Raw genomic sequence first — 57,671 nt, forward strand, 5'->3', positions numbered from 1 at the left:
TTATTATGTTTACTTTTTCAAAATCATTTTCAAATTTTTTAGAAAGCGTAGCAATAATGTCGTCAGCTTCAAAGCCTTCTATTTTTAAAACTTTTATTCCAAGAGCATCAACAAATTCTTCTACATATGGAATTTGCTCTAAAAGTAAATCAGGCGTTGATGGCCTATTTGCTTTATATGTTTCAAGAATATTTTTTCTTTTTTTGCTACCGCCTTTTGAATCTAAAACAAAAACACAAGCATCTTTTCCAATATTGATATGTTCTTTTAAAAATTTTATAAGCATTTTAGTAAGTCCGTATACAGCATTAGTGTGCAAACCAGATGAAGTTTGAAGAGATTGATCTATAGCATAAAATGCTCTGTATACTAATCCAGTTCCATCAAATAGAAACATCTTTCCCATTTTTTTGCATCTCCCTGATATCCTCAAGCAATTTAACAGCACGTCTTAAATGAGGAATTACTATTGAACCTCCAACTATCAATGCCACATCAAAAATTTCAAAAAATTCTTCATCACTAACTCCAAGTTGCGCACACCTTATCATATGATAAGTAATACAATCATCACATCTTAAAACCATTGAAGCAACAAGTCCCATTAACTCCTTTGTTTTCTCGTCTAATGCACCCTTTTTGTAAACATTTCCATCTAAGTTAAAAAATCTCTTAGTATTTAAAGTCCCTTCTTCAAGAATTTTTTCATTCATCTTTTCTCTGAATTTTTTGAATTCTTCAAGATTCATACCTTCACCCCTTCAATTCATATGTAAAAATCACTTCATCTCCATCTTGCAATGATTCTGTAAAAAAGGCAGTTTGACCATTTTTTAAAAGCTGATATGACTTTATTTTCTTTAAATCAACGTCAAGATAGGTAAATATATCTGCTACTATTATTGAACTATCTTCAGGGGTTGTTGAATATATTTTATCACCATTTTTTATCTCATACTCTTTACTAACAATTACCCCATTTACTTCATAAAGCAACGAATCTTTTTCAAGAATAACCTCTTTACCATTCAAATTTATTTTTACCCTTTTTATTTCTCCCTGTGTTAAATCAGCAATTTTCAAAGGTTTTTTTTCTAATACAACCCTCAATTTCTCACCAGGATTAACTTGATTTTTATCTGAAAGTTCTAAATCACCCTTGTATATTTTCACAACTCCTTGCTTTCTTTCAAAATATACATCATTAAAGAAAAACTCTACATTTGCAAGATTTTTTTCCAAATTTTCCCTTATGGTTCCAACAAACACTGGATCATAATTTATAATATCCCCATCATTCAATTCAACATTTTCATTTACAACCTTGCCGTTTAAATTCACTGGTGGATAGTAATACTCAATTTTACCTCCAAAATCTAGCTCAATTGGCGGTACAACATCATACAACCTATATTTTTTTTCAAAATTTTGAGAAGGTTTCCCAACAAAAATTCTATCACCGTGTTTTACTTTATCCCTTAGACTTGCTTTTTTACCATTTATAAATATCGGTGCTGGTTTTGGAAGCTCCCCTTTTAATATTTTCATTTTCCCATTTACTTCAAGCACAATTGACTCTGATGGTTTCCCAATTAGCTCTGAAAGAGAATACCCACATTGTAATAAAACGTCACTTAACGTATGGCCACCAGAAAATCCAACAAGTTGAATTGGCTCATCATTTACAAAAACTTGTTCAAAAATCGTTCCGCTTCTGGTAAGAGCGGTATATGCAATACCGATGGGTGTAACAAATTCACTTCCCTCAATTATTCCTGTGTTATCAATAATATTTAAATTCTTTGCATTTTTTAAAGATATATTATCGAGATCTATTCCCAATTTTTCTGACAAAGATTCTACAAAACCCGGTACCTTTGCGCCACCTCCAACTACCATTACAACTTGAGGAGCTTGACCATTTAACCTTAAAATCTCTTCTGCAACTTTATCCGTAATATTTTGAACTACCGGAGAAACTAATTTTTTTAGTTCATCTCTTGTTATTTCCTTTTCTTTATCTAAAATATTTCTATATAATTTCTTATCGTCATCACTACTACTTGAAAGCCACCTTTTTAATTCTTCTGCTGTTGAAAAATCAACAAGCAAAGTCTTCGTTATTGTCTCTGTAATTTCATCACCTGCAAGAGGAACCATACCATATGCGACAATAGTTCCCTCTTTGGATATTGCAATATCACTAGTTCCTGCTCCAACATCAACAAGCGCAATGTTTAAAATCCTTAAATCTTCAGGAACTGTAACATTTATAGCAGCAATAGGTTCCAATGTCATGTGAGTCATTACAAGATCTACTTTTCTTAAAACTGAAATCATTGCATCAACAACTTGAATCGGCAAAAATGCTGTTACTACCTGTAAACTCGCCTTTTTTCCACGTAAGCCTCTTATGTTTTTAAGCCAATTCCCATCCAATTCATACCTTATAACAGAATATCCTACACAGTACATATTTTCCGACTGGATATTTTGAACTGCTTTATCTACCGCAGACAATTCCAACCTTGTTACAATTTCATCACTTATCTCGTTAACTTGAGATATATCCTCTTCATACTCTCCTATAGCAGTTTGAAGAAATCTTCCAGCAAGTGCTACTGCTACTTTTTCTAATTTTATATCATTTCTTTTCTCAAGCTCTTCTTTTACTTTTTTTACAACTCTTGCAACTTTATCTACATCATGAATTTGACCATCAAGCATAGCTCTATGTTCATGCTCTTTTATAACTACATCATGAATTACTATTTTTTCATCTTCCAGTGTTGATAAAATTCCAGCAATTTTTCTCGTTCCTACATCCAAAGCAAAAATCAAGGTTACTACACCTCCACAACTGTTACACCTACTCCACCTTCACTCGGCCTACCAAAGCGATAACTTTTCACCCTTTTATCATTTCTAAGGAAATTCCAAATATTTGACGCAAGACTTCCAGTTCCTTTCCCATGGATAATATATCCACTTGAAAAGTCTGATAAGACGAGATCGTCTATAAATTTATCAACTACATCTAATGCTTCTTCAACTGTCATTCCACGCAAATCAATTTCATTACTTTTCAAAGGACTAAATGATACTAAATGAACTGATTCACTAACATCATGAGTTTGTTTATCAACTTGAACATCTACCTGTACAAGTTTATTCTTTTTAACTTCTATCTTTAACCCATTGAAATCAACCAAGAATTTATTTTCGCCTCTTTTCTCTATAACTTTTCCAACCGTTGTTCCATCTTTTAATCTTACATACTTTCCAACATCAATTTCCCCTTCAACTTCAGGATATTTCATCGTTTCAATTCTGCTATCAATTTCTTGTATAGTATTTTCTTTCTCTTCTATATTTTTAAGTCTCTTCTTTATTAAACTTTCATTTTTAGTTTTAGCAGAAAACAGTGCGTTTTGAAGTTCTTTTTTTGCATTTCTAAATTCTTTATACATTTCTCTAAGTTCATTATCTAATTCTTCTATTTTTTTCATCTTTAAAACATTGTATTTTCTCTCATATTCTTTCCTCAACCGTTCATATTCACCTAATGTCTTTTCAAGTTCTAATTTTTTACTCTCAAGTTCACTTACTTTTGAATTCAATCCTTTGATTAAGTTTTCAATTTTTAAATGATCTTTTGAAATATGCTGCTTTGCTTTCGCAACAATTTCTTTTGGAAGCCCCAATCTTTCAGATATTTCAAATGCATGAGATGCCCCTGGAGTGTTTAATAATAGTCTATAAGTTGGTCTTAATGTCTCAAGATCAAATTCCATCGATGCGGTAATAATATCATCTCTTTCCATAGCAAAAAGTTTAACATTGGTAAGGTGAGTTGTAATAACAAACTTTATATTTTTTTCAATCAGATATTCTATTATTGAAATAGCAAGCGCACTACCTTCAAATGGATCAGTTCCAGAACCAAGCTCATCTATAATCACCAAAGAATTTTCATCAGCATTTTTTATTGCATCAATAATTCTAACCATATGTGATGAAAAAGTACTTAAATTTTCAACTACGTCCTGAGAATCACCAATATCCAAATACAATTGAAAATCAGGAATTCTTGTTCCGTGATCTGCCAAAATGGGCATTGCATGTTGTGCCATAAAGATAAATAGAGCTATGGTTTTTAATGTAACTGTTTTTCCACCAGTATTTGGCCCAGTAATTATTAACCCCTTTTTATCCACTGGTAAATCAATTGAAATAGGAACAACAATATCCTTTGGAATTAAAGGATGTCTTGCATTAACAAGTTTTAAATATTTCCCCTCGGGTTTTACAACAATAGCTTTATTTTCATATGCATATTTAGCTCTTGCGTACAATGAATCAAAAAAACCCACAATTTCAATATCATTCATTAAGTTACCGTATCTATCATGAATTTTGCTTGTTATTCCCCTTAAAATCTTGTCTATTTCAATTTTTTCCTCACTAAGTAAAATTTCATATTTATCATTAAGGGCAATAAACTCTTTTGGTTCAAAAAATAAAGTTGCACCTGTATTAGAAGTTCCATGTACAATACCTTCTAAATTACCACGAGCACCGGATCTTATTAAAAATACATATCTACCATTTCTTCTTGTATACAATTGCTCTTGCAAATACTTACTATTTTTTGAAATAAACTTTTCAATTCTTTGCTTTATTTCTAATTGATGCCTTTTTATTTCCTTTCTAATCACAGATAAATTTTTTGAAGCATTATCTTTTATATTCCCATCAGAATCAAATATTCTATCAATTTCCTCAATAATTGAAGAATAATTTCCCAATTTGGAAAGATAATAGGAAAGCTTATACCTTGAACTAGGTACTACTTTTTTTGCATCCTCAACAAATACCAAAAAATCTTTTATTTTAAAAATCTCTTCTGGCAGTAAAACTGAATAATTTTTCGTTTTTTCAAGTATTGGCCTTATATCATCAAGCCTATGAAATACAGGTAACCCAAGGGTTACCTGTATTTCATATATTTCATTTAAGTATTCATACTCATCATCTTTGGGCTCATTTTCAACCAATCTTTTCAAATATTCTTGGCCGTATGGAGAAAAAGTATACTTCAAAAAATCTTGAAAAACTCTGTCAAAATCAATATATTGTTTCATTGCACTCTCCTTTAAAATGCTATATTTAAAGCAACGTCAAAATCAATAGAATTCATAGGTTCTATATCACTAACAACTTCTTTTCCAGTTTCAGTTTTTGCCCCCATGAAAAATTGAATGTTATAATAGACTCTTCCACTAAATGTAACATCTTTACTAAAAATAAAATCTGCTCGTAACCCCGGTTTTAGAGTAAATGAGTTCACAATTATTTTGTTATAATGTGAAAAACTTACGCTTCCAAAATCAGATAAATTGCTGCTTGAACCAGCTTCTTTTTGAAAAATTTCCTTTTTATAAAAAACTTCACCTTGAAATCCTAATTGAAGTTTTTCACCTTCATTAAATAACGTTACTCCAAAAACTTTTACTGCAAAATCAAACGAAGCTCCTCTGACTATGTATTCCTTATCAAAATCCAAATTTGAATATATTCCAAAACCATATGAGACAGGTGAATTATGCTGAGGATCAATATTTTTTTGGTATCCATAATATAAAATCAGATTATCAATAAACTCAGGCTTTGGCAAAATATCATTTTTTAAATCTACAGGATTATTTATTCTAATTCCAAATGTTCTTTCCTGATACCTTGTAAATGAAAAAGAAACAAGTGAAATTACAATTAATGCTATTATCATTATTTTTTTCATTATCTCACCTCCGAAAATAATTATATCACAACTTACGTCAATATTATATACAAAAGAGCACTAACTCCAGCTGCAAATGGTACCGTAACAAACCAGGAAATAATTATGTTCTTTAAAATTCCAACATTCACAACTTCTATTCCTCTTGCAAAACCTACACCTGATACTGCACCTACCACTGTATGTGTCGTTGAAATAGGCATTCCCATAGTAGAAGCTATAAGAACTGTGGTTGCAGTTGAAAAATCAATTGAAAAGCCTCTGGTGTTATTAAGTTCAGTAATATCTTGACCAACTGTTTTCATAACCCTGTAACCCAAAATTGCAACACCAAAAGATATACCAATACCACCCATAGCTAATATATATTTTGGTATTTCAATAGCACCTTTTACACTACCCGATGTGATTATAATGTACATTAATGCAAGTGGACCTACTGCATTTGCTACATCATTTGCTCCATGAGAAAAACTGACATAGCATGAAGTTACAACCTGTGCTTTCTTGAAAATTTTCTCAACTATATCATATTCATTATCTCCAACTTTTGCCCTTTTTAAATACAAAAAGGAGATAAGAAAAACTATAAACCCAATTACAATTCCCGCGTAGTTTCCTAATAATATATCCTTTTTCATTGTTTTTACAACAAAAAGCACTGCAATTGTATAAAATGCAACACCTAACAAAATTGGAGCAACATATTTTGCAGCTTTAGCTGGATGTTTTCTATGTAAGATTGAAAAGGAAATAAATTTAAAGATCACATAAGCCATTGCTCCACCAATAAGTGGTGAAGTAATCCAGGTAATAACTATTTTTAATAAAGTCATCCAATTTACTATTTGAAGCCCACCAGCTGCAAGTCCAAAACCAACCATTCCACCAACTATTGAATGAGTTGTTGAAACTGGCATTCCCCAAAAAGTAGCAAGTAATATCCAAATAATTGAAGCAATTAATGCTGAAAAAGCACCAACCAATATATTATTTGGATCAGATATCATATTTAAATCAACTATACCTTTTGCAATTGTCTTGGTAACGTGTGCTCCAAAAAGAACTGCACCTAAAAATTCTAAAATAGAAGCTATTAAAACTGCTTGTTTAGGCGTTATTGCTTTTGCACCAACAGCTGTTGCCATACTATTTGCAACATCATTTGCACCTATGGAAAACGCCATACCAAAACCCACCAAAAATGCTCCTACTATCAGTAGCACTTTATCGCCTCCTTATCTAATAATCATTCTAATTCTTTCAACAACATTTTCAGCCCTATCTGCTATTTTCATCATTAAAACTACAATACTGTTTAAAAACAAAATATCAACAGGATTCATTTTATTTTTATATGAATATAGCGTTTTTCCAATTTCTATTCCCAATGAATCTGTTTTTGACTCATCCTTTTCTACATCAAAAGTTAAATTATCTTCTTTATTAATCTCATTTGGAGAAAAGTCAGATTCTACAACAGTTCTAAGTTCATCTACAGAAACTTTCATAAATTTTATAACATCTGCAACATAGTCTCCCATAAGTTTTATTTTTTCAATTACTTCTTCAGGGCATTCATCAACTTTATTCATAGTAAGGATCTTTACAAAATCGTCAACGGCATCTATGATCGAATCTTGGTTATGTATAATCTCAAGTGCATCTATTCTATCAAAGTAGCTCCATCTAAGTTTTGTATAGATCTCTCTCAATCTCGTTTTAATCTCATCAGCACTAGACTCAAATTTATCAATCTCTTTAGAGTATTGCATTATATCTTTTCCATTAAAGTAATCATCTAAAATCTGCGGTACAATAGTACCTGCTTTCATACAATACTCTGCATGTTCACTGAGTAATTTCGTTGGTGATACTTCCGGAAATAACCTATCAATAAACCTTTTCATCTTATCCCTCCTTTTAAAGTTTATTAAATTCTTTCACTAGTTGAAATTTTTGTTATAAAGAAACTTCCCAACAAAAGTGGAATATAAAATGTAACAACCCGATACACCGTAATTATTCTTATGGAAACATCCGGGCCCAAAATTTGAGAAAATACTATCTGATAAGTTCCTTCAACTCCTCCGCTTGAACCTGGTGTTGGAATGTAATAAGCAACAGAATTTAAGAGCGAAATTATACCTAATAAGTATAAGTATTCTATAGCTGAAAATTTATCAACAAAAATATAGAAAATATATGTATAAAGCAAAATTGTAACAAAGTACAGTATTATATCCAAAATTAAAATCCATGGATTTTTAACCCACAAAATTTTTATACTTTCATGTAATGAATCAATCCATTCTATTATTTTTTCTCTCTCTAGCTTTTCTCTAGAAAATTTTCCAAAAAAAGATAATATTTTTTCTAAAAATTTCTTGTTTATAAATCCAATTAAAATTAAAAGAGAAATTGAAAAACTAACTATAAAGCCCGTTAAAATTAACGACAACCCAAAACTTTTAGGATAAGCAGATAAAATAGGTCTAATAGATAAAATATCAATAATTAAAACTACAAAAGACATCTCTAACGTTCTTGAAATTACAATATTTGTTGCATCCTCTGTTTTTACTCCCACTTTTGAAAGATGATATATCTGGTAAGGTTGGCCGCCTATAGACATTGGAGTGATATAAGAAATGAATTTACCGAAAAATATATTTTTGAAGGTCTCTTTAAAAGGAAGGTTATATTTAAAAAATTTTAATAGCATTGAAAGTCTCAAAGTATCTATCAAATAAATTATTACAAGTACAAATAAGCTAATTAAGAATTCTATAGTAAGTAAATCTCTTAAAAATGAAACTTGCGTTGAATAAAAAAATTGAAACAGAATAATCATCGAAAAACTAATTATCAATGAAATAAAAACCTTTCTAAAAATTGACTTTTTGCTTCTATTAGCCTCCGACAATTTTATCAACTCCCATTAGATGCAAATCTTCTACTGTAGTTATTTTTATATTCTTTTTATTACCTTCTGTTATAGAAACTTTATAACCTGAAGCAAGTACAACTGAACCATCATCAGTAAAATTATCCAATCTATTTGAAAATTTTGAAAATGAATCTTTTAAAACTCCATATTTAAATGTTTGCGGTGTTTGGATTATAAATATACTCTCTCTCTTTGGAACAGATAAAATAAAATCACTTTCAACTACCGCTATAGTATTTTCGGAAGGAATTGCTGTAACTGTTGCTCCAAACTTTTTTGCATTTTCAATGTTTTTTTCAATTATATCTTTATTTACAAATGGCCTTGCCCCATCATGAATCAAAACAATATCATTTAAATCAATCTTATTTTCTAAAAATTTTATAGCATTAAAAGTAGAATATTCTCTAGTTTTTCCACCTTCAATAATGTATATTTTTTTTTCAAAGTTTTTTAAAACTTCTACGCTTTTATTGATATAATCCCTATTTGACACTACTACTAAAAAATCAAAGCAATCTAATAAAAACTTTTCAACTGTATGTTCCATCAATGTCCTACCATTGAACTTCAAAAATTGTTTTGGAAAAGCTTTAGAAAATCTTGTTCCTTTTCCACCAAATAGAATTACACCAACTATCACATTTATCACCTTTTTTTAGAGTTTTCAATACCATAAAGTTTTATCTTGTGAGAAAGGGTTTTATAATTTATTTTAAGCATTTTAGCCGCTTTAAATCTAGAATCAGATTTTTTTAATGCAAGCATTATATATCTCTTTTCAACGTGCTTTACAAGCTTACTAGTAAAATTTACAAGATCTATACCTTCAAAATTACTGGTTTTAAATTTAGGTATATCAATTCTTCCAGTTGCTGCATAATTACTAGCAACCTTAACCAATTCTTTTGTATTACCAGGCCAGTTATACTCTTTTAACAGTTCATATTCATTGTTATCTGGTATCTTTTTATCCAAGTTCTTATGTTTTAGGTACAAAGACGAAAGAACAATATCAAAGATATATGGAATATCTTCTTTTCTATCCCTTAAGGGGGGAATTTTAACACCTTTTTTCTTAGAAAATTTTACTTTTGTATGAGGTAATCTACTTCCAAAAAATGTTCTGTATTCATTTACATACATTCCATCTTCATATAATAACACTAATTCATTCTTTTCTTTAAAATCTAATATAACTTTTTGCAAAAATTCTCTTATTATAGGCCCTTGGAGTTCTGGGAAAGAGTACAACATATCATACTCTTCTTTTAGCCTTCTATATTCTTCCTTTATTTCAAAAAACTTAACAGCTAGCTCCAATTCCCTTAAGGAATATACCAAAATTTTTCCCGGAACAGTTTTTTCTTCCGTTAAATAAACTATATCCCAGTAATCTTCTCTAATTTTTTCTTCTAAATTTGAATTATAAATGTCAAAAACAACTTCTCTATGTTCATATAAAAATTCCCTCAGGTTCTCCAAAAGAACCTGAGGGATTAAAAGCTTAATCAAAGACTCACCCCTTATTGTATATTATTATGATTCCCTCAGGTTTCCCCCACCTTTCTATTGTATTTTAACATATTCCAAATAAATATTAAATACCATAAAATTACTTGCTAATTGCTGCAGCAATAGCTATTGAATTTCTTTTTGATTCGCTTGTATCGGCTCTTGAAACGATAATTATAGGAACTTTTGCTCCCATAATTATTCCAGCAATCTTACCATTTGCAAGGTACACTGCAGACTTTCCAAGGAAGTTTCCGCTATGAATATCTGGAACAACTAAGATATCTGCTTTTCCAGCAACCGGACCTGTAACCTTCTTTACTTTCGCAGCAAACTCACTCAATGCGTTATCTAAACCAAGCGGTCCATCAATTTTACATCCTTTTATCTGTCCCCTATCAGCCATCTTTGTTAATATTGCAGCTTCCATTGTCTCAGGCATATCTGGATTCACTACTTCAACTGCTGCTATTAAACCTACTTTTGGTTCCTCATATCCTAAACTATGTGCAAGAGAAACTGCATTTTTTATAATTTGTACTTTTTGCTCCAATGTTGGTTTAATAACCATTCCACCATCTGTTACAAAAATTATCCTATCCATTCCAGGGGTTTCTAAAAGTGCAACGTGAGAAAGTAATCCTTCACCACGAAGTCCCCATTCCTTATTCAAGGCAGCTTTCAATAGTGTAGCAGTTTTTACCAATCCTTTCATTAATACATTTGCTTGACCTGAAGATACCAACTTAACAGCCTTTTCTGAAGCTTCTGCTTCACTTTCAGCATTCACAATTGGAAGTTCCATTTCTAATTCCTCAAGATTTTTTCTAACAATTTCCTCTTTTCCAACCAATATAGCTTTTATGCCTAGATCCAAAACATCTTTAATCGCTTTCAATGACTCAACATCTTCAGCTCCAGCTAATGCAATAACAGCCTCTTTGGTCTTTGCTTTTTCTATTACCTCATCAAAACTTCTTAACATCCACTCACCTCCCAATGTATTTTATAATCGAACACATAAATGCCATACTTAAAATTGCATCAAATACTACTTGATAGTCTTCATGAACTAACTTCACACTTCTTCCATCAATTCTTTCAACAAGCGGTAACATCTCAACCAAATCCGCTCTTGCAGTGTCAGTAAATTCAACAACTAACTCAATTGGTGTGTCAAATTTATAGACCTTGAATTTTTCTCTTGGAACTCGTAACATCCTCCTAGTTGTTTCTTCTATTTCTTTTAAAACTTTCTTCATAGATTTATGCTTTGCTGAAAATCTTCCTAAAGATTCTTTAGTTTCGACAAAAAAAACATCATCAAAAACTTGACCTTTTAATTTATCATCACCAACTATCATTGCAACTGGAACATTGTAAAGTCCAGCATAAGCTGCGTTAATGAGAGCTTCATTCATTTTTTGACCATTTATCCATATGTTATATACAGATGATGAAGAATAAGAATGATCCATAACCGCATATCTTGTTCCAACACCAGCATGATATCCAAAAAATACTACTCTATCAAATGATTCATCAAGTTCACTCATCATATAATTTTTCCTTAGTCCGCCTGAAATTAATTCTACATTTTCAAATTCTTTTGTAATTTCCCACAATACATTATCTCCCATAGCATGTGAATCAACTAATAAAACATAGTTTCCATCAGTTGCCCTTAAAAAAGCCTTTAATTGTTCCATCAAATAATTTTGTTTGAATTTAACGCCGTATTCAACATCGGACCATTGAGTAACACCACCCAATCCCTCAAAATCAATAGAAACATATATTTTCATACTCCCCCTCCTTTATGTTACAAAAATATTTTAACTCAAATTCTTATAAAACCTAAGCTTTGCATTTCTTTGCAAAATCAAGAATTTTAAAAACTGCCTTAAATACTTTATTCTCATCATATTTAATCTAAAAATATAGAAAACTTGAATACCTGTTTCAAATTATTGGGAAATTATTTAGAACATTGACACATTTATTCCTTGAAATTTTACATACACCTGTGAGATAATATTTGATGCCCCACCAGAAAAAATATTTTCCTGAGGTGTGTCCTATGAAAGATAATATACTTTCAGCACTAAAAGAAAAAATCAGCCGCCAAAACTGGGAAAGTTGGTTTTTAGATTTTAACGTTAAAAAAATTGAAGATAAACATGTTGTTTTTGAAGTCGGCAATATATTTATAAAAGACCGACTTGAGCAAAAATTCAGCAAAATTATTTCAAAAGTAGTTAAAGAAGTTCTTGGAAAAGATGCTACTTTCGAAATAGTTTATAAAGAAATTGATATTACCCAAAAAAATGAAGAAAAAGGTCCTTTAGTTAGAAAAAGACCTTTACTTATAACCCCACTAAATCCGAAATATACATTCGAAAATTTTGTAGTGGGAAACTTTAATAGATTTGCATATAACGTTTTTCTTGAAGCTAGTAAAAAACCTGGTTACTACAATCCTATATTTTTGTACAGTGGTGTGGGGCTTGGAAAAACACATCTTGCTCAAGCACTTGGAAATTATCTTTTGGAAAACGACCCAGATCTTAAAGTTGCATACCTTACCAGTGAAGATTTTATGAATGAAATGTTCTACGCAATTAAAAATGGAACAACAGAAGAATTTAGAGAAAAATACAGAAAAAAAGCTGACATATTGATAATTGACGACATTCAATTCTTGATCGGTATAAAATCAGCACAAGTTGAACTTTTCCATACATTTAATGCAATACATGAGGCCGGAAAACAAATTATTATATGTTCAGATAGAACTCCTCAAGAATTAAAAGATTTTCATTCAAGAATGATTTCAAGATTTCAAATGGGATTGTTAGTTAAAATTGAAAATCCTACTAAAGAAGACTTATTTAAAATTGGGAAAAAAATTAGTAAGCTTAAAGGTGTGGAAATAAACGATGAAATTATAGATTACATTAGCTCCATTTATGACAATCCAAGATTAATTCATGGTGCAATTTTAAAATTAATTGCTTACAAAAATCTATATGGTTCTTTAAATCTATCTATAGCACAAAGTATTTTAACAAACCCATCCAAACCGCCAAAAGCTTTAGAAGAAAAACTTATTGAAATTTTAAGTGATATTTTTGAATGTTCACCTGAAGAAATTCTTTCAAGCAAAAGAACAAAAAATATTTCGTATGCTAGAAAAGTTGGGATGTACTATGCAGCAAAAAAATTAAACCTTTCGACACGTGACGTTGGAAAAGTTTTTAACAAGTCACACTCGTCAGTCGTACAAAATATAAATCAAGTAGAAAAGCTAATAAAAGAAGGAAATATCATAATAAAAAATTATCTAAAACAGATAGATAAAGCAACAAAAAACTTTGCACAAGGTGAAAGTATATGATATAATCAAATTAGCCTATCAAATAGCAGGAGGTGACAAACGTGAAAGTAAGAGTTGACGAAGCAACATGCATCGGATGTGGCGTATGTGAAAACCTTTGTCCAGATGTCTTCAAAGTTGGAGACGATATGAAAGCAAAAGTTCTCCAAGCAGAAACAGATTTAGATTGTGCTAAAGATGCAGCTGACAGCTGTCCAACCTCTGCAATTACAGTAGAAGAATAATAAATTTTAAAGGCCGGGATTTCCCCGGCCTTTGATTTTATCCGGCAGTTAGTCCTCTATAAATTCCTTCCCTTTCATTTATAGTAAATAACCGCTAAATTTTTAATTTTATTGTAATTTTCTACATTTTTCATGATATAATTAAAATTGTAGATAGTTTTTTTTTATGTTAGAATAAAATGCCTGGTAGATAATGCTAAAAGATTAACCAACGGAGGTGCTGATTTAATGAAGCGGTTAACCATTTTTGTTTTTTTAGTACTAATCTTATCATTAACTTTTCCAATTAATCTTGAAAAATCTAAGGAATTATTCTTATACTATATCAACAATTTTGAAACATCGAAAGATGATGAATTTCTATCCAATACCAGAAATTCTATCAACACTTTTTTGCCAATTTATAGATATTACAAAATTGAACTTGTAGGAAGTGTTGAAAAAACAGATGTATCAAAAAAAATTGGTGACTATCTTAATGTAATATACAAACAAAACATATCGAATGATTATACTACACAACTTGCCAGAGCCGCATTTTTTTCTTACCTTGAAGCATCACTTGAAAGAAAAAAATTCGAAGCAAGCTTTATAAAATCTTCCCCCAATTTCAACAGTTTTTTTAACTCCTACCAATCAAAGGTTATTTTTGCTGCAAGAAATTATCTTTCTGATCTTTTAGCAAAACATCTTGGTGCTAAAATTAATTTGGCTGGTAATGCTGATATAGAAGATGCTCCTCAATATTCATTTGAATTTGAATACACTCCAAAATTTAAAGAACATGAGTTTACTGATGAAATAAAAATTATCCTTAAAGATGAAGAAATTAAAAAGAATTTTGTAAAATATTTGGAAATTATCTCTAAAAATCCACAAAGAATGGTACCTAACATTAATAGATATAGCGGACTATTACAAAGAAACGTTATTAAAAGTGTCTCAAACTTGAAAAATATCTTTTCAGACGAGTTTGAAAAGACTGCTCCAAAATCATACAATTTCTGGTGGCTAAGATGGGTTGTCTATATCGCTTTAATTCTGATTGCAATTAAGTCGAAAAAGTGGAATCTTGTAATATTTTTAATATCAATTGTTGAGATTTTGTATCTATTTATTGGCTTTGATATCTTATCTAACTCTGATGCTACAATATATGGATTAATTTCATTCTCTGCCTTATTTGCTTCATTAATAATATTTATTAAAAGCAAAAAATTTCTTGAGGTTTCATTGATTGCTTTATTATTAATATCATTCGTAATTCCAACATATTATACTAAAGATTTTCACATGAAAAACCTTAAAGAATTTGAAAATTCCCCATACTTTACTGAACTTATTAACGATGTTTTAAAAGATAAATATTCCAAATTTTCAAATATAGTAAGAGAATTAACTACAATTGCAAATTCAAGTATTATAGAAACTGAAGATATAATTAAAAGACTCTCAATAAACTTAAATAATTTTACCGAAAAAATCAAAGATCCTGAATATAAAAGTGTTAAAAATTTCGATGGTAGAGTCAATGATTTTAAAGCATTAACTACTGAGTTTTCTAATTATCAAATCGAAGAAAAAATTAGAGAAAAGCAATTCAAAAAAGCTGAAAATAATTTAGAAAAATTCACGAAAAAAGTTGCTGAAATTTCATCTGATGCATTTGAAAATGAATTCCTAAAAGAAATTCAAAACGATTTAAATTTTGAAGAAATAAGTCCAACAGTTAAAACAATAAATGAAATCATTAAAAATACTAGTGATCTTGAAAAAATACCAATTCAATTTTACAGAACCAAGTTTGGAATCTTAACATTTGTATTTTTATCACTTGGATTTTTCTTGACATCCCTAAAAAATAAAAGTTCAATTATTTGGAACATTGCTGCAACATTGTCATCTGTATTAATGTTAATTAATCCTATAAGTTTCTTTGTCCAATATGGTGTTCCTATGATTACATTTAATTATAGTATTGTAATACCAATTTTACTTGTCATATCTATAATAATTTTAATAAAGAGCTTTAAACCCTTAAAGGGTTAAAACATACACTTTTTAAAAGGGAGGGAAGTTCTATGAAAAAGTTACTTATTGTCTTTTTGTCGATATTATTTGTAGTAAGTGCATTTTCTTTCAAAGCTATCATGGTTACCGATACTGGTGGTCTTGGTGACAAATCTTTTAATGATGGAACTTGGGCCGGGGTTAAAAGAGCTGCAGCTGAACTTGGAATTGATGCTCAAGTAATTCAATCTTATGAACAAGCAGACTATGTTTCAAACCTTACAAAAGCTGCACAAGAAATTCAAAAAGAACCAGATGGTGGAATCGTATACGCAGTTGGATTTATGATGACAGACGCTTTATTTGAAGTTGCACAACAATTTCCTGATGTCTATTTTGCAGGTATAGATATTGCTCCATCCTCTGATAATGTTCCACCTAACGTAATTTGCTTCCTATTTAAAGAACAAGAATCTGCATTTCTTGTAGGTTACATTGCAGCTGCAACCACAAGAGCTAATAAAGTTGGATTTATTGGTGGAATCCCGATTCCTCCAGTTGAAAGATTTAGATACGGTTTTGAAACTGGTGTAAAAGTATTTAACGATCTTCATGGTACAAATGTCCAAATAATTAAAGGATATACTAACCAATTTAGTGATCCAAAAAAAGGTAAAGATCTTGCTCTTTCTCAATTTGCAGAAGGTGTAGATATAATATTCCACGCAAGTGGTGCTTGCGGAAATGGTGTTATTGAAGCAGCAAAGGAAAAAATGGTTTCATTAGTTGGAAAAGACGATTTGAAATCCATTTTAGAATACGCATTTGAAAAAGGTGGATACTTTGCAATGGGTGTAGATGTTGATCAAGATTATATGGCTCCTGGTGTTGTTCTTGCAAGTGCAATGAAGGGTGTAGACACCGCATCTTATCTTGGTGTAAAATGGGCATACGAAGGAAACTGGACACCTGGAATTCACAAACTTGGTCTTGCTGAAAATGGTGTAAGAATGAGCCCAATGAAGTATACAAAAGGACTTGTTGAAAATAGAACATTAGCAGAACTTGCATACCTTGTTACTTTGATTAAAAAAGGTATTCTTACCGTTCCAGAAACAGAGGAAGCTTTAAAATCCTTTAGAACACCAAATATTGTATTCCCATTCTAATCTATAAAAATTTTGGGGGCATCTGCCCCCATTGCTTTGTCATTTTACTAAGGTTAAAACCTTAGTTAAGTGACAAAGCGTTGAAAGGAGGAGTTAAATTGTGTATGCCGTAGAAATGGTAAATATTGTTAAAAAATTTCCAGGAGTTTTAGCAAATGATCATGTTACTATAAGAATTAAAAAAGGTGAAATTCACGCAATAGTTGGAGAAAACGGTGCTGGTAAATCAACCTTGATGAATCAATTATATGGATTGTACCATCCTGATGAGGGAGATATTTTGATCAATGGCCAAAAAGTAACAATTAAAGGGCCAAAAGACGCTATTAAAAATGGAATAGGAATGGTTCATCAACATTTTATGTTAGTTGATACATTAACTGTTGCTGAAAATATTGTACTTGGTAGTGAGCCTGTAAAAGGTTTAAATTTTGATATTAAAGAAGCCAGAAAACAAGTTAAAGAATTATCTGAAAAATATGGATTATTTGTAGATGTTGATGCAAAAATTGAAGATATTCCAGTTGGTATGCAACAAAGAGTCGAAATCCTTAAGACTCTCTATAGAGGTGCAAATATAATTATTTTGGATGAACCTACTGCTGTATTAACTCCTCAAGAAGTTGAAGAATTGTTTGAGATAATGAGAAAACTTAAATCAGATGAAAAAACTATTCTCTTCATTTCACATAAATTGCATGAAGTTATGGAAATAAGCGATAGAATAACTGTTATGAGACTTGGAAAAGTTACCGGTGAGCTTGAAACATCAAAAACTAATCCTAAGGAAATAGCAAGACATATGGTTGGAAGAGATGTTGTTTTAAGAGTTGAAAAAGCTCCACATAAGTCTAAAGAAAAAGTTTTTGAGATTAAAGATCTTGTTGTTAAAGATAACAGAGGTCTAGTAGCGGTCAATAAAGTTTCTTTTGATATAAGAAAAGGTGAAATTGTTGGTATTGCAGGTGTTGCTGGCAATGGTCAAACTGAACTTGTAGAAGCAATAACTGGATTAAGAAAAATTGAAGATGGAAAAATATACTTTGAGGGTAAAGATGTAACACACTTTACACCAAAGCAACTTAGAGAACTAGGACTTGCTCATATTCCTGAAGATCGCTTAAAACATGGTCTCATAGAAGAATTTGAAGCTTACTATAATGTTATTCTTGGACAACACTATAAACCTCCATTTTCCAATGGAACTTTTTTAAATCATAAAGAAATATTTGAATATACAAAAAATATAATGGAAGAATTTGATGTAAGGCCTAGAAGAATTCAACATCTTGGAGGAAATTTCTCAGGTGGTAATCAACAAAAACTAGTAGTTGGAAGAGAAATTAGAATGAACCCAAAATTTCTAGTAGTTGCCCAACCTACTCGTGGTTTGGATGTTGGGGCAATTGAATTTATACATAAACAAATATTAAAAATGAGAGAAATGGATGTTGGAATTCTTTTAATTTCTATGGAACTTGAAGAAATATTCTCATTAAGTGACAGAATTATTGTAATGTATGAAGGAGAAATTATGGGTGAAGTAAAACCAGAAGAAACTACCGTTGAAGAAGTAGGATTGATGATGACTGGTCAAAGACTTGTAGAGGCACGGAGGGGATAAGATGAATAAAAGATTCTCTGCAATACTCATACCTATTATTTCTGTACTAATAGCACTTGCTATTTCAACAGTTATTATATTATTGATTGGTAAAAATCCACTCACTGCTTATTCAGCATTAATTAGAGGCTCTTTCGGTTCAAAACAAGCAATCGCTGATACAATAATAAAAACAACTCCATTAATATTAACTGGTCTCGCTGTTGGCTTTGGATTTAGAGCTGGGGTCTTTAATATCGGTGCAGAAGGTCAAATGGTAATGGGAGCATTGATTGCTGCAGCTTTTGCTGGAAACTTTGGATTTTTACCACCGATTATCGCTATTCCATTAACTATTTTAATAGCCATGGCAGTTGGTGCTGGCTATGCGGCAATTGCTGGATTTTTAAAGGCAAAGACCGGTGCTCATGAAGTTGTTACGACAATAATGCTCAATTGGATTGCAACTTACTTTGCATCTTACATGGTAACAGGTCCACTAAAGGTAGGGTCAGGTACACCAAAAAGTCCTGAAATTGCTAATTCTGCACAACTTCCAATATTGATGAAGGTAGGAGCCATTGAAGTTAGTGCAGGTATTATAATTGCAGTTGTTGCAGCAATTTTTATGTATATTTTACTAAATAAATCAACAACTGGATATGAAATCAAAGCAGTTGGTTTTAATCCTTATGCTGCTGAATATGGTGGAATCTCAGTATCTAAAAATATTATCCTTGCCATGGCAATTAGTGGTGCACTTGCTGGTCTTGCAGGCGCAACCGAATTAATGGGAGTTCATCACAGATTCTTAGGTGAGCTTTCTGGAGGAAAGGGTTTCGATGGTATAAGTATTGCATTAATTGGACAAAATAATCCAATTGGAATTATATTTGCTGCATTACTTATTGGAGCTCTTAGGACTGGAAGTAATGAAATGCAATTTGTTGGTGTTCCAAAACATATGGTTATGATAATTCAAGGTATTGTTATCTTTCTTGTCGCAGCCGATAGAATTGTTCGTACTATTATGATAAGAAAGAAGGTGACAAAATGAGAGTCTTAGAAGCAATTTTCCTTGTTTTTATAAACCCTCTTTTTTATAAAATTACATTAACAGCTGCTACTCCTTTAATCTTTGCATCCCTTGGCGGAGTATATAGTGAAATTACCGGTGTTGTAAATATTGCCCTAGAAGGTATTATGCTTATGAGTGCATTTACTTCTGTCGTGTTTACATATCTATCTGGGAATGTTTGGGTCGGAGTACTAATGGCTGTAATCTCTGGTCTTGCATTTTCGTGGATTCATGCATGGGGAAGTATTAAGTGGGCAGGTAACCAAGTTGTTTTAGGTACTGCTTTAATATTAATAGCTCAAGGTGTTACTGGTTTTTTGATGGAACCAATTTTCGGAAAACCTGGTCAAACCGACTTTGTTGGAAAAGTAGAAGAATTAAAAATTCCCGGATTATCTAATGTACCATTTTTTGGAAAAATATTTGGTGAATTAAGTCCCTTTGTTTATATGGCATTTGCAGCTGTTGCATTTTCCTGGTGGCTAATCTATAAGACTAAACTTGGACTTAGAATGAGGGCAGTTGGTGAAAATCCGGAAGCTGCTGATACGTTGGGAATAAATGTTTTTGGAATAAGATATTTTGGTGTACTAATGAGTGGAGTTTGGGCTGGCCTTGCAGGAGCTTACTTAAGTATTGGTGAAGTTGGTCATTTTAGAGAATTAATGACTGGTGGTAGAGGATTTATAGCACTTGCAGCAATGATTTTAGGTAAATACAATCCTGTAGGAGCAATGCTTGCTAGTATATTATTTGGCGCATCAAGTGCATTTGCAAACCAAATGCAAAGCAGCTCCCTAATTCACGTTTCTGCAACTGTTAAACCATTATTTGACATGATCCCATTCATCCTTACCATTATAGTTGTTGCAGGATTTGTTGGTAAATCTCGTGCACCAAAAGCTGATGGTATTCCATATGAAAAAGCTTCCTAATAAATAATGATAAAATTATCTATACAAAAATCCCTCTTCTTGATTTTAGTTATTTTTTCAAGAAGAGGGATTTTTTTAATTAATTACGTTATAAGCTTTGAAAAAAGCAATATTTTAATATATTTAAAAAGAGCTCATTTCTTATTAAATTGCATTTCAAAAAAGATATATCATTTATTGCCATTCTTTACTAAATATCTGTTATAATAATTCTACCAAAAAGGAGTACAAATAAAAATGAATAACATAAGTAAAATTTTTATATTTGCTTTTTTAATAGCTTTAATTCTAAATTACTTTAAAACTGAATATAACTATTTTTATAAAATTTCATCCAAATTTGCTTCAATTCCAAAGTTAAATGAAAATTATGTTCCTCAGGGACTAAGTTATTTCAATAATTGGATAGTTATTTCATATTATTCTGCTAGTAAAAAACCTAGTATATTAGTTTTATTAGATAAAAAGACTGGAAAATATATAAAATATCTAAACATTTATTTTTCAAACGGAAAACCCTATACAGGTCATGCAGGCGGTGTAGCCGTAAGTAAAAAATTTATATGGATATCTTCAGACTATCATTTATATAAAATAAAAATAGACAACTTAATAAATACAAAATCTGGAAATAAGATTAATATTATTGAAACTTACAAAATACCTGTTAGAGCTTCTTTTGTCCAATACTATAACAATCATATATGGGTGGGTGAGTTTTATCATGTTTTTGGCTATTTAACTGATCCCTCTCATAGAACTACTAATAAAAAAAACGAATCATTTAACTCTTGGATAACTGGTTTTCTACTAGATAAAAATGAAAATATTTCTTCTCTTAAATATATTTTGGCCTCACCAAATATTGTACAAGATGTAGAATTTACTGAAGATTATATAATTTTAAGTAGATCATACGGTATAAATAATGATTCAAAATTGGAATTTTATCCTAATATGCTAAATAAACAACCACAGAAAAAAATAAATAATATTCCCGTTTGGTTTTTAGATAATCCAGTAAAAATAATAAATATTTTACCTATGTCAGAAGGAATATCAAAAATTGATAATTCACTATATATATTATTCGAATCAGGTGCTTTAAAATATAAAAACTTTTGTAAATCACCAACAGAATATATTTGGAAATTAAATTTAGAAACACTTTTAAAAAAAGAACATTAGATATAATTTTGTTATGTTTTATATAAGAAACAAAGGGGATAGCTTTTTGCTATCCCCTTATCTTGGCGGGGACGACGGGATTTGAACCCGCGGCCACCGGTGTGACAGACCGGCGTGATAACCAGGCTTCACCACGTCCCCAACACTAGCCATCAATTAATATTTTACCATATTCATATAATCTTGTCAATCGCCTTGTCGGCTACATTTTATTTAACTGGCGGGGACGACGGGATTTGAACCCGCGGCCACCGGTGTGACAGACCGGCGTGATAACCAGGCTTCACCACGTCCCCAGCTCTTGGATGACAAAGACCGTTATTTATTTTGCCACAAACACTTGTATTTGTCAACACTAAAACGAGTTAATTTTCTGTAAAAACAGGTCAATTACTTTACTAATTCATTAATCTTGTTTTTATCATGCAAATATTTTGCAAAATATAAAAACGGTGTATCAGCTGCTGCAACAATCCATTTAAAAAAGTAAGTAGTCCATAATATACTCCAAAAAACGTTTAATTCATATACACCCCAGAATGCTATAAAACAAAATACAAAGCTATCTATAAATTGTGAAATCATAGTTGATAAGTTGTTTCTAACCCACAAAAATTTGAGTTGTGGTAATTTATTTTTCCATAGATGATATGCCCAAATATCATGAAGCTGCGATAACCAATATGCTGTTAATGAAGCTATTACAATTCTCGGCATTATTGAAAAAATAGTTTCAAGAGCTCCCTGTGCAAAATCTGATTGATCTGGTTTAAAATAAAGAGCTAATTGCATCATAACAGTCATAACTATAAGGCTCAAAAATCCAACATATACAGATTTTCTTGCATCTTTTTTTCCATAATTTTCCGATAGAATATCAGTTACTAAAAAGGTTGTTCCATAAACTATGTTTCCTAATGTAGCAACAAATCCAAATAACTCTACCGTCTTTAATACTTGAATATTTGCAATAATAGTTGCAATAGCGGTCCAAATATACAAACCAGTTTTACCCATTAGCCTGTAAAACAGCAAAATCCCTCCAAAGTTTACAAGCATTAGCAAAAGCCAGAGTGCTTCGTTTGTCACAGCAGATTCCTCCTTTTTAATTTTTTATCTAATAATTTCTATACCAAAACCTGCCATTCCAATACCAACATGTGTAGATATTACTTTTCCAGTGCTAGAGTAATCGAAATATACAACTTCATACCTTTCTTTAATTAATTTTAGCATTTCATCAATATGTTCTTTTCCATTGCAATGAATACCTATCAAACCTATTTTTTGACCAATTTTTATTCCTTCTTCTTCCATTTTTGATAAAATCATACTATATGCCTTTTTATAACCTCTTGCTTTATCAAAAGGAATCATTTCTCCTTCCTCATTTATGTAAATTCCAACTTTTATCTTCAACAAATTACCAACAAAACCTGTAAATTTACTTACTCTTCCACCTTTTGCCAGAAAATCAAAATCGGAAACAAAAAATATAGCATGAAATCTTTTATTTTCCCTCTCTTCTCTCACTTTTTGCGCAACTTCTTCAAGACTCATCCCAGAATCAAGTAATTCTCTTGCATACCTTGCCATATTGGAAATTATTGAAGATGCCATTCTCGTATCAATAACCTCAATTGGAATATCAAAAGATTGTGCCGCAAGTCTTGCAGAATTAAAAGTTCCAGACATTTTAGTAGAAATTGTCAAAACCAAAATACTATCATACCCATCTTCTATAGCTCTTTTATATGCATTCTGAAAATCCAAAATGGAAGGTTGTGATGTTTTTGGTAATTCTTCTGCTTTTGAAAGTCTTTCATAAAATTCTTTTAAGCTTTCCTCATCTCTAACATTATCAGGTTCACTACTACCATCTGTCCAATTTACATAGAGTGGGACAATATCAATATCGTATTTTTCAATCCACGATGCTGGAATATCTGATGTACTATCAACAATAACTTTTGTTTTCATATTAACTCCTCCTTTGATCCTAGAATTATTCTATTTAATTGTTTTAATGAAGAAACTTTTATAATATTTTCCTCGTTTATATCTTCAACATTTGGTATTATAAACCTATCATACCCCGACTTTTTTGCATTTTCAATTCTCTTTTTAATATTTCTTACCCTTCTAACACTTCCATCTAATCCCACTTCCCCTATTATCACGACCTTTCCCAAGAAAGTGTTATACAATGAAGATAAAATAGATGATGCAATAGCGAGATCACTTGCAGGATCTGTGATTTTTAATCCACCAGATACGTTTAAATATAAATCATGAGAATCAATTGGTAAATTAAGGTGTTTTGCAATTACAGCACCTAAAATAATCAATTTTCTAACATCAATACCATGGGCTATTCTCCTGGCAGTAGCAATTTTATCTCTTGAGACAAGACTTTGGATTTGAACAAGAATAGGCCTTGTACCTTCAAACACACAAGAAATAACATTTCCTGGCATATTACTTTCCTCAATAAACACTCTATCCTTCAATGGTTTAAGCCCTTCTTCTAACATTTGAAAAATTGCTAACTCTCCACTTGGTCCAAATCTATTTTTTAAAACCCTTAAAATTCTAAAATCTGTATTTTTTTCCCCTTCAAAATAAATAACTGTATCAACAACGTGTTCAACTAACTTTGGACCAGCAATATTTCCCTCTTTATTAACATGCGCAACTAAAAGTGAAGGTATACCTTTTTCTTTTGATAACTTTCTTATCTTTTCTACTACTGTTTTAATCTGCAAAATTCCCCCAGGTACTCCATCTACACTATTTGAAAATATAGTCTGTATAGAATCAAAAACTATAAAAGAAGGTTTTATTTGATTAATAGCAACAAAGATTGATTCTATTTCATTTTCTGTTGTAACATAAAGATTTGAATCACTAACATTCAATCTTTTTGATCTTAAACCAATCTGCTCTATACTTTCTTCACCACTTACATAAAGTACCTTTCCATGTTTTGAAAGCATCTTACATAACTGCAATGAAAGTGTACTTTTTCCAACTCCTGGTTCACCACCAAGCAATATAACCTGGCCAGAGACAATTCCTCCACCAAACAACTTATCAATCTCTGGATCATTTGACTTCAACCTTTTATTTTCATCAATTTTCAAACTATCATCAAGCAAAAAAATGCGGGAACTTAAACCCGCATTTTTCTTTTCATCTTCACTAACTTTAATCTCTTTCGCACTGTCCCATGCACCACATGAAGGACATTTCCCAAACCACTTTAAAGATTCATAACCACAATTATCACAAACATAAACTGTCCTTTTTTTAGTCATTTTTCACCTTTACTTTTCTCTGTCTTTTCTTTTTAAATACTATCTTTCCATTTTCATAACTACAAACAATTGTGTCATTCTCTTTAAACTTACCTTTCAACAATTCTTCCGATAAAGGATCTTCTATATACCTTTGAATGGCACGTTTTAAAGGCCTTGCTCCATATGCCGGATCGTAACCTTCTTGTACTAAAAAATCTTTTGCACTTTTACTTAACTCAAGCGAAATACCTTTTTCAGAAAGTCTTTTTCTGATATCCTTTAAAAGTATCTCTATTATTTCCCTAATATGGTTTTCTGTAAGTTTATGGAATACAACTACTTCATCTATTCTGTTCAAAAATTCCGGTCTAAAAGTTTTCTTTACTTCTTCAATAACCTTTTCTTTCATTTCCTTAAATTCAATATTATTATCTTTGCTATCCACAAATCCTAAGGATCTTTTTCCAGAAACAATTTGAGATCCACCAATATTACTTGTCATTATTATGATTGTATTTCTAAAGTCAACAACATGACCTTGAGAATCGGTTAACCTTCCATCATCCATAATTTGTAATAAAAGATTGAAGACATCTGGATGTGCCTTTTCAATTTCATCAAATAAAATTACCGAGAAAGGTCTCCTTCTTACTCTTTCGGTAAGAGCACCTCCCTCTTCGTATCCAACATATCCTGGAGGAGCTCCAATTAATCTAGAAACCGAGAATTTTTCCATATATTCGCTCATGTCAAATCTAATAAGCGCTTTTTCATCACCAAAAAGGTACTCAGCAAGTGTCTTTGCAAGCTCAGTTTTTCCAACTCCAGTTGGACCAAGGAATAAAAACACACCTACAGGTCTTCTAGGATCTTTTAAACCACTCCTTGCTCTTCTAATGGATCTAGCAATAGCTCTTACTGCTTCTTCCTGACCAACTACCCTATTATGAAGAGCATCTTCAAGCTTCAACAATTTTTCGCTTTCTCCTTCTTCAAGTTTCTTAAGCGGAATACCAGTCCAATTTGAAACTACTTCTTCAATTTCTTCAACACCTACAACCACAACACTAGTTTCAACATTCTTTTTCCACTCATTGTATCTAATATTAAATTCCTCTTTTAACTCATTCTCTTCTTCTTTTAATTTAGCTGCTTTTTCATATTCTTGATTTGCCGCAGCAATTTCCTTTTTCAACTTTATATCCTCAATCTTTTCTTTAAAACTCAACAATTCCTTTGGCATAACGAATGCTTTCAATCTTGCTCTTGCACCAGCCTCATCTATCACATCTATCGCTTTATCCGGCAAAAAGTGATCACTTATATATCTTTGTGACAAATATACTGCTGCTTCTAAAGCTTCATCAGTATATTTTACTTTATGATGTTTTTCATATTTTGGTTTTAAACCCTGTAAAATTCTAATAGTCATCTCAGGTGTCGGTTCTTGAACATATATCTTTTGAAATCTTCTTTCCAATGCTGCATCTTTTTCAATAAACTTTCTATATTCATCAGGTGTTGTAGCACCTATACATTTTATCTCTCCACGTGCAAGCGCTGGTTTTAAAATATTTGCAGCATCAACTGCCCCTTCAGCTGAACCTGCACCAACAATCATATGTATCTCATCAATGAAAAGTATAATATCTTTTTGATTTTTTAATACCTGAAGTAGCTTTTTCATCCTTTTTTCAAACTCGCCACGGTACTTTGTCCCAGCAACAAGAGAAGCTACGTCCAATGAAAAAATAGTCTTTCCCTTTAAAGGTTCTGGAACTTCACCGTTTACAATTTTTTGAGCAAGTCCCTCAACAATCGCAGACTTACCAACACCAGGATCACCTATTAATACTGGATTATTTTTCTTTCTCCTAACTAAAACTTGCATTACACGTTCTATTTCACTTTCTCTTCCAATAACTGGGTCAAGTTCACCTTTTATCGCTTGTGCAGTTAAATTAATTCCAAAACCTTCCAATTGTCTTGCACGTGTCACTATTTCCTCATCAAAATCTGTAAAATCAGCTAAATCCTCTTCAGGCATATCTCCTGACAACTCCCTTCTTAACATCTGAACATCAATTCCCATTTTTCTTAAAATATGAACTGCTATTCCTTCACCTTCTCTTAAAATTCCTAAAAATAAATGAATAGGTTTTATTTTATTTTCACCAAGACTCTTTGCTTCTTCATATGCTAACTCCGTCACCCTTTTGGCTCTAGGTGTCATCTGAGGTGACATTATAAATCCACGCATTCCCATACCTACAATGGAAATTACCTCGTTTCTAATTTTTGTATAAGTAATTCCATAATTTTCCAATATTGACTTTATCTTATTATCATTAATTTTCAAAATAGCCAAAAGTAAATGCTCTGTACCAACATATGAATGTCCTAGCTCTTTTGCCTCTTCTTGGGCCATTACAAAAACTTCTGCGGACTCTTCAGAAAACTTGTCAAACATATATTTCCACCACCCTTTCTGTCCGCGACAAATTACTTCTGTTTCTATTATACCTTATAAACACTAAAATATCAATTTTTATTAATTTAATATTATATTTGAAATAAATTCCTTGTTATAGTCAAAATCATAATCTGAGAATATTGACTTTCCCAAAATTATTACTTTACCTAATCCTGATTGCTCTTCAACAGCCAAAACTACTTTATCAACCTTTACAGCATCACCATTTCCATCACTATCTTCATTCTTTGCAGTTTCAGATTCTAACAATATTTTTGCATCTTCTCCAACTATTAATGAGCATGGGCTATATAATCTTACACCATTTACAAGAATCTTGTACCTTGCACCATAATTGTTTACTTCATCAACAACTTGATCATCATTAAATCTCGTACCCAGTCCTAGTTTTTCAAGTATGTAATTAAGTTCTTTAGTATTTCCACCGTTTCTATAATCACTCTCACTTGTAATTATAAGTTTTCCGCCTTTTTTTACAAAGTCTACAATATTTTCTAATTCTCTTTCAGTATATCCCTTACCATTTTGAATAATTAATACATCTCCATCTATTTCTTCCAATTTACTGGCATAACTAATTTCTAGCCCCAAAGATTTTATAAAATCTTCAAGCTTTGTAAGTTTTGCTGTACCATAATCATTCATATGTCCTATGTCAATTATTATTTTATTTACTGATCTCTTCTTAGTATATCCAAACATTTCATATAAAGCTTCAAGTTCAATAACTTTACCATTAATTTTTTGTTTGTAAAGATCAAAGTATGTTTCATCACTACCTGGTATTAGTATAATTTCTCCATTAAATTCGCTTAAAGCTTTAATTTCAGGAGCTAATAAATCCTTTGAAAAGTCAAATCCATCAACTTTTGGAGTGGAAATAATTAAAATGTCCACATCTTTTAGATTGGTCAACATTCTCTTTGAATACAAAATCCTATACCCATTTTCAGATAAAAATTGTCCAAATTCCTTTAATTCATCCATATGATCATTTTCGTGAAGTATGTCAATCATTACAGTCTTTTTATATGACTTTACAAATATTTCTTGTGATTGAATAAACACATCATTCACTAAAAATTTGATAAGATGATCTCCTGGTGATAATTTTCCTAAATTTACAGATAAAAACTTTATCCCATATGGTTTAAAACTTACCTGCTTAGTTGTAACTACGTGCTCATTATCAACAACTTTTAGCTCGGCTTCTACATTTTCACTAGTAACATTATAAATATCAAATAAAATAACATTGTTGTTATACTTTACATTATTTACATATATAGAACTTTCTTTTTGAAACCAGATTGGAGAAGTAACTATTTCATCAGAATCATTTTGTTTAATGTAACAGTAATACCATTCATATCCATCAGGAATTTCAACTGTAATATCAGTTGAATATGATTCACTTCTTGGATATGCTTCAACTACTGTTCCACTTTGAGAAATTAACGCAAAATAATCTATATTATCGTAGTCTTTATACTCAAAATGCAAAGTTGCTTTTTCAACAGGCTCTTTAACAATATCTCCCATTATATAATTTCCATAACTAAAACTAACTTTAACATCTTTATCCTCGGTTCCAAATGTATGCCTTGACCATAATGCACTCATTATATCATCGTAGCTTAAATATTGAGCAATTATTCCTGTCCTTCCTTCATTTGCACTACCCCAGTTGGGCTTATGATTATCCTGACCAACTGTTGCGCCAAGATGCCAACCTTTGTTAAGTGCTATCCTGTAATTTTTAAGCATTTCATCATTTATTACATCACCTGCACTCCAATTACCATTTCCAACCTCAATTAAATTCATATATAAATCAGCTTGAGGGTAATATTCAAAATCATTAAAAGTTCCAAATACAGAAATTGGATGGTTAAATTGTCCAAGCTTTTTATGCTCAACAATCCACTTATAGAAACCTTCCATTGAACTTACTTTGTTTCTATCTACCCACTGCAACGATTCATACACATTTATATGACCTATTCCAGAAGTCCATTCAAAGCCTTGAAGAGCTATAAATTCTCCTTCAACAGTTGCCTTTTCAGCAGCAAGCTTTGTTAAATAGGGTTTAGTTTTGCCATTTATAAGTTGCTCAAAATAATATGCATGATCTGTTACTGCCAGCACATCTACATAATTTTTTGCGTAATTATACGCATCTTCCGGATAAAGTTTTCCATCAGAATAAGAAGTATGTGAATGTAAATTTCCATAATAAATATTTGCAAATGTTAAAAATGTCACTAAAATAGCTAAAATAGAAATCCACTTTTTCATAAAAAACACCTCCAAGATTTTCCCTACAGATTATTATAACCTAACTTCTGTTTTTTTAAAAGAATATATGTTAAAATTATTTAGTTAGGGGGTGATGAAATGTGGCTAATTTTAAGTGATTCTCACGATAATTTACGCAAAGCTAAAGAAATAGAAAGAATAATAATTGAAAATAACATAAAAAAGATATTTCACTGTGGTGATTTTGTAGCTCCGTTTATTTTACCATACTTTGTAAAAGAAGAAATAGAATTTTATGGAGTATTTGGTAACAATGACGGTGAAAAACTTCTTTTAACACAGAAATCAAATGGAAAAATAAAAGTCGGACCACGTGATTTTACAATAGATAATTACAGAATTTTAATGATGCATGAACCTTTTGCATTAGAAGCAGCAAAATCAAGTAACTTGTATGATTTTATATTTTTTGGACACACACATGAAATATATACTGAACAAACAGAAAAAACATTAGTAATTAACCCAGGAGAATCTTCTGGATGGTTAACTGGAAAAGCCAGTGTAATACTTTTAGAGCCAAAAAGTAAAAAATGGGAAATTCTATATATTTAGGGCATTTTTATATGTGTAGAATGATTGGATTTTCATTTGAGAATGACAAACAAATTAATTATTTGTTTAAGGCACTACAAAACATGGCGAAAAATGGCTTAAAAAGTCCTCATTCACATGGCTTTGGAATTTATGCACTTACTGAAAGTAATGAGGTATTGTACCACAAATTTGAAGAACCAATTTATGAAAAAGATATCTCTTTTCCTAACTTAAAAATTGGTATAATTCACGCGAGAAAAGCTTCTCCAAACTATCCAATTGGTTTTCTTCAGATTCATCCATTTGTTGATGAAAACGGCACAGCTTTTTGTCATAACGGGACGGTACACTCATTAAAAAGAAATAACATCTTTGAAAGTGATAGCTATGAATATTTCTTAATAGTAAAAGATTTCAAAGATTTACATGATTTTTCTCAAAGATTGAAAAAATTTATTAAAGAAAACGAATTTACTGGCGTAAACTTTTTAATGATCAAAAACAACAAACTATATGCGTTTTGTTATTTTAATAGTGATCCTGATTACTATACCATGTGGTATTCTAAAAATATAATTTCATCTGAAAAATTAGGCTTAGATTTTAAAATGATTAAAAAAGGTGAACTTTTAATTTTTGAAAATGGAAAATTAATTTTCAAAGACGTTATTATTTAAAATAGATTTAAGTGGTATAATTAAGAAAATAAAATCTAGGAGGTGAAAAAGAAATGAGTAGTGACAGTTTTAGTAGATACTCAGATGAACCTTTATCTAGACCACCGTAGTTTAATATAAGGAGGTAGAAAAAATGGTAAAATTTTACACAATGCAAGAAAATAAAATTGTGGAAGTAGAAAAATTCGTTCCAAATTCCCTTATTAAGGTAATTGACCCTTCCGCCGATGAAATTCACATGCTTTCAAGTCTTCTTCAATTTGATCCGGATTTTATATATGACTCCCTCGATGATGACGAAAGGGCTCGTATAGAATTAGATGACGATACTGTACTTATAATCTTAAAAATCCCTAAAAAGTTTAATGGTAATTCAAAAATACCATATAGAACTGTTTCCATGGGGGTAATTATTGGAAAAAATTACACTATCTTTTCCAGCAAAGAACCTGTTGACTTTATTGACTATATGATTGAAAATAATAAATTTGACATTAATAAAAAGAGTAGAATGATATTCCAAATATTTCTTTTAAATGCGAAAGTTTTTCTTTCATATTTAAAGGAAGTAAATAAAACTATAAGCATAATAGAAGAAGAGCTTCATAGATCAATGAAAAACAAAGAACTTGAAGAAATGATGTATCTTGAAAAAAGCCTTGTTTACTTTACAACTTCACTCCGTTCAAACGAAATAATGATGGAAAAACTTCTACGGGGTAACATAATAAAAATATATGAAGAAGATAAAGATGTATTAGAGGATGCAATAATTGAAAATAGGCAAGCAATAGAAGTTTCAAATATATATAGTGATATTCTTGCTGGTATGATGGATTCATACGCTTCGGTTATTTCAAATAACTTAAATATAGTGATGAAAATTCTAACGGTAGTTACCATACTAATGCAAGTTCCAACAATAATAACAAGCTTCTACGGTATGAACGTAAAATTACCCCTTCAAAACAATCCATTAGCTTATGTACACATAATTTTTTGGTCTATTGGAACGATACTCTTAACACTTGCTTGGTTTAAAAGAAAAAAATGGTTATAACTATTAATAAATCAACAAAAAGGAGAAATATTTATGTTTGGCAAAATTACTAAAGAATTATTTGGAAAAACACAAATAAAAGCTCCTGTATTTCAATACACATTGGAAAATCAAAATGGAATAATTGTAAAAGCCTTAAACTATGGAGGAATAATTACTAACATATGGGTTAAAGATAAGTATGGAAAATATGTTGATGTTGTTTTAGGATTTGATAATTTAGAAGAATACGAAAAGCTAAATCATAAATATTATTTTGGTGCAGTTATTGGAAGATATGCAAATAGAATAAAAAATGGACAATTTAAAATTGATGATACAATATACCAGCTTGAACTAAACGATGGTAAAAATTCTTTACATGGTGGGATAGGGGGGTTTCATACCAAAATCTTCAAATCATCTACTGAAAACTCTCCATATGGTCCAAAATTAAAACTAAAATATCTAAGTCATGATGGCGAAGAAGGCTTTCCGGGAAATCTACTTGTAAATGTAATATACACACTAACAAATAGCAATGAACTTATCGTCGAATACACAGCACAAACCGATAAACCTACAGTTGTTAATTTAACACAACATAGTTATTTTAATTTATCAGGAAAAAGCAACATTTATGACCATAAAATTAAAATAAATGCAGATTTCTACACCCCAGTAGATGAAAATTCGATCCCAACAGGCGAAATCGTACCTGTAGAAAATACACCATATGATTTTAAACAACCAAAAAATCTAGGAAAAATGCTAGAAAAAATTGATTATGACGTAAACTTTGTATTAAACAAGTCAAAAATTGCCGCAGTAGTTTCATCTTTAGAATCTGGAATAAAATTAGAAGTAGAAACAACAAAGCCTGGAATCCAATTATACACGGGAAATTTCCTTGATAATATTATTGGAAAGTCCGGAAATGTATACAGAAAACATTCCGGACTTTGTCTTGAAACACAATATTTTCCTGACTCACCAAACAAAAAAAACTTTCCAAATGTAATACTAAAAAAAGGGGATATTTATTACCATAAAACAACATTTAAATTTACTGTTGAACAGTAAAATATTTCTCCATTTTTTCTATAACATAGTCAATATCTTTCTTTTTTACCCAATAATGTGTAACAAACCTAAATATTCCATCATCAGATGGATTTATTTTTATACCATTTTCAAACAGGCACTTTACAAAGTCTTCTTCCTCAAATTGCTTATTTATCTTAAAAAATACCATATTAATTTCTACATCCTCTACAATCTCAATAAAATCAAAATTTAAAAGCTTTTGTGCAAGATACTTCGCATTTTCATGGTCTTCTTCTAGTCTAAATCTCATCTTTTCAAGAGCAATAATCCCTGCCGCCGCTAAAATCCCAGCTTGTCTTAATCCTCCCCCCATTATTTTTCTCTTCTTTCTTGCCTTCTCAATAAATTCTTTTTTCCCCACAAGTAGTGATCCAACAGGTGCACACAAACCTTTTGAAAGACAAAAACTTACAGAATCAGCATATTTTGCAATTTCACTTGCTTGAATTTTTAAAAACGTTGCAGCATTAAATATCCTTGCTCCATCAAGATGAATTGGAACTTTGTATTTGTCTGCAATATTTCTCATTTTTTCATGATTTTCAAGTCTAATCACTCTTCCATTAGAATGTGCATTCTCAAGGCAAATAAGACCTGTTTTAGGATAATGAATATCTTCTACTTTTCTTATCTTTTTTTCAACAACTTCTGGAATTAATGCTCCTCTATCCGTTTCTATTGTTCTAAGCTGTACTCCTGATATTATTCCTGCAGCTCCTGCTTCATGCTGAACAATATGGTAATCATCGCCAATTATTACTTCATCGCCTCTATTACAATGTGTAAAAAGCGCTAGCTGATTTGCGAATGTTCCACTTGGAACAAATAATGCTGCTTCTTTTCCTAATATTTCAGCTGCGAGTTCTTCAAGTTTATTTACTGTAGGATCGTCACCATATACATCATCACCAACTTCTGCATAAGCCATTGCTCTTCTCATTTCATCAGTTGGTTTTGTCACAGTATCACTTCTCAAATCAATAAACTCCATATATTTCACCTCCAGCTACAATTATAACAAAAAAGGGGCTGATATTATCTCAGCCCCTTTTTAATCATCTATTCATTAATTATTCACCAGCAAGAGGAGTTCCTTTTGATGCCTCATCTAATACTGAATTTAATGCTTTAAAGAAGTCAACACCCTGCTTACCCAATTTTTTCACAGAATCACTTACAAGTGCTTGAGATTCAAGTATAGAAAGTAAGTTTGTAGGATCATAAAAATAAAGAACATGAAGCTCTACAACGTTCCCTTTTCTTACTTCCCAACTTGCATATTTTAAAGCACCACTTACTATAGCCTCCGCCATAACTTTGGTAATTCCTTTATATGCTGACACAGCAGCTTCTACCAATTGTTGATTGTTTTCTTCATTTCCGGAATTTGTTTGAACACTCTGAAGTTGTCCTTCAACAACTTTTCTGAAGGTTTCTACCTTTGCATTTAAAAACTCTGCAATTTTTCCTAATGCTTGTGTTCTTGCTGCATTTTCAGCAATTGTCATATTTACTCCGCCACCGACATTCACTCCTTCAAATAAGAAAAGCCTTCCTTCTCTTGCAAGCTGAGCTACTTTTGCCTCTTGAGAATAATTAATCTGAACATTTTCTGCTTCTTTTGGAAGTTTCCAAATCTTAATTCCTTGAGCTGTAATATACTGATCTTTAGGCATGATAAGGAAAACTACACCAACAACTAAAGCAACTGCTAATACACCTACTCCTACCCACATTAAAATGTTATTTTCTCCCATATAATCACCTCCCTGGATATATTATACCATAAATATTTTTTTATTTTACAAAATTATATGCATTCTCAATCTTTTGTTTTTCCAATAAATGCTTTTGAACATATTGCCCACAATTACTCCCTATATTATTCTCCTCCAATTCTCCTATGCTAATTAATACATCATAACCATATTCTTTTAATTCCTCTACAAAATTTTTGTGATTAACTGGCATAAAATTATTTAAATCAATATCAGAGTGTAATCCATTTTTAATAGCTGAATATGTCGGGTTAACGGGGGTAATCTTAATTAAAAACTTTTCCGGTGAAAAGTAGCTTTTTATAACTTTAGAATCAACTATATTTTCTTTGGCAAGTGCAAAATTAAGTGTTACTTTTCTATCTCCTTCTTTAACAAATTTTTCTCCATACAATGCTATCTTTTCAAAATTCCATTTTTTAATAGGAATTATTTTATCTCTTTGCTTTTCATCTGTACTATGTATTGAAAATTGTAATTGAAATCTATTTCTATAAAACTTTTCCTTTATTTCATACAATTTTTCAAAAAAATCATCGGTTCCAGTTGGAGCAACTGTTGAAATTGATGGTAAGAGGCCAGGTGCGTCCAAAATTTCTGGTAACTCTTTTAAAACTTCTAAAACTTCATCATTTAAAGATGGTTCACCCATACGCGCAAATTGAATTTTAAATTTTTTAACCGGAACTTTTTTACTATACCTTGTGCTTACAAGGTACAGAATTTGCTCTAAAATCTCTTCTTTTGTAAGCTTTCCTTTATAAAACCCACCCGCATCGCACATCATACATTGTACTGGACAACCATTCAACGTTGATACAATTAAAACCCACTTTTCATCTCTTGGAATAGGTGGTTGAATAGATTCAACAAATTCAACCAAATTTCCTCTTGAAGTTTCTCCTAAATAAACATATGCTATTTCTTCTTTTCCAAATTTTTCTAAAATTTTCACACCTTTCCCTCCCCGATGATTTTCATTGCAATTTTTATACCATCTCCCATGGCAATTGAAGCCTGTCTAAAATTTGGATGAGCAACATCGCCTATCAAAACTACTTTATCAGTTTTTAAAAATGACAAATCTACCTTTCTGCCTGTTGCAAGTAGTAAAGCATCAAATTTATAAACAGACTTTTTTGTATGTACTAATACATAATTTTCTTTGTTTTCTACAATTTGTATTGGCTCACTTTCATGATATATTACACCCAAACTATTTGCAATATTAACAAGTCGTGAAAGAGCTTTTATTTTGTTTGATCTATTAAAAACATGAACATTTTTCCTTAAAATTTTTGCTTGTATTGCTCCATCAAAAGCTACATCGCCCGCACCATATATTGCAAGTGATTCAATATTTTCCGGTAAATCTAAAAATTCATAGTATACTCTTTTACCTTCATATTCCACTATTCTGTTTGGAACCGTTCCCGATGCAATAATTATATAATCAAAATAATATGTATCTTTTTCAGTTATAATCCTTTTATCATAAACCTCTTTAACTTCTTCAAATATTATATTAACGTTATATAGGTCCAAATATGATTTCATATTCTCAACAATTTTTTTACCAGGCAACGGCTTAAAAAGTGGAATATTTTCAACTCGCCAAGCATTATTTATAAGTCCACCAACTCTTTTCTTTTCAAACAATGCTACATCTATTCCATATCTTTTCAAAAAAACTGCAGCTGAAATTCCAGCTGGACCTGCTCCAACTATTCCAACTTGCACAATACTTCCTCCGTTTTACAAATATGTGCAAAACCGTGTGCCAAAGTTTTTAAAGACAAAAAGTGATAAAATTCATCTTTATCCCAAAGCGCATCTTCAACCATAACCACATTAAAATTTCTTACAAAACCACTTCTTGTAGTTGTCTCACAACACAAGTGTGTCATAACTCCGGTAATTATAATATCAGTTACATTTTTTAACCTTAGTACTTTTTCAAGATACGTATTATAAAAAGCATCATAGGTATCTTTTATTATATACACATATTCGTTCGACTTAAAATAAGGTTTTGCCCACTTTTCATCGATTATATTGCCCCACCATCTCTGCATTTGTAAAGCTCCGCCTTTGTGTATTGTTGATATTACAGGGTAACCTTTCTGCAAAAATTTTTCTGAAAGTTTTTTTATATTTTCATATATATTTTCAATCCCGTCTAAATAAGCAGGACTTTCTTTATCGGTAAAATAGCTTTGAACATCAATAATTAACAATGCAGGTACGTTTAAAACAAGTGGATGTTTTTTTCTTTCTTTATAAAAATTCATTCAAGCACCTTCCTTGCAATTTCCTCAAGATTGTTAGCATATTCAAAATAATTGTAAGGCTCCTTTGAAGGTTTTTCATTATAATACGGTCTTGTACAGTGACTACAACCAGATGTTAAAAACGCCTTACCAAAACCTTGTCTATATGGATAATTAATTTTTTCTAACCGTTCTTTATTAAAAATAAATACTTCTTTTGGAACTTCTTCTTCAAATATTAAATACCTTGCCATCTGAATTTTTCTGTATCTTTCCATACTTGGTGAAGGTAATTTTTCAAAAGCTGTTCCTTTAATTGGAGTAAAAGAAAATAGAGCAACTATTACATTAAGTTCTTTCATCATATAAAAAAATTCTATAAGTTCTTTATCAGTCTCACCTAGTCCTACTATAACATGAGTAGTAATATGCCCTGGATATTTTTTTGCTGCATTTTTAATTAATTCAAGTGTATTTTCAAACTTTCCACCACGTATTTTTTCAAATAATTCTTTGTTTACAACATCAACTGACAAACCTATCGCATCTGCTCCAAGTTCAAAATACCTATCTATTTCTTTCATCGAAAGAGCTCTTACTGAAACTGAAACTTTTTTTCCATTTAGCTTTAAAAGTAAATATTCAAGATCTTCGTTATAACCTTTATAGCTTACAACCTGAAGGCATATTCTCTTTACATCAAGTTTTTCAATCATATCAACACTAATTTCTTTCCAAACTATTCTTGAAAGAAATTTATTATCCGTTCTTGCATCTCTTGCATGCGCACAAAATGCACAATTAAACACACAGCGACCATCAAGCATAAAATAAGCTGTATCCATTTTAATCTTGCTATTTTTCACAAGCCCAAGCAATGATAGAGTTCCATATGAAGCTCTTAATATCAAATTATCACCTCGTTTAACCAACATCTAACAATTTCAATCGCTCTTTATATAATTCCTTGACATAACTAATTAAATCTCTATATTTTTCTTCACTTTCAATGATGTATTTTGCATCTTCCCGTGCCACCATTATTATGTCAATATCGTTTATGATATCTGCAACTTTAAATTCTGGAAGTCCATGCTGTCTTACTCCCAAAAATTCTCCAGGACCTCTTAGTTTTAAATCAAATTCTGAAATTTTAAATCCATCATTTGTTGATGCAAAGAAATTTAACCTTTCAAAGGCTTCTCTTGAAACATTTCCAACTGTTAAATAACAGTACGACTGTTTGTTTCCCCTGCCTACTCTTCCTCTTAATTGATGAAGCTGAGCAAGCCCAAAACGTTCTGCATTTTCAATTACTATTACTGTAGCTTGTGGAACATCTATCCCAACTTCTATAACGCTTGTAGAAACAAGAATTTTAATCTCTCCAGATGCAAATTTGTACATTATATCATCTTTCTCTGAGTCACTCATTTTACCATGGATAAGTCCCACAGGAATATCAGGAAAATACTCTTTTGTAAGAACCTCATACATAGAAGTTGCAGATTTAACCGCTAATTTTTCTGATTCATCTATCAATGGATAGACAATATATGCCTGCCCGCCATTCTCCACTTCACTTATTACAAATTTGTACACTTCTTCAATTTTTGATTGGTGAACAACAAATGTCTTTATTGGTTTTCTCCCTTTTGGCATCTCATCAATAATCGACACATCAAGGTCACCATACAATGAAAGAGAAAGTGTTCTTGGAATAGGTGTTGCTGTCATAACCAACGTATCTACCAATTTTCCTTTACTGATAAGTTCCTTCCTTTGCTCAACACCAAATCTATGTTGCTCATCTATTACAACCAAACCTAAATTCTTAAAATGAACATCCTCTTGAATTAAGGCATGTGTTCCAACTACAACGTCGATGTCACCATCTTTTAATCTTTGTTTTATACGTTCTTTTTCAGAATTTGAAGTTGCTCCAATTAAAAGTGCAACCTTTATTCCAAACTTTGAAAAATGATCATAAATCTTTTTAAAGTTTTGAATAGCAAGAATTGAAGTAGGTACCATAACCGCTGATTGAAAACCTGCTTCATAGTTATCGAGCATTGCAAGTTCTGAAACAATAGTTTTTCCAGAACCAACATCTCCCTGGAGTAATCTATTCATTGGTTTATCAGACTTTAAATCATTTTTAATCTCTTCGTATGCTTTCTTTTGAGCATTTGTTAACTCAAAAGAAAGAGAATTTATAAGCTCTGTTGAATATTTCCCATCAAATTTTTTAGATATTCCGCCTATTTTTTCATTTTCTTTTTTAGATAATAAAAATGCGATTTGAAGGTATAAAATTTCTTCATATGCAAGTCTATATCTTGCCGCTTTTTTATGAAAAACACTCCTTGGAAAGTGCATTCCAGTATATGCCTGATAAACATCTATCAAGTTTCTCTTTGAAATTAAATCATCAGGTAAATGCTCCTTGAAATTGTAAATATTATAAATATTTTCACTTATAATTCTTCTTACAGTATTTTGATTTAATCCTTCAGTTAACGGATAAACCGGAAAAATTTCTCTTTTACTCTCATTAAAAAGCTCAATCTCTGGATTGTGAATCTCCAAACTTCCATAAAATCCTTTTTTTACTGTACCAAATACATATAGTTTCTTTCTCAAAAGACCTTTTAATATTCCCTCCATAAAGTCCTGATTAAACCATTTTAAAAGAATTTGATACATCCCATCGGATAAAACAGCACTAACAATAGTTAAATTACCTTTTTTTATTTTTTCAACCCCAGTTAATTTTCCTGTTGTAACAACTTTATCATCTTCACGAAGCAAAGGAATAGGAATAATTCTTCTTCTATCTTCATAATCTCTTGGGAAAAAGTTTAAAAGTTGCTCAACATTATTCACATTAAGTTTTAAAAATTTTTGAGCTCTTTTTGGACCTATTCCTTTAACATACTTTATAGGTGTATCAAGTGTTTTTAAATCAGAAGACTTTTCAACTTTATAAACCAAATGCATCAACTTAAATCTTTTAACCATTCCTGGAATGTAACTCAATCTCTTTTGAATTCTTTTTTCTGGAAGATTTTTCATTTCAACAATGTATGTATAAAATTCCTGAAGCCTTTTGAAAACTTCAGGATCTTCTTTTAAAGGATCATCTATTTTTTCAAAATTATCCTCCACATATTCAATTAAAGCTTTGTGATCTTTTATATTTAATATTTCATCTAAAAAGTCTTCTATTAACAATGGAATATACATTCCTTCATCCTCTCACAAGTATTTCTTCAGAAACTATTTGTCCACTATCCATTTTAATAATTCTATGTGCCCGTTTTGCAACATTTATATCGTGAGTTACAATAACAAATGTTGTTCCAAGCTCTTTATTCATATTAATGATTAAATCAATTATCTCTTGACTATTCTTTGTATCCAGAGCCCCTGTTGGTTCATCTGCCCAAACAATCTTTGGATTATTTATTAATGCCCTTGCAATAGCCACTCTTTGTTGCTCACCACCAGACATTTCTGATGGATATGCATTCTTCCTATGAAATATATGTAATCTTTCAAGCCACTCAAGAGCTTTTTTTCTAATCTCGGTTGGAGTTCCGTTTTTTGAAATCAGCAATGGAATCTCAACATTTTCAACAGCTGTCAGAACTGGTATAAGATTAAAAAATTGGAAAATAAACCCCATGTTTTCAGATCTAAAAATTGTTTTTTCCTCTTCATTCATTCTGTCAAGTCTTTTTCCAAGAACTTCAACTTCGCCTGATGTTGGCTCATCAAGTCCTGAAAGACAATTTAAGAGAGTAGTTTTACCACAACCAGATGGTCCTAAAATAGCAAGAATTTCTCCTTCATTTATTTCAAGATTAACACCTTTTAAAGCTTCAAATTTTTCCTTTTTACCATACATTTTTGTTAAATTTTTTGCCCTTACTATCATTCTTTCATCTCCATGATATAATTTTCTTGTATATATTATAACATTAGGAGGGATATAGTGAAGGCAACAATTGTTTTAAATGGTAATATTGATGAAACATTAGTTTTAAACACAAACCATATAATAGCTGTTGATGGTGGAGCAAAGTTACTCAAAAAAAGAAATATATTGCCAGACATCGTAATAGGTGATCTTGACTCTATTGACAAAGAAACGATAGATTTTTTTAAAAAACAATCTGTGAAAATTATTGAATATCCCAGAGAAAAGGATGAAACAGATTGCGAACTTGCTATAAAATATGCTCTTGAAAACGGATTTAAAGAAATAGAAATAATAAATTTTCAAGGCGAAAGGATAGATATGATATTTGCACTCTATGGACTTTTAAAAAAATTTGATGCAAATATTTACTTAAATTCTGAAAAGTTAGAATCTGCAATTTTAAAAGAAAATAACAAGCTTGAAAAAGAAGTTAAAATAGGTGAAATATGGTCTTTTATTCCTTTGTGTAATGCAACTTTTATGATAGAAGGCTTTAAATACCCCTTCAATGGTAACATGAGTATAGAAAATCCAATAGGTGTAAGTAACGAAACAACGGATGAAAAAATAAAAATACATGTAGAAAAAGGAGAGGTGATTTATTTTAGATGGAAGAAAAAACCATTGTAATATTAGGAGTAACTGGCTCTATAGGAATGCAAACTCTTGAAGTAATTAAAAAACTCGATAACTTTAGAGTAAAAGGTATAGCTTTTGGAAAAAACATTACTGTTGCTGAAAAAATTATAAAAGACTTCAAAGTGGAATACTTTTACTCCCCTGTAAAATTTAATGTAAGCTCTATAAAAGATATGGTGGCAAAAATCCGCCCTGATGTTGTAGTTGCTGCAATACCTGGTTTTGATGGTGTTCTTGCAACAATTGATTCTATACCTTACACAAAAAGGCTTGCACTTGCTACAAAGGAAGCTTTAGTCTGTGCAGGTCCATTTGTAAAAAAAGCTTGCAAAGAAAATAACGTTGAATTAATACCAGTTGATAGCGAACATTCTGCAATTTTTCAGATTTTCGACGAAAATGTGGTAAAGATATTAATAACTGCATCTGGCGGTGCGGTAAGAGATAAAGAAAATATAGATGATTTATCAGTCGAAGATATATTAAATCACCCTGTTTGGAGTATGGGTAAAAAAATAACCGTAGATTCTTCAACAATGGTAAATAAAGCATTTGAAGTAATTGAAGCTTTCGAACTCTTTGAATTGGAAAATATTGAAGTAAAAATACATCCTACCGGAACAGTTCATGGAGCTGTATTTTTAAAAGATGGAACTGTAAAGATTCATTTTGGATTCCCAGATATGAAAATACCAATTTCTTATTCACTAAGTTATCCGAAGAGATTATACGAAAATAAAAATTGGCCAAATTTTGAAAATAAGAACTTTATATTTGAAGATGTAAATCCATCAAAATACCCGGCATTTTTCTACGGAAAAAGTATAATTAAGGATCTTGCAAAAAGAATAGCCTTCAATGCAGCTGATGAAATTGCTGTAGAAAAATTCCTAAATGGACAAATAAAATTTTCAAAAATAGCTGATATAGTTATAAACACATGCGAAAAAATAGATGGAAATATAAATGATTTTAAAGAAATCTTTGAAATAGACAAAATTGCAAGACAAATTGCAAAAGAACAATATTAGTGTTATAATCTATTTGCAGGCAACTTAATATTTTACCTTTCAAATAAGGGAAGCCGGTGAAAGTCCGGCACGGGGACGCCACCGTAACCGGGGACGAAATCCACAAAATGCCACTGGGATATTTCCTGGGAAGGCGTGGAGAGTAGGATGATCCGGAAGTCGGGATACCTTATTTGAAAGGAAAGCAATCCACCTTTGCGGTCCCTAAGGGTGGGCGTTTTTCTTTAAAATATTATATAGGAGGGATAAAGGATGAAAAGATGGGTTATTTTCTTAAGTGTCTTGTTAACTACATTTATATTTGCACTCTCTATTGTTGATGATGCTGGAAGATTGGTAAGCTTTGATAAAATACCTGAAAGAATAGTTTCTGCTGCTCCAAGCTCCACCAAATTTCTTGTAAAACTTGGTCTTGGAGAGAATATAGTTGGTGTTACAGATTGGGATTCTTTTAATGCTGAAAAAATTGGAAATATGGTGCCACTAAATATAGAAAAAATTATTTCATTAAATCCTGACATTGTAATTACTTTCGGTGGTTTTCAACTTCCAGAAGTGCAAAAGTTAGAAAAATTCGGTATTAAGGCACTTGTTTTAAATCCCACAACATTAAATGATGTTGCAAGAGATGTAATGCTTCTTGGAAATGTATTTGGTAAAGAACAAATAGCATCTGAATTGGCAAATAAAATAAAACAAACAATTTCAGAATATGGCGCAAAAAGCTCAAAAGTACCTCTTGAAAAAAGGCCAAGAGTCTTTTTCACTATAACAGTTCCAAATAATGAAACAAAAGACCTTTGGACTGCAGGAACTGGCTCTTATGTAAATGAATTAATTACATACGCAGGTGGAGTAAATATTTGTGCTCCTTATTCTGGTAATAATGGATGGTTCTCTGTAAATTGGGAATTTTTAACATACAATGATCCCGACATAATAATTGTTGCATCATACATTAGTCCAGATGAAACCATAAAACAAATAAAATCACATGAAATATTTAAAAATCTTAAAGCAGTTAAAAACGACAAAGTATTTGTTATTGATGGTAACGACATAAGCTCAATATCTCCAGATATAGTCAAATACCTTGAAATTTTTTATAATTTCTTTTACGGAGGAAAATAATGACTAAAATAAACATTTATAAGGCTGGAAGGATCATCCTTCCAGTCTTGTTCTTCTTAGTAATTCTTATAAACCTTTCTATAGGAACTGTGAAAATCCCAATTTCTCAAATTTTTAATCCTGAAAATGAGCAAATAAAATTCCTCATATGGAATGTCAGATTTCCAAGAATATTAATGAGCCTTATAGCTGGTTCAGGTCTTGCACTTGTTGGGAATATCTACCAAACTATTATGAAAAATCCACTTGTTGACCCATATCTAATTGGTACATCTTCAGGAGCTGGTTTTGGTGCTGTTTTAGCACTCTATGTTGCTGTGTCACTAAACAGAACTGTCAGTGTTAACGTATTTTCTTTTGCATTTTCATTACTTGCTTCACTATTAACAATTATTCTTGCAAAAAGAAAGAGAATAATTCCTATCACACACCTTATTCTTTCAGGTGTATTAATTAGTACTATATTTTCATCCGCAACAATCTTGCTAATAAATCTCTCACGTAAAACTTTAACTAGCGCATATGTTTGGCTTTTTGGAAGCCTTTCGGGTACGACAATGAATGATTTAATAATTCCAGCAATATCGGTAATTGTATTGTTTTCTATTGCATTAATAAAAAACAGAGAACTCGATGCAATTGCTTTAGGCGAAGAGGAAGCTAAAATTCTTGGTGTTGAAGTTGAAAAAATAAAGTGGTTTTTTTATTTAGCTGGTTCTTTTGTAATCTCTGTGATTGTCTCAAAAACTGGAATAATTGGCTTTGTGGGATTAATAATTCCTCATGCAGCAAGAATTCTCACGGGGTCAAAACATAAATATAGTCTCATTGGCAGTGTCCTACTTGGCGGAATTTTTCTCTCCTTCTCTGATACCATATCTAGAACTATAGCTTCTCCCATTGAAGTTCCAATAGGTGTTGTTACTTCGTTTATTGGTGCACCATTAATGTTCATCCTTCTTAAAAAACAAAAATAATAGTATAATATCTTTGAAGAGGTGAAAAAATGAAAATTCTTACAAAGGATTCTCTTGAAAAATTAGAGAAGATTAAGTTATTTGTTCTTGACATTGATGGTACTTTTTCCTTAAGTGGAAAACTGTTTCCTGGTTCAATTGAATTTGCAAATACCGTTTTCAAAGCAAACAAAAAATTTGTTTTCTTGACAAATAACTCAAACAAATCAATTGATGATTATCTATTAGAATTTAAAAATGCGGGACTTTCAATAAATGCCGAACAAATTTTTACTGCTGGAATTGAAACTGCAGAATATTTGCTAGAAAAATTTGGTCCTAAAAAGATATATCTTGTTGGAAACAAAGCAATAAAACAGGTATTTGAAAATATTGGTCATAAAGTAGTAGATAGTGAAGAACCTGATATTGTTGTTGTTACATTTGATACTACTTTAAACTATGAAAAACTTGCAAAGGCTTGTAGTTATGTTTCAAAAGGAAAATTATTTGTTTTAACAAACCCTGACCTAAATTGTCCCTCAAAAGATGGACCTATTCCTGATACAGGGGCAATTGCAAGTATAATCACTAAGGCCTCCGGGAAAGAACCCGATATAATATTTGGAAAACCAGATCCGTTAATCCTTGAAATGATAATGCAAAAAAATAATGTAAAAAAAGAAGAAACATGTGTAATTGGTGATAGGCTCTATACAGATATTCTTCTTGGCAAAAGAGCTGGTGTATTGACCATTTTAGTCTTAACAGGTGAAGCAAAAGAAAGTGATATAAAAAACATAAAACCTGATATAATTGCTCAAGAAATAGGTGAGATTTCAAAATATATTTAGGTGATAAATAATGATAAAGTACAATCTTAGAGGAAAAAGAATAGAAAAACTAGTTGAGCTTGCACAAAGTGGATTAAAAGAAGCACTAGAACTCATAATTGAAAAGTATTATCCAATGGTCATTAAAATTTCATCAAAATATTATGCGCCATGGGCTGAATTTGAAGATATAGTCCAAAATGGACTTATTGGGTTAATTAAGGCTGTATTTTATTTTGATAGCGAAAGAAGCTCTTTTAACTCATTTGCATGGAAAAGTATAGAAGGGGAGGTTCAAACATTTATTACTTATTTAAATAGAAAGAAAAATAAGATACTCTCAGATTCATCGAGTATAGATGTTTTTGATGAAGAAGAAGGCGGGGAACAAGCCGATTACTCACTCCAAGACAAATCAACAAATATCCCCAAAAAAATATTCATTGATATAATTAAGGAAATAATTGTCAAGCATTTAAAGGACGTGGAAATAGATATTTTTGAAATGTGGCTAGATGGTTATTCATATGCTGAAATTCAGGAGGAATTAAATGTAAACTTTAAAAAGGTGGACAATACAATACAAAAGGCAAAAAGGATTGGGAGAACAAAAATTGATAGGTTTATAATAGAACAAGTATTTAATAATTAATCTGGTGGAGGCGGCGGGAATCGAACCCGCGTCCGAAGACAAAATCCCCCAAGCTTCTCCGAGCGCAGTCCGTGTTTTAAACTTCGGATTTGGAACGCCCACGGACAGGCTTTCCAAACCCTAGCCTTTCTAAGATTTCGCGACTTTGGACGAAAGGCAAATCCAAAGTCGCTAGACCGGTTATGTCACGCCCTAGCCAGAGCCCCGGTCAAACCCTGGTAGGACGGCAGCTTTTTAAATTAAGCTGCTAATGCTAATTCTTCGTTGGCACTTATCTTTTTCCCGAGTTTTTTTTACGAGGAACCCGGAAACCTCGGCTCGCTTCTTGGGGGATTTCATCTCCGTCGAAACCAGTTCGCCCCCGTATATATTTGACTTGTTTTAAAAGACCAAAGTTCAAAAAAAGGTCCCGCATTCGGGACCTGGTGCCGAGGGCGGGACTTGAACCCGCACGAGCGTTGATGCCCACATGGCCCTCAACCATGCGTGTCTGCCAATTCCACCACCTCGGCTCGCGTAATTTATTATACCACAATTATAAATTTGGTCAAGTACTTTTTATTGAATTTATCTTTCTATTTATATTTGCCATCTCAAGTGCAACCATAGCAGCTTCAAAACCTTTATTGCCCATCTTTGCACCTGCACGATTAATAGCTTGTTCTAAAGTGTCTGCAGTAACAACACCAAATGAAATCGGAACTTTCCCTTCTAAATTTAATTGCATAACAGCTTTTGATATCTCATTTGAAATAACTTCAAAATGATATGTCTCACCTCTTATAATCGCGCCAAGTGCAATAAGAGCATCATAGTCTAAATCTACAAGTTTTTTTAATACAAATCCAATTTCCATACTTCCTGGTACCTTTATTATTTCAGTATTTTTAACCCCATGTCTTTTAAGACAATCAATTGCTCCATCTAGCAACATTTCAGTAATTTGACTATTAAATCTTGAAACAATTATACCTATTTTTAAATCCTCACAATTTCGGTATTGGCCTTCTAAAATCACTATTCCACTCCTTCCAATTTTAAATTATGTTTCATCTTTTTTGCCTTTGTAAAAAGATATTTTTTGTTATACTTATTAACCCTTCCATAAATATTAACTACTTCTTTAATCTTTATCCCATATTTTTTCAATTCTTCATATTTTTTCGGATTGTTAGTTAAAATCTTTACTTTATCAATTTTCAAAGCTTTAAGTATTAAGTATGCTGCAAAATAATCCCTTTCATCATCTTTAAACCCCAGCTTTAAATTTGCTTCTACTGTATCATATCCTTCATCCTGTAATTTATAAGCTCTTACCTTGTTATTTAAACCTATGCCTCTTCCTTCTTGGCGAAGATAAACTAACACACCACCTTTTCTAGAAATGATTTTCAATGAATTTTCTAGCTGATCCCCACAATCACAACGAAGTGAATGAAAAATATCACCAGTTACACATTCAGAATGAATTCTTAAATAAGGAATAGATTCTTTAAATGGCTTTTTTACAATTGCAATATGTTCTCGAAAATCGTACGGATTCTTAAAAGTATAAATTTTAAAATCTTCATCAATTGCCGTTGGAAGTTTAACTGATGTATCAATAGAAAATCTCTTTTTTACATACTCCTTGTACAAATCTTCTATGTCAATTATTTCCAATTTGTGCTTTTTTGAAAGCTCCAAAATATAATCAAAATCATGGGAATCACCACTACTATTTAAGATCTCAATAATTACACCATAAGGTTTATAACCAAGATGCTCAGAAAAAAACACTGAAGCTTCCGTGTGCCCCCATCGCCCTTCCTTTGCCCCTAACACATTTACGTGTCCTGGATAAACAAAATCCTTAATACTTAGCCCTTCTGAAATTTTTTGTATAGTGCTGCACCTTTCACTAATAGATATTCCTGTACCTTCCCCATAGTCTACCGTAATAAAAAAATTTGTTTTGGAACCATTAGAAGGTAATTTAAAAAAACCTCTATCTAATAGATCATATTCATGAGCACTAACACATAAAAGTCCTTTGCCTTTTTCAATAATAAAGTTTAAAATCTTTTCATCACAAATTTGAGCAGGAATAAAAAAATCACCTTCTAATTCATTCTTTTTATCAATTAAAATAAATGGTTTCAAAACATTCCCCCCCTATATCTTGCAAATACATCAATTTCATAGTTTACAATATCTCCGGTTTTTAAATATTTTAAATTTGTATTTTCATTTGTAAACGTAATAACTTGAACCTCAAACGAATCAAGAGAGACATTTGCAATAGTTAAACTAATACCATTTAATGAAATAGAGCCTTTTCTCTTTATCGCATAATTTTCTTTAGGCATTGAAAATTTATATAAAATTCCAGAATTCATTGCTTTTCTTCCAAGAAAAGTCACTACACCATCAACATGTCCAAGAACAAAATGCCCATTTAATCTATCTCCAATCTTTAAAGCTCGCTCAATATTTAAGTATTTAGCCTTTTTTATATTCGTTTTTCCAATGGTTTCATATCCCAAATCAAAATAGCAGACATCCTCTTTTACTTCTTTTACCGTCAGGCATATACCATTTACAGACACACTATCACCAACATTACATGAAATAGGTAGCTTAATCTCCAGTGTATTTCCAACAATTTTAAAATCCTTAGCTACATATTCAATAATTCCCGTAAACATTTTTTATTACCTCCAAATAAAACTCATTTTTTAATCGTCTTATTTTCCTAATCTTCAAATCAAACTCTTCATCAATGTATTTTTCAAATTCTGAAAATGCAGAAAGTCCTCTTCCAAAAACTTTTGGAGCATAAAAAAGATGGAGTTCATCAGAAAAATCATAAAATTGGGATAATACACTAGCACCTCCTTCGATCAAAACTGAATCAATATTTAAGCTATATAACCTTTCTAAAATATCCTCAGGGCGGGTTTCAGGGTAGCATTCAACTCCATTGTATTTCTCACATCTACTTGAAAAAACAATTGTCCTAGAATGATTATCAAAAACATTAAAATTTTTCCCTGCAAGTTTTCCTTCATAATCTAAAATTATTCTGATTGGATTTCTACCACCATTTCTACAAGTAAGTTGTGGATTATCTTTTAACACTGTTTTTGCCCCAACCATAATTGCAGTAAAAAAATTACGTAAATTATGTGAAATATTAAAATTATTTTTCGTTATCCACTTAGATTTACCCAAGTTATCGCAGATAAATCCATCGAGAGTCATTGCAGCTTTTAAAGCTACATAAGGAGTCTTTTTAGTAATGTACTTTATAAAAACCCTGTTAAGATAACTTGCTTCTCTTTCAAGAAGTCCAACATGAACTTTTATTCCATTTTTTCTTAGAATATCAACACCTTTACCATTTACTAAAGGATTTGGATCTAAGATGGAGACATAAACTTGAGAAATTTTGGACTCTATAATTAGATCAGTACAAGGTGGGGTTTTACCATGGTGGCAACAAGGTTCAAGGTTTACAAACAAAGTACTTCCTTCAAGAGAAGTTTTTGCATTCAAAATAGCGCTTCTTTCCGCATGAAAATCACCATATCTTTTGTGATATCCTGTGCTAATTATCTTACCATCTTTTACGATAACAGCACCAACTAATGGATTTGGAGATACTCTTCCTGCACCTTTCTTTGCAAGTTTTAGAGCAAGCTTCATGAATTTTTCCAAAATAAATCCCTCCTTTTCAGGAGGGAGAGGAATAAAGCATAAATGTATTCATTTATGCTTGTCCTCTCCCATCCGGACTTTTACCGTCGGCTCCGGAATTCCACCGGATCAACCCTTTTAAGGGCTCGCGGGCTTTCACCGCCGGTCGGGAATTTCACCCTGCCCCGAGGACATTCTCAACAATATTATATCATCCTATTAATTTTTATCAACTATTCAAATTTAAATTTCTTGATTTCTTGATTTAAATTAAAGATCATTTCAGTCAAGTTTGAAATATTATTGTACAACATATTTGCAACTTCTTTATCTTCTTCTGAAAATTTTTGGACACCTTCTGATAACTTATACACATTATTGACCTGGTTTAAAACCTCATTTGCTGCACTAGACATCTCTTCCACAGATGCATTTTGCTCTTGAGAGTGAGCTGCAAGAACATCAACAATAGAAGAGAGCTTTTTAAATGACTCTAAAATTTCATCCAATACACTTGTCAAACTTTCTATCTCTTCTTGAGAATTTTCTATTTCTTCTTTCACTTGGCTTGTTTCATTTTTAATCACATCAGAACTTTTTGTTATCTCTTGAATAGTGTTTGTTATTATATCTGTTGCACCCTTTGTTTCTTCAGCAAGTTTTCTAATTTCGTCAGCAACTACTGCAAAGCCTTTTCCTGCTTCACCAGCACGAGCTGCCTCAATTGCTGCATTTAAAGCTAGAAGATTTGTTTGTTCTGCTATATTACGTATAGTATTAACTATTTCTCCAATATTTTGTGTAAAATTAAGAAGCTTAGATATTTTTTCATCAAGTCCAAGATACTTTGAAACTACCCTGCTATTTGCGGTCTTCACTTTTTCAAGATTTTCTTTTCCAAGATTTGTAGTATTTAATAGTTTCTCGTTAATTTCTAAGGTGTCAGATGCTGTATTGTTTAAAGTTGCTGCTTGGCTTGATAATTCTTCAAGGCTTGCAGTAATCTCTTCAACTGCAGCACTTATTTTTTCAACAGATTTTGTTTGCTCAATTGTACTGTTTCTAGTCTCCTCAATTGAAGAAAGCAATTTTTCAAAATTCTTATTCGTAATCTCAGTTACATCTTTAGATTTATATATAGTGCCTTCAAATCCCCTTATAACTTTTGAAATCTCATTAACCATATTTTCTAGATTTAAAGAAATTTCCCTAAATTCATCAAAAGATGAAATGTTAATTTTTCTTGTAAAATCACCTTTTCCATAACTTTGCATACTATTATTAAGTTCTTCTACTGGCTTTAAAATAAATCTAATCACAAAATATACCGTAAATGCCAAAATAACATTCAACGACAAACTAATATATGTTGCATTCCAACTACTTTGTTTATCTAAAATTCCTTTTGTATAAAGATATTTTATAATTATAGGACCAATCCAGAGAGTAATTGATAAAACAGAAATAATAATTTTCAAATTAGCACTGATTTTAAACTTATTAAACAAATGCTTTACTTCATTAAAATTAACGATCTTTGAGTAGGTAAAAATAAATAATGCTATTATGTTCATGTTTATTGCAAACGCTCCATTTAATCTCAATGCCAAAGTTTCACTAGGAAGCTCTGTCATTTTCGAAGCAATTAAACCCACTATTGTTGCAGCAATAAAGTTCCCAAAAAACAATACTATAGCTGAATAATAAGGAACGTTAAATCCTTTCCTTTGCTTTGCATTTTTCACATTCTTATATATAAGAACAACCACCAATGCACCAAATGTAGCAACAGCAAGAATATATCCAAGTAAAAGATTAATTACAGGATAATTTTTTAATCCAGAAAATACATAGTATGAAAAAAGGAGTGCAGGAAAATCTAAAACTAATAGAAAAAATAAAACAAGATTCAATAACTTTTTCTCGATAGACATCTTTTCACCTCACTAAAAAAACAAAGTGATAAATTTTATTATCACTTTTACTAATTTATAACATAAAACTTATAAATTTCAAGAAAATATTCTTTTTCAATTAAAGTGGATAAAAATTATACATCCGTTACAACTTATTTAAATGAAAGTTCTAAAGTTTTCCACGCAAGTAAAAAACATTTAATTCTCATTGGATAATCTTTAATGCTTTTGAGCTCCACGATCAATCCTAAAACCGATTTGTCGTATTCTTCTCCACGCGTCATTTTATATACGTTATCTATTAATGTTTTTACCTCATCAATTGATTTATTAATAATATTTTCTATCATCAAGTTAGCCGAAGCTTGACTTATTGCACAGCCAATTCCTTCAAATTTTGCATCAACTATTCTTTCATTTTCAATTTTTAAATATAAAGTAATTTCATCACCGCACGAAAGATTTTTGCCTTCTTCTACTTTAGTAGCATCTTCAATCTTTCCCTTATACTTTTTAAGTTTAGAATAGTCCATGATTAATTCATTATACATCAAACCACTCCTTTATCTTTTTTATTCCTTCTATTAATATATCTATATCTTCATATGAGTTATATATATAAAAACTTGCTCTACATGTACTGTTTGGAAATTGAGACAGTCTACTTTGTGACTTCAAAACATTCATCAAAGGCTGTGCACAATGATGACCGCTCCTTACTGCCACTCCAAATTTTTCATCCAAAAGATGTGCAACATCATGTGGATGAATTCCGTCAATATTAAAGCTTAAAATACCGCAGTGAGATTCATCAAGTGGGCCATAAACTTCAACATTTTCAATATTTCTAAATTTTTCAATAGCATATTTTGTAAGATCTAGAATATGTTTTTTTGCCTCATCAAATCCAATATTTTTTAAATATTCAAGCGCATAATTTGCACCGACAATTCCACCAATATTTGGAGTTCCTGCCTCAAATTTGTATGGAAGCACATTAAAGGTAACATCTTCAACACCAACCTTATCAATCATTTCACCGCCATACAAAAAAGGCTCAAGTGTTTCTAAATATTGACTCTTTCCATATAAAACTCCAATTCCACTTGGTCCAAGCATTTTATGGACTGAAAAACAAAGAAAATCAATATCTAAGCTCTTAACATCAATCCTCTGATGCGGAATAAGTTGTGCTCCATCAACTATTAATATTGAATTAGGAAAAATATTGCGAATTTTTTCTATATCAATTAACTGCCCCGTTACATTTGAATGTCCTGTAATAGCGACCACCTTAGGATTTATATCTTTTTTTAAAAAATCCTCGATAGCTAAAGTTCCAAAACGCAAGCTAGGTTCAACAAATTCTACTCTAAATCCATGTAATTTGGAAAGTCTTACCCATGGAACAAAATTTGCATGATGCTCAACTAAAGTTGTTAAAACTATATCATCCTTGTTCAAGATTTTACTTCTTACTAAACTTTCAACTATAAGATTTATTGACATTGTTGTTCCTGATGTGAAAATTATCTCATGTTCACTAGCATTCAAAAAATTTGCATAATTTTTTCTAGAAAACTCTAGCATCTGAGTTGACTCAGATGCTAGAGTATGAACTGCTCTATGAACATTGGCATAATTTTCTAAATAAAATTTAGACAATTTATCAATTACTGGCTTTGGTTTTAATGTACTTGCAGCACTGTCAAGGTAAACAATACGATTTCCTTTTATTGTTCTTGAAAGTACAGGAAAATCATTCAATATATTTTTTGAGAGCATTTTTTACGACCTCCTCAAGGCCAAATACCGAAAGCTCATTAATTAAATTTTCAAAAATACCATTTAATATAAAGCTTTTTGCTTCCTTTCTATTAAATCCTCTACTCATTAAATAGAAAATTGCATCTTCATCAAGTGGAGCAGAACTTGCCGCATGTGATGCAGTAACCTCATTTTCATCTACTAACAAACTTGGGATAGCTTCCATTTTTGAATCTTTTGATAATAATATACATCTTTCCATCTCTTCTGCTTCACTATTTTTTGCACCTCTTTTTAAGTCAAGTATACCACGAAATACTACTTTTGCTTCATCAGAAAGTGCACCTTCCGCTTTTATTGATCCTTTATTTTCAAACCCTACAAACCTTAAAAGATATTGAAGATCAAAAATTGCACTCTTACTTCCCAAAAAGTATGGTTTAACATCTACATTACTTTCATTACCATTCATTTTTGCTCCTAAATATCCTGCTACCTTCCCTTCTCCAATATATATATCTCTAACTTTTACTTGTGCCTTATCTTCAACTATAATAAAAATATTATCTACTGAAAAAGAATTTTCTTCACTTACATGAATGTTGTAAATTTCAACTTCTGCATTATCATCTGCCATAACTCTCAATGTATTATTTGAAAAATTTTTCGTTTTCAAAATTCTTACAAGAACTAACTTACCATTAACCTTATACACATCATTTGTTATTCTATCAATGTATTCAACTTTTACTTTTTTCTCCTTATCAACCTTTATATATTCACCCATAGATGAAAATATATCTGATAACAAAACATATTTTCTATGAGTTCCCTCAAAATCTATCAAGCCTAAATCTTCTTCAATACCTTTAAAATATCCCTCATATTTATACTCTGGCAAACTTATACTATTAATTTTCAATCTTTTCCATATAGGAAAACCTATTTTTGTATATTCACTATACTTTTCCAATATATACTTTCTAACAAATTTATTTTCAATACTTGAAAGTTCTTTTTCTAAATCTTTTTCAGTATAGTCACCTTCGAAAAATTGCTTTGGGGCACTCACCACTGCTTTTTCATTATCTAAAAATAATTCTAAATTTTTCTCCATAACTAACACCTCACCCTATTGATGATTCAATTTCCATTTCAATTAATCTATTGAGCTCAAGGGCATACTCAAATGGTAAACTACTAACAATCGGCTCAATAAAACCTTTAACAATCATACTTTTAGCTTCTGTTTCACTTAAGCCTCTTGTCATTAAGTAAAAGATTTGTTCATCTTTAATTCTTCCAATTCTTGCTTCATGACCTACATCCGAATCACTATTATATACTTCAATTAATGGAACTGTATCACTTTTTGATTTATTATCAAGCATTAATGCGGTACATTGAACATGAGATTTACTTTTTTTAGCATCTTGTGCTATTCTTAATAGCCCTCTATAAAAGGCCCAGCCGCCACCAACACTGATACTCCTTGCATCAATTGTGGAACTTGTATAAGGTGCAAGATGTACTACTTTTGAGCCTGTATCCATATGTTGGCCTGGTCCTGCATATGTTATACCTAAACTTTCTGCTTTTGCACCCTTTCCTTTAAGGATCGTCATAGGATACAACATTGTCTTCATACTACCAAGTGATCCTGAAACCCAAGACATCACTCCATTTTCTTCTACTATAGAGCGTTTTGTATTCAAGTTATACGTATTTTTACTCCAATTTTGAATTGTCATGTATTTTACCTTTGCATCTTTTTTTACGTAAATCTCAACCATTCCTGTATGTAAATTAATAACATTGTATCTTGGCGCTGAACAACCCTCAATGAAAGTTACTTCAGAGCCTTCATCAGCTACAATAACTGTATGTTCGAGCTGACTCATTCCAGGATTACTCATTAAAAAATAAGCTTGAAGCGGCATTGGAACTTTAACACCCTTTGGAACATACAAAAATGTTCCACCACTCCAAATTGCACCATGTAGTGCAGCAAATTTATGATCATGAGCTGGGACAAGTTTCATAAAGTACTCTTTTACTAAGTCTGGATATTCTCTTACCGCACTTTCCATATCCATGAAAATTACACCAAGACCTTCAAGTTCTTTCTTTATATTTTGATACACTATTTCCGAATCAAATTGTGCTCCAACACCGGCAAAATATTTTCTTTCAGCCTCAGGAATTCCAAGTTTATCAAAAGCCTTTTTAATTTCTTCAGGAACTTCTTCCCAACTTGTCTGCTTGTTAGCCTTCGGCTTTATATATGGAATTATCTTGTTTAAATCCAATTCAGAAATATCAACTCCAAATCTTGGATCATGCCATTTTTGAAAAATCTCCAAAGATTTAAGTCTAAGTTCTCTCATCCATTTAGGTTCACCTTTAATTTCAGAAATTTCTTCAATTATTTTTGGTGTCAATCCAGGTAAACTTTTATACTCTGGCTCAATATTAGCAATATAATTAAACCTATCTTCATTTTGTTTTATATCAAACATGTCATCACCCCGCAATTACAGAATAGCCATTTTTCTCTATATCATCAGCCAATGAAAAGTCACCGCTCTTTACAATCTTTCCATCTGTATAAACATGAACTTTATCAACATCTAAATAATTAAGTATTCTTTTGTAATGAGTTATAATAAGTATACTCGTTCCAGATTCTCTTATCTTATTAATCTGATTCGCAACAATTCTTAAAGCATCAACATCTAAACCAGAATCAATTTCATCTAAAATTAAAAGTTTCGGCCTTAAAAACCTTGCTTGCAATATTTCGGATTTTTTCTTTTCACCGCCAGAAAACCCAACATTCAAAAATCTATTTAAGAAATTATCAGAAACAACAAGTTCACTTAATATTTCATCTATTTGCTTATTTAATTGCGCAAAAGATTCATTATCTCCATGAATTTTTCTATATGCACTTAAAAGAAAATTACTGAATTTTACACCGTCTATTTCAAATGGATTTTGAAAAGTCATAAAGATACCTTTTTTTGCCCTCTCATCAGCGGTTAAGCCAACAATATTTTCACCTTTAAAAATTACTTCGCCTGAATCAATTCTATACCTTGGATTTCCCATTATAACGTTTGCAAGAGTCGATTTTCCTGAACCATTTGGTCCCATAATAGCATGTAATTCTCCATAACCTATATCCAAATTAACACCTTTTAATATTTTTAAGTTTTCTTCTTTCACAGATGCATGCAAATTTCTAACTTCAAGCAATTTTTCCATGATATTACCTCCTTAATTAGTTTTTCCTAATTAAAGTATAACATATTAATTTCAAAAGTCAATAATAAAAAATAAAGGCTTGAAAAATTACAAGCCATAGATAAAAAAAAATTCCCCGGAAAAGTTTCCGGGGAATTTGTCTATTAAAATGATTATTAATATTCTGGCATTTCTGGCATTGGTTGGTTATTCTTGGGTTCTGGTTTTTCAACCACAAGTGCTTCTGTTGTTAACAACATGCTTGCAATTGATGCTGCGTTTTGAAGTGCACTTCTTGTAACTTTTGCTGGATCAATAATTCCGCGTTCAAACATGTTGCAGTATTCACCTTTTAATGCATCAAATCCGTATGCTGGATCATCATTTTCAAGTACTTTGTGGATAATAATTGCACCGTCATAACCTGCGTTCTTTGCTATTTGATTAA

At 31.2% G+C, this 57,671-nt stretch carries 54 protein-coding genes, 3 tRNA genes, 1 other RNA gene and 2 riboswitches (2 of these 60 running past the window's edge); of the genes, 18 read left to right on the top strand and 40 right to left on the bottom strand.

All coding sequences use genetic code 11. The features are described 5' to 3' along the window. The 12 genes from polA to HNP65_RS08635 all read right to left on the bottom strand — a co-directional run. Nucleotides 1-406, bottom strand: partial view of a DNA polymerase I gene (polA, locus tag HNP65_RS08580; RefSeq protein ID WP_184619851.1) — the beginning only. Its footprint begins 2,273 nt before the window's first position; the window shows 406 of its 2,679 coding nt (coding positions 1-406); it begins with the start codon at nucleotides 404-406; its stop codon lies off the left edge, out of view. Further along, nucleotides 384-749 carry a carboxymuconolactone decarboxylase family protein gene (locus HNP65_RS08585; protein WP_184619852.1) on the bottom strand — a complete coding sequence of 122 codons (366 nt, stop codon included), beginning with the start codon at nucleotides 747-749 and terminating at the stop codon, nucleotides 384-386. The genes polA and HNP65_RS08585 overlap by 23 nt, the downstream gene beginning before the upstream one ends. A 4-nt stretch (nucleotides 750-753) precedes the next feature. Next, the gene (locus tag HNP65_RS08590) at nucleotides 754-2,841 is read right to left on the bottom strand and encodes a cell division protein FtsA (protein ID WP_184619853.1); all 2,088 of its coding nucleotides are present in this window, start codon (nucleotides 2,839-2,841) and stop codon (nucleotides 754-756) included. Nucleotides 2,842-2,846: 5 nt separating this feature from the next. Further along, nucleotides 2,847-5,144 carry an endonuclease MutS2 gene (locus HNP65_RS08595; protein ID WP_184619854.1) on the bottom strand — a complete coding sequence of 766 codons (2,298 nt, stop codon included), beginning with the start codon at nucleotides 5,142-5,144 and terminating at the stop codon, nucleotides 2,847-2,849. A gap of 11 nt (nucleotides 5,145-5,155) precedes the next feature. Continuing rightward, nucleotides 5,156-5,800, bottom strand: coding sequence for a hypothetical protein (locus HNP65_RS08600; RefSeq protein ID WP_184619855.1), 645 nt, complete (start codon nucleotides 5,798-5,800; stop codon nucleotides 5,156-5,158). Nucleotides 5,801-5,832: 32 nt separating this feature from the next. Next, on the bottom strand, nucleotides 5,833-7,026 hold the full coding sequence (locus tag HNP65_RS08605) for an inorganic phosphate transporter (RefSeq protein WP_184619856.1): 1,194 nt from the start codon (nucleotides 7,024-7,026) through the stop codon (nucleotides 5,833-5,835). 12 nt (nucleotides 7,027-7,038) lie between these two features. Beyond that, nucleotides 7,039-7,710, bottom strand: coding sequence for a DUF47 domain-containing protein (locus tag HNP65_RS08610; protein ID WP_114702355.1), 672 nt, complete (start codon nucleotides 7,708-7,710; stop codon nucleotides 7,039-7,041). 23 nt (nucleotides 7,711-7,733) lie between these two features. Then, nucleotides 7,734-8,726 carry a lysylphosphatidylglycerol synthase transmembrane domain-containing protein gene (locus tag HNP65_RS08615; protein ID WP_184619857.1) on the bottom strand — a complete coding sequence of 331 codons (993 nt, stop codon included), beginning with the start codon at nucleotides 8,724-8,726 and terminating at the stop codon, nucleotides 7,734-7,736. Next, nucleotides 8,713-9,393, bottom strand: a complete 681-nt coding sequence (gene ispD, locus HNP65_RS08620; protein ID WP_184619858.1) for a 2-C-methyl-D-erythritol 4-phosphate cytidylyltransferase — start codon at nucleotides 9,391-9,393, stop codon at nucleotides 8,713-8,715. Before ispD ends, HNP65_RS08615 begins: the two co-directional genes overlap by 14 nt. Before the next feature lie 5 nt (nucleotides 9,394-9,398). After that, complete coding sequence (locus HNP65_RS08625; protein WP_184619859.1) at nucleotides 9,399-10,265, bottom strand: AAA-type ATPase lid domain-containing protein; 867 nt, start codon at nucleotides 10,263-10,265, stop codon at nucleotides 9,399-9,401. Between the two features lie 100 nt (nucleotides 10,266-10,365). After that, entirely contained in the window at nucleotides 10,366-11,250 is an 885-nt protein-coding gene (locus HNP65_RS08630) for a bifunctional enoyl-CoA hydratase/phosphate acetyltransferase (protein WP_184619860.1), read from the bottom strand. 4 nt (nucleotides 11,251-11,254) lie between these two features. Beyond that, nucleotides 11,255-12,070: a M55 family metallopeptidase gene (locus tag HNP65_RS08635; protein ID WP_184619861.1), complete on the bottom strand. Its 816-nt coding sequence runs from the start codon at nucleotides 12,068-12,070 to the stop codon at nucleotides 11,255-11,257. Between the two features lie 275 nt (nucleotides 12,071-12,345). Here HNP65_RS08635 and dnaA point away from each other — a divergent pair, with 275 nt between their 5' ends. From dnaA to HNP65_RS09880, 8 genes are all read left to right on the top strand, one after another. Beyond that, the gene (dnaA, locus tag HNP65_RS08640; RefSeq protein WP_184619862.1) at nucleotides 12,346-13,662 is read left to right on the top strand and encodes a chromosomal replication initiator protein DnaA; all 1,317 of its coding nucleotides are present in this window, start codon (nucleotides 12,346-12,348) and stop codon (nucleotides 13,660-13,662) included. A 41-nt stretch (nucleotides 13,663-13,703) separates the two neighbouring features. Further along, entirely contained in the window at nucleotides 13,704-13,886 is a 183-nt protein-coding gene (locus HNP65_RS08645; protein WP_126992994.1) for a ferredoxin, read from the top strand. A 228-nt stretch (nucleotides 13,887-14,114) separates the two neighbouring features. Beyond that, nucleotides 14,115-15,935: a hypothetical protein gene (locus HNP65_RS08650; protein ID WP_184619863.1), complete on the top strand. Its 1,821-nt coding sequence runs from the start codon at nucleotides 14,115-14,117 to the stop codon at nucleotides 15,933-15,935. Nucleotides 15,936-15,967: 32 nt separating this feature from the next. Beyond that, nucleotides 15,968-17,065, top strand: coding sequence for a BMP family lipoprotein (locus HNP65_RS08655; RefSeq protein WP_184619864.1), 1,098 nt, complete (start codon nucleotides 15,968-15,970; stop codon nucleotides 17,063-17,065). A 115-nt stretch (nucleotides 17,066-17,180) separates the two neighbouring features. Continuing rightward, nucleotides 17,181-18,689 (top strand): ABC transporter ATP-binding protein, encoded by a 1,509-nt coding sequence (locus tag HNP65_RS08660; protein WP_221236905.1) that lies wholly within the window; start codon nucleotides 17,181-17,183, stop codon nucleotides 18,687-18,689. A gap of 1 nt (nucleotide 18,690) precedes the next feature. Next, on the top strand, nucleotides 18,691-19,725 hold the full coding sequence (locus HNP65_RS08665) for an ABC transporter permease (protein ID WP_126992990.1): 1,035 nt from the start codon (nucleotides 18,691-18,693) through the stop codon (nucleotides 19,723-19,725). After that, nucleotides 19,722-20,681, top strand: coding sequence for an ABC transporter permease (locus HNP65_RS08670; protein WP_184619865.1), 960 nt, complete (start codon nucleotides 19,722-19,724; stop codon nucleotides 20,679-20,681). Before HNP65_RS08665 ends, HNP65_RS08670 begins: the two co-directional genes overlap by 4 nt. A 237-nt stretch (nucleotides 20,682-20,918) precedes the next feature. Then, complete coding sequence (locus HNP65_RS09880; RefSeq protein ID WP_246348248.1) at nucleotides 20,919-21,869, top strand: hypothetical protein; 951 nt, start codon at nucleotides 20,919-20,921, stop codon at nucleotides 21,867-21,869. Between the two features lie 63 nt (nucleotides 21,870-21,932). Here HNP65_RS09880 and HNP65_RS08680 read toward each other — a convergent pair. The 7 genes from HNP65_RS08680 to HNP65_RS08710 all read right to left on the bottom strand — a co-directional run bounded on the left by HNP65_RS08680 (nucleotide 21,933) and on the right by HNP65_RS08710 (nucleotide 29,960). Beyond that, nucleotides 21,933-22,010 (bottom strand) — tRNA-Asp (locus tag HNP65_RS08680). Nucleotides 22,011-22,087: 77 nt separating this feature from the next. After that, a tRNA-Asp gene (locus HNP65_RS08685) sits at nucleotides 22,088-22,165 on the bottom strand. 94 nt (nucleotides 22,166-22,259) lie between these two features. After that, a complete protein-coding gene (locus HNP65_RS08690; RefSeq protein WP_184619866.1) occupies nucleotides 22,260-22,958 on the bottom strand; it encodes a queuosine precursor transporter in 699 nt (232 codons plus the stop codon). A gap of 24 nt (nucleotides 22,959-22,982) precedes the next feature. Further along, entirely contained in the window at nucleotides 22,983-23,849 is an 867-nt protein-coding gene (locus HNP65_RS08695; protein WP_184619867.1) for a DegV family protein, read from the bottom strand. Further along, nucleotides 23,846-25,186 (bottom strand): DNA repair protein RadA, encoded by a 1,341-nt coding sequence (gene radA, locus HNP65_RS08700; protein ID WP_184619868.1) that lies wholly within the window; start codon nucleotides 25,184-25,186, stop codon nucleotides 23,846-23,848. The genes HNP65_RS08695 and radA overlap by 4 nt, the downstream gene beginning before the upstream one ends. Next, the gene (locus HNP65_RS08705; protein ID WP_184619869.1) at nucleotides 25,179-27,638 is read right to left on the bottom strand and encodes an ATP-dependent Clp protease ATP-binding subunit; all 2,460 of its coding nucleotides are present in this window, start codon (nucleotides 27,636-27,638) and stop codon (nucleotides 25,179-25,181) included. Before HNP65_RS08705 ends, radA begins: the two co-directional genes overlap by 8 nt. Nucleotides 27,639-27,719: 81 nt before the next feature. Next, nucleotides 27,720-29,960, bottom strand: coding sequence for a DUF4350 domain-containing protein (locus HNP65_RS08710; protein WP_184619870.1), 2,241 nt, complete (start codon nucleotides 29,958-29,960; stop codon nucleotides 27,720-27,722). 99 nt (nucleotides 29,961-30,059) lie between these two features. Between HNP65_RS08710 and HNP65_RS08715 the strand changes: the two genes are divergently transcribed. From HNP65_RS08715 to HNP65_RS08730, 4 genes are all read left to right on the top strand, one after another. After that, nucleotides 30,060-30,536 carry a metallophosphoesterase gene (locus HNP65_RS08715; RefSeq protein WP_184619871.1) on the top strand — a complete coding sequence of 159 codons (477 nt, stop codon included), beginning with the start codon at nucleotides 30,060-30,062 and terminating at the stop codon, nucleotides 30,534-30,536. An 11-nt stretch (nucleotides 30,537-30,547) separates the two neighbouring features. Continuing rightward, a complete protein-coding gene (locus HNP65_RS08720; protein ID WP_184619872.1) occupies nucleotides 30,548-31,195 on the top strand; it encodes a class II glutamine amidotransferase in 648 nt (215 codons plus the stop codon). 133 nt (nucleotides 31,196-31,328) lie between these two features. Continuing rightward, nucleotides 31,329-32,255: a magnesium transporter CorA family protein gene (locus HNP65_RS08725; RefSeq protein WP_114702340.1), complete on the top strand. Its 927-nt coding sequence runs from the start codon at nucleotides 31,329-31,331 to the stop codon at nucleotides 32,253-32,255. A 33-nt stretch (nucleotides 32,256-32,288) separates the two neighbouring features. Beyond that, entirely contained in the window at nucleotides 32,289-33,317 is a 1,029-nt protein-coding gene (locus tag HNP65_RS08730; protein ID WP_184619873.1) for an aldose epimerase family protein, read from the top strand. On the opposite strand, the gene ltaE is transcribed toward HNP65_RS08730, so the two are convergent. The 8 genes from ltaE to HNP65_RS08770 form a co-directional block, all read right to left on the bottom strand. Then, a complete protein-coding gene (gene ltaE, locus HNP65_RS08735) occupies nucleotides 33,301-34,332 on the bottom strand; it encodes a low-specificity L-threonine aldolase (protein WP_184619874.1) in 1,032 nt (343 codons plus the stop codon). The genes HNP65_RS08730 and ltaE overlap by 17 nt on opposite strands. 79 nt (nucleotides 34,333-34,411) lie before the next feature. Beyond that, nucleotides 34,412-35,098: a hypothetical protein gene (locus tag HNP65_RS08740; protein ID WP_004103800.1), complete on the bottom strand. Its 687-nt coding sequence runs from the start codon at nucleotides 35,096-35,098 to the stop codon at nucleotides 34,412-34,414. 40 nt (nucleotides 35,099-35,138) lie between these two features. Further along, on the bottom strand, nucleotides 35,139-36,074 hold the full coding sequence (locus tag HNP65_RS08745) for a radical SAM family protein (protein ID WP_184619875.1): 936 nt from the start codon (nucleotides 36,072-36,074) through the stop codon (nucleotides 35,139-35,141). Beyond that, nucleotides 36,071-36,859, bottom strand: a complete 789-nt coding sequence (locus HNP65_RS08750) for an FAD-dependent oxidoreductase (RefSeq protein WP_184619876.1) — start codon at nucleotides 36,857-36,859, stop codon at nucleotides 36,071-36,073. Before HNP65_RS08750 ends, HNP65_RS08745 begins: the two co-directional genes overlap by 4 nt. After that, on the bottom strand, nucleotides 36,844-37,410 hold the full coding sequence (locus HNP65_RS08755) for an isochorismatase family protein (protein ID WP_184619877.1): 567 nt from the start codon (nucleotides 37,408-37,410) through the stop codon (nucleotides 36,844-36,846). The genes HNP65_RS08750 and HNP65_RS08755 overlap by 16 nt, the downstream gene beginning before the upstream one ends. Then, a complete protein-coding gene (lipS2, locus tag HNP65_RS08760) occupies nucleotides 37,407-38,300 on the bottom strand; it encodes a LipS2 family lipoyl synthase (RefSeq protein WP_184619878.1) in 894 nt (297 codons plus the stop codon). The genes HNP65_RS08755 and lipS2 overlap by 4 nt, the downstream gene beginning before the upstream one ends. 13 nt (nucleotides 38,301-38,313) lie before the next feature. Next, a complete protein-coding gene (recG, locus tag HNP65_RS08765) occupies nucleotides 38,314-40,635 on the bottom strand; it encodes an ATP-dependent DNA helicase RecG (RefSeq protein ID WP_184619879.1) in 2,322 nt (773 codons plus the stop codon). Between the two features lie 4 nt (nucleotides 40,636-40,639). Beyond that, entirely contained in the window at nucleotides 40,640-41,329 is a 690-nt protein-coding gene (locus HNP65_RS08770) for an ABC transporter ATP-binding protein (RefSeq protein WP_184619880.1), read from the bottom strand. A 57-nt stretch (nucleotides 41,330-41,386) separates the two neighbouring features. Here HNP65_RS08770 and HNP65_RS08775 point away from each other — a divergent pair, with 57 nt between their 5' ends. The 6 genes from HNP65_RS08775 to HNP65_RS08800 all read left to right on the top strand — a co-directional run bounded on the left by HNP65_RS08775 (nucleotide 41,387) and on the right by HNP65_RS08800 (nucleotide 46,616). Further along, on the top strand, nucleotides 41,387-42,004 hold the full coding sequence (locus tag HNP65_RS08775) for a thiamine diphosphokinase (protein WP_184619881.1): 618 nt from the start codon (nucleotides 41,387-41,389) through the stop codon (nucleotides 42,002-42,004). Next, a complete protein-coding gene (locus tag HNP65_RS08780; protein ID WP_184619882.1) occupies nucleotides 41,983-43,044 on the top strand; it encodes a 1-deoxy-D-xylulose-5-phosphate reductoisomerase in 1,062 nt (353 codons plus the stop codon). Before HNP65_RS08775 ends, HNP65_RS08780 begins: the two co-directional genes overlap by 22 nt. A 5-nt stretch (nucleotides 43,045-43,049) precedes the next feature. Next, a riboswitch (cobalamin riboswitch) is annotated at nucleotides 43,050-43,234 on the top strand. 62 nt (nucleotides 43,235-43,296) lie between these two features. Continuing rightward, the gene (locus tag HNP65_RS08785; protein ID WP_184619883.1) at nucleotides 43,297-44,175 is read left to right on the top strand and encodes an ABC transporter substrate-binding protein; all 879 of its coding nucleotides are present in this window, start codon (nucleotides 43,297-43,299) and stop codon (nucleotides 44,173-44,175) included. Next, the gene (locus tag HNP65_RS08790) at nucleotides 44,175-45,152 is read left to right on the top strand and encodes a FecCD family ABC transporter permease (protein WP_184619884.1); all 978 of its coding nucleotides are present in this window, start codon (nucleotides 44,175-44,177) and stop codon (nucleotides 45,150-45,152) included. Before HNP65_RS08785 ends, HNP65_RS08790 begins: the two co-directional genes overlap by 1 nt. A gap of 29 nt (nucleotides 45,153-45,181) precedes the next feature. Then, nucleotides 45,182-45,985: an HAD-IIA family hydrolase gene (locus HNP65_RS08795; protein ID WP_184619885.1), complete on the top strand. Its 804-nt coding sequence runs from the start codon at nucleotides 45,182-45,184 to the stop codon at nucleotides 45,983-45,985. Nucleotides 45,986-45,995: 10 nt separating this feature from the next. Further along, on the top strand, nucleotides 45,996-46,616 hold the full coding sequence (locus HNP65_RS08800) for a sigma-70 family RNA polymerase sigma factor (RefSeq protein ID WP_126992968.1): 621 nt from the start codon (nucleotides 45,996-45,998) through the stop codon (nucleotides 46,614-46,616). A gap of 2 nt (nucleotides 46,617-46,618) precedes the next feature. Here HNP65_RS08800 and ssrA read toward each other — a convergent pair. The 13 genes from ssrA to groL all read right to left on the bottom strand — a co-directional run. After that, nucleotides 46,619-46,979, bottom strand: a transfer-messenger RNA (tmRNA) gene (gene ssrA / locus HNP65_RS08805). Nucleotides 46,980-47,039: 60 nt separating this feature from the next. After that, a tRNA-Leu gene (locus HNP65_RS08810) sits at nucleotides 47,040-47,128 on the bottom strand. 35 nt (nucleotides 47,129-47,163) lie between these two features. Then, on the bottom strand, nucleotides 47,164-47,637 hold the full coding sequence (ribH, locus tag HNP65_RS08815; RefSeq protein ID WP_184619909.1) for a 6,7-dimethyl-8-ribityllumazine synthase: 474 nt from the start codon (nucleotides 47,635-47,637) through the stop codon (nucleotides 47,164-47,166). Then, entirely contained in the window at nucleotides 47,634-48,758 is a 1,125-nt protein-coding gene (locus HNP65_RS08820) for a bifunctional 3,4-dihydroxy-2-butanone-4-phosphate synthase/GTP cyclohydrolase II (RefSeq protein WP_184619886.1), read from the bottom strand. The genes ribH and HNP65_RS08820 overlap by 4 nt, the downstream gene beginning before the upstream one ends. Then, nucleotides 48,755-49,303, bottom strand: coding sequence for a riboflavin synthase (locus HNP65_RS08825; protein ID WP_184619887.1), 549 nt, complete (start codon nucleotides 49,301-49,303; stop codon nucleotides 48,755-48,757). The genes HNP65_RS08820 and HNP65_RS08825 overlap by 4 nt, the downstream gene beginning before the upstream one ends. Further along, nucleotides 49,284-50,315 (bottom strand): bifunctional diaminohydroxyphosphoribosylaminopyrimidine deaminase/5-amino-6-(5-phosphoribosylamino)uracil reductase RibD, encoded by a 1,032-nt coding sequence (gene ribD / locus HNP65_RS08830; protein ID WP_184619888.1) that lies wholly within the window; start codon nucleotides 50,313-50,315, stop codon nucleotides 49,284-49,286. Before ribD ends, HNP65_RS08825 begins: the two co-directional genes overlap by 20 nt. 56 nt (nucleotides 50,316-50,371) lie before the next feature. Then, a riboswitch (FMN riboswitch) is annotated at nucleotides 50,372-50,491 on the bottom strand. Between the two features lie 36 nt (nucleotides 50,492-50,527). Further along, nucleotides 50,528-52,228 carry a methyl-accepting chemotaxis protein gene (locus HNP65_RS08835; protein ID WP_184619889.1) on the bottom strand — a complete coding sequence of 567 codons (1,701 nt, stop codon included), beginning with the start codon at nucleotides 52,226-52,228 and terminating at the stop codon, nucleotides 50,528-50,530. A gap of 134 nt (nucleotides 52,229-52,362) precedes the next feature. Beyond that, on the bottom strand, nucleotides 52,363-52,761 hold the full coding sequence (sufU, locus tag HNP65_RS08840) for a Fe-S cluster assembly sulfur transfer protein SufU (RefSeq protein WP_184619890.1): 399 nt from the start codon (nucleotides 52,759-52,761) through the stop codon (nucleotides 52,363-52,365). Next, nucleotides 52,754-53,995 (bottom strand): SufS family cysteine desulfurase, encoded by a 1,242-nt coding sequence (locus tag HNP65_RS08845; protein ID WP_184619891.1) that lies wholly within the window; start codon nucleotides 53,993-53,995, stop codon nucleotides 52,754-52,756. The genes sufU and HNP65_RS08845 overlap by 8 nt, the downstream gene beginning before the upstream one ends. Continuing rightward, entirely contained in the window at nucleotides 53,970-55,094 is a 1,125-nt protein-coding gene (locus tag HNP65_RS08850; protein ID WP_184619892.1) for a SufD family Fe-S cluster assembly protein, read from the bottom strand. Before HNP65_RS08850 ends, HNP65_RS08845 begins: the two co-directional genes overlap by 26 nt. A gap of 10 nt (nucleotides 55,095-55,104) precedes the next feature. Beyond that, nucleotides 55,105-56,496, bottom strand: a complete 1,392-nt coding sequence (gene sufB, locus HNP65_RS08855) for a Fe-S cluster assembly protein SufB (protein ID WP_184619893.1) — start codon at nucleotides 56,494-56,496, stop codon at nucleotides 55,105-55,107. A 4-nt stretch (nucleotides 56,497-56,500) separates the two neighbouring features. Continuing rightward, the gene (sufC, locus tag HNP65_RS08860; RefSeq protein ID WP_184619894.1) at nucleotides 56,501-57,244 is read right to left on the bottom strand and encodes a Fe-S cluster assembly ATPase SufC; all 744 of its coding nucleotides are present in this window, start codon (nucleotides 57,242-57,244) and stop codon (nucleotides 56,501-56,503) included. Between the two features lie 155 nt (nucleotides 57,245-57,399). Beyond that, nucleotides 57,400-57,671 carry the 3' end of a chaperonin GroEL gene (gene groL / locus HNP65_RS08865; RefSeq protein ID WP_184619895.1) on the bottom strand. Its footprint extends 1,348 nt past the window's final position, so only the last 272 of its 1,620 coding nucleotides appear in the window; its start codon lies beyond the right edge, outside the window — the gene reads right to left on this strand; it ends in the stop codon at nucleotides 57,400-57,402.

The organism is Thermosipho japonicus, assembly GCF_014201655.1.
GTDB lineage: Bacteria > Thermotogota > Thermotogae > Thermotogales > Fervidobacteriaceae > Thermosipho > Thermosipho japonicus.

What these genes read in the sequence shown, in the direction of transcription:
- HNP65_RS08730 (WP_184619873.1), top strand. Translation starts at nt 32,289, where the DNA reads ATGTTTGGCAAAATTACTAAAGAATTATTTGGAAAAACACAAATAAAA.
- HNP65_RS08600 (WP_184619855.1), bottom strand. Translation starts at nt 5,800, where the DNA reads ATGAAAAAAATAATGATAATAGCATTAATTGTAATTTCACTTGTTTCT.
- HNP65_RS09880 (WP_246348248.1), top strand. Translation starts at nt 20,919, where the DNA reads ATGAATAACATAAGTAAAATTTTTATATTTGCTTTTTTAATAGCTTTA.
- HNP65_RS08790 (WP_184619884.1), top strand. Translation starts at nt 44,175, where the DNA reads ATGACTAAAATAAACATTTATAAGGCTGGAAGGATCATCCTTCCAGTC.
- HNP65_RS08770 (WP_184619880.1), bottom strand. Translation starts at nt 41,329, where the DNA reads ATGATAGTAAGGGCAAAAAATTTAACAAAAATGTATGGTAAAAAGGAA.
- radA (WP_184619868.1), bottom strand. Translation starts at nt 25,186, where the DNA reads ATGACTAAAAAAAGGACAGTTTATGTTTGTGATAATTGTGGTTATGAA.
- HNP65_RS08710 (WP_184619870.1), bottom strand. Translation starts at nt 29,960, where the DNA reads ATGAAAAAGTGGATTTCTATTTTAGCTATTTTAGTGACATTTTTAACA.
- HNP65_RS08845 (WP_184619891.1), bottom strand. Translation starts at nt 53,995, where the DNA reads ATGCTCTCAAAAAATATATTGAATGATTTTCCTGTACTTTCAAGAACA.
- ltaE (WP_184619874.1), bottom strand. Translation starts at nt 34,332, where the DNA reads ATGGAGTTTATTGATTTGAGAAGTGATACTGTGACAAAACCAACTGAT.
- HNP65_RS08705 (WP_184619869.1), bottom strand. Translation starts at nt 27,638, where the DNA reads ATGTTTGACAAGTTTTCTGAAGAGTCCGCAGAAGTTTTTGTAATGGCC.
- HNP65_RS08715 (WP_184619871.1), top strand. Translation starts at nt 30,060, where the DNA reads ATGTGGCTAATTTTAAGTGATTCTCACGATAATTTACGCAAAGCTAAA.
- HNP65_RS08635 (WP_184619861.1), bottom strand. Translation starts at nt 12,070, where the DNA reads ATGAAAATATATGTTTCTATTGATTTTGAGGGATTGGGTGGTGTTACT.
- HNP65_RS08650 (WP_184619863.1), top strand. Translation starts at nt 14,115, where the DNA reads ATGAAGCGGTTAACCATTTTTGTTTTTTTAGTACTAATCTTATCATTA.
- HNP65_RS08850 (WP_184619892.1), bottom strand. Translation starts at nt 55,094, where the DNA reads ATGGAGAAAAATTTAGAATTATTTTTAGATAATGAAAAAGCAGTGGTG.
- HNP65_RS08695 (WP_184619867.1), bottom strand. Translation starts at nt 23,849, where the DNA reads ATGAAAACAAAAGTTATTGTTGATAGTACATCAGATATTCCAGCATCG.
- HNP65_RS08780 (WP_184619882.1), top strand. Translation starts at nt 41,983, where the DNA reads ATGGAAGAAAAAACCATTGTAATATTAGGAGTAACTGGCTCTATAGGA.
- HNP65_RS08785 (WP_184619883.1), top strand. Translation starts at nt 43,297, where the DNA reads ATGAAAAGATGGGTTATTTTCTTAAGTGTCTTGTTAACTACATTTATA.
- HNP65_RS08595 (WP_184619854.1), bottom strand. Translation starts at nt 5,144, where the DNA reads ATGAAACAATATATTGATTTTGACAGAGTTTTTCAAGATTTTTTGAAG.
- HNP65_RS08630 (WP_184619860.1), bottom strand. Translation starts at nt 11,250, where the DNA reads ATGTTAAGAAGTTTTGATGAGGTAATAGAAAAAGCAAAGACCAAAGAG.
- HNP65_RS08800 (WP_126992968.1), top strand. Translation starts at nt 45,996, where the DNA reads ATGATAAAGTACAATCTTAGAGGAAAAAGAATAGAAAAACTAGTTGAG.
- sufU (WP_184619890.1), bottom strand. Translation starts at nt 52,761, where the DNA reads ATGTATAATGAATTAATCATGGACTATTCTAAACTTAAAAAGTATAAG.
- HNP65_RS08795 (WP_184619885.1), top strand. Translation starts at nt 45,182, where the DNA reads ATGAAAATTCTTACAAAGGATTCTCTTGAAAAATTAGAGAAGATTAAG.
- HNP65_RS08835 (WP_184619889.1), bottom strand. Translation starts at nt 52,228, where the DNA reads ATGTCTATCGAGAAAAAGTTATTGAATCTTGTTTTATTTTTTCTATTA.
- HNP65_RS08720 (WP_184619872.1), top strand. Translation starts at nt 30,548, where the DNA reads ATGTGTAGAATGATTGGATTTTCATTTGAGAATGACAAACAAATTAAT.
- HNP65_RS08655 (WP_184619864.1), top strand. Translation starts at nt 15,968, where the DNA reads ATGAAAAAGTTACTTATTGTCTTTTTGTCGATATTATTTGTAGTAAGT.
- HNP65_RS08585 (WP_184619852.1), bottom strand. Translation starts at nt 749, where the DNA reads ATGAATCTTGAAGAATTCAAAAAATTCAGAGAAAAGATGAATGAAAAA.
- HNP65_RS08670 (WP_184619865.1), top strand. Translation starts at nt 19,722, where the DNA reads ATGAGAGTCTTAGAAGCAATTTTCCTTGTTTTTATAAACCCTCTTTTT.
- HNP65_RS08740 (WP_004103800.1), bottom strand. Translation starts at nt 35,098, where the DNA reads ATGGGAGAAAATAACATTTTAATGTGGGTAGGAGTAGGTGTATTAGCA.
- dnaA (WP_184619862.1), top strand. Translation starts at nt 12,346, where the DNA reads ATGAAAGATAATATACTTTCAGCACTAAAAGAAAAAATCAGCCGCCAA.
- HNP65_RS08725 (WP_114702340.1), top strand. Translation starts at nt 31,329, where the DNA reads ATGGTAAAATTTTACACAATGCAAGAAAATAAAATTGTGGAAGTAGAA.
- HNP65_RS08755 (WP_184619877.1), bottom strand. Translation starts at nt 37,410, where the DNA reads ATGAATTTTTATAAAGAAAGAAAAAAACATCCACTTGTTTTAAACGTA.
- sufB (WP_184619893.1), bottom strand. Translation starts at nt 56,496, where the DNA reads ATGTTTGATATAAAACAAAATGAAGATAGGTTTAATTATATTGCTAAT.
- HNP65_RS08825 (WP_184619887.1), bottom strand. Translation starts at nt 49,303, where the DNA reads ATGTTTACGGGAATTATTGAATATGTAGCTAAGGATTTTAAAATTGTT.
- HNP65_RS08660 (WP_221236905.1), top strand. Translation starts at nt 17,181, where the DNA reads ATGGTAAATATTGTTAAAAAATTTCCAGGAGTTTTAGCAAATGATCAT.
- HNP65_RS08665 (WP_126992990.1), top strand. Translation starts at nt 18,691, where the DNA reads ATGAATAAAAGATTCTCTGCAATACTCATACCTATTATTTCTGTACTA.
- HNP65_RS08610 (WP_114702355.1), bottom strand. Translation starts at nt 7,710, where the DNA reads ATGAAAAGGTTTATTGATAGGTTATTTCCGGAAGTATCACCAACGAAA.
- recG (WP_184619879.1), bottom strand. Translation starts at nt 40,635, where the DNA reads ATGTATATTCCATTGTTAATAGAAGACTTTTTAGATGAAATATTAAAT.
- sufC (WP_184619894.1), bottom strand. Translation starts at nt 57,244, where the DNA reads ATGGAAAAATTGCTTGAAGTTAGAAATTTGCATGCATCTGTGAAAGAA.